This window comes from Petrotoga sp. DB-2 (assembly GCF_054051725.1).
This window is the reverse complement of the sequence record NZ_JBSVZD010000004.1, coordinates 1-57671: the sequence shown is the minus strand read 5'-3', so window position 1 is coordinate 57671 and position 57671 is coordinate 1. Positions and strand designations below refer to the sequence as shown.

Below are 57671 nucleotides of genomic sequence, written 5' to 3'. Positions count from 1 at the left end.
ACAAAGCTTCTTTGGAATATTCTGATTGTCCAGGATCAAGAACATTATTTCCTACTTTTCCCCCATTTAGATAAAGTTCGTAGAATCCTAGCCCACTAATATATGCTCTAGCACTCTGTACCTCATTTTTAATTTCAAATGTTTTTCTAAAATATGCAGCATGGTAATGTTTAAATTTTTCTGTTGCGCTAAAATCACCCGCAGAATAGAAGTTTTTTAAATCTTTTTTTGTAATCCATTTTGCTTTCCAATCACTTTTACTCAAAGGTCCAGTTTCAAAAAAAGATGTTTTACTCCAAGTGCTTTCCTCTCCTTTTTCATCCCATATTTTAACTTTCCAATAATACCTTTTGAAGCTTTCCAATTCTTTACCGCTATAGTAGCAGTAATTATCTTCACTTTCGATTTTATGAGTATCCCAGATATTTCCTTCATCTTGTTCAATGAGCTGTTGAGATGATGATATTAAAACTCGATAGGCACTTTGTTTTTTTCTTTTTTCACTGGTTTCAACTATCCACGACAGCCTGGGCCTTGTATCTTTTAAAGCTAACGGATTTGTAGAATAATTAACTTTTGTACTTGCAATATAAAAATTCATTTTTTAACCTCCCCGTATAATATGTATTTACTGTCTTTAGAAATTCTAAAACATGCATTGTAACTAACTTTTAATACCTTCAATATTGTACTTTTACCTCCTCACTATATAATTTATTCGATACCACATCTTTATTATCTCGTAAGGAGGTCATTCGCTTGTCATTGTCGAGTAGAGCAGTTGCGTAGTGGCCTTAGGTTCTCCTTGGCTGTATCCACCGTTTCCAGTTTCGTGCCCGTTTAGGTTTACCTTAACCCTATTTCCACTGCCCCCTCACAGAACCGTACGTGCGGATTTCCCGCATACGGCTCTTCAGTAGCGCATCACTGTCTTCAGGATAGAGTGTAAGTTAAGTGATACATCTTTGGTACAGGCAAAGAATTAAAGTGGAGAAACTGCTGAAATTGTTCCCAGTTGTAACTCCTCTTCTGACTGCGTCTGTTTATCTACTTAAAGCCAATCTTACGGTTTGTTTGTGGAACGCCCGTATCTCTGGCATGTTTCCGCTTATCCCATAGTAGCGAAAATGTCCTATTAACTTCAGTTTTAACACTTTCCACCATTCTTTCAACTCTACTTGATTACGGACATCCTTTAACCACTGGTTCATTTCCTTTATTCCTTGTCTAAACTTTGCTTTTGATGTCTTCCGCCCCAACTTAAAATAGCCTCTTCTTGTCTTTATACAGTAATGGGTAAAACCAAGAAAATCAAAGGTCGCTAACTTCTTACCTTTCTTTCGTGCCCAGTAGTATGGATAACGACCAAAGCAAATTATTCGGCTTTTCTCTTTCGATATTCTCAGCCCAACTTTGTTTAGCCGTTCCCTCAACTCTTTTCCAAATGCTCTTGCATCATCAACCCTTTGAAAGCAGGCAACAAAGTCATCAGCATACCGGATAAGCTGAGAAAACCCTTTACTCTGTCTTTTTTACTACCTTCTCAAACCAGAGGTCTAAACTGAAGTGAGGATAAATATTAGCCAGAAGGAGTCTTAACACCCCACCTTACGGTGTGCACTTGTCTATTTGGTAATATTTGCCTTCTTCCATTACCCCTGACTTTAAGAAACGCCCTATCAACCTTAAAATGCTTGAGTCAGCTATCCGCATCCGCAGAAACTTCATCAACCATTTGTGGTTTACGTTATCGAAGAATTTCTCGCTGTCCATATCCACTATATAGTTGACGGGCTTAGTCATTACCGCCTTGTCCAGAATATCCAGAGCTTGATGACAGCTTCTTTTAGGACGAAAGCCATAAGATACATCAAGAAAGTCAACCTCAAAGATTACCTCAAGGATTTTCTTCAACGCCATCTGGACTAACTTATCTTCCACGGTGGGAATGCCCAGCGGTCTTTTTCCTCCCCTGGACTTTGGGATATAAACCCTCCTTACAGGCTGAGGTTTATAACGTTTTGCCCTTAACTTCTCCACTAACTCCTTAAGGTTCTTCTCTAAGGTGACTTCGTACTCCTTAACTGTTACCCCATCTACTCCTGGAGCTTTATCGTTCTTAAGCTCCTCGAAGCACTCTTTGAGAAAGTCCACGGTGAGCAGATGAGCTAATGACGTAAATCTCATCTGTGGATTTTCCCGAGCTAAAGCAGTTAGGGACGAGAGTTTTGTTGACTTCCTTTGTCCGCCTCTGTGTGCGGAGGAAGTGTCCCTTTCGTCCCAAGGCACTGCTGCCAACGCCTTCCCTCCACCCCCATTACGGGGCTTCTTAGGTACTATGCATTGGTCCGACTCCCACAACGTCATCTGGATAACCTTGCCGTCTATAGGCTTGGCAGTCCATACCTTTTCACCAGGAACGTTGCGGGTCTCCCGAGTTTCCAGCTTGTCCCTTTGATACCGTGCCACGGCCTCAGACCCCGTCGGAGTCTTACTGCCTCGCTTATCGCCAGTAAGACTGCTGTCTTCCACCCCATACACAGCGTCGACCTCCGACATAATGAGTATTTCGGGGCTCAATACCTTCACTTGCGTTGTAGCCCGGTACCTTGTTCCCTCTAGCTTCATAGGTTCGTTACCTCCCGCTATGCAGAGTTCACTACTGAGGTGGTTGCTAACCTTTCCTCAGACCAGACTTTCACTGGTTGGACACTCTGAGCTTTGCTCGGCACACATACGGTAACTCTTTTCAACTGTACTTCGATTTCCTCTACTCTGACTATATGAAAGAACATTCTGAATTTAGATATCTCCTCGATTTAATCGATTGGTCCGTTGTCCCAGATTTCAGCAATAAGATGGGCAGAACAGGGTACTCCCGTCAGGCTTTACTTAAGGCTATCTTCGTTCAGAAAGTTAAGGGATTTACAGTAAGGGAGTTGATTCACTTCCTTAAGAGTAACCCTTCCTTAACGTCCCTATCTCTACCGTGTTTTCCTTTGCTTGCCACCATGATAAGAATTATGCGTGGTCCTTTTGGGAAAGGTTTTAAATATTTGGATCTTAGCGGATTTAACTTCTTAGCTGATCTGGCATATGATTCAAGTGATCTTTACTATTAGAAACCTCTTGTTAATTATTGCTTTTACCTATTTTTGAAATGAATATATTACTATTAATCCATCTGTAAAGCTACCATTTGATGCCCTTTTATCTCAGGAACAGTGAACTCAACCCTACCTTTTTTTACTTCAAAAGCTATATTTTGCCCCTGAGGTACACAAGTAATGGTTTTCACCTCACTGTTCATTCTTATAGACAGCTTTACATTATATAGAGGTATAACATCTTCGATTATGTCTATGCCATCGCTGCGTCTTTCAGGTATATAATGTAAAAGATGTAATACTAACCGGTTGTGCTCAACTTGCTCATTTATTGTAACTATCATGGTGCTAGGTCCGCTATGGCGCACAATAGGTTCGGGAAGTATCATGTCTATGGCGTTCAGAAAAAGTTGTTTGCACCAATGTGGAGCATTTTGTGCATATTGTGCGAAGATTGGGTGCATGAAGTATATTGCACGACCGTGTTTCAAAATGCCAGGATATCCTATTCTCCCCGATGATGGAGTATGCCGGTGCGAACAAAAATGTCTCCACGTTCGATTGAAATACGGTATTGCCGTTTCGGCTAATACTTCTGTACCTTCTGTCGCTTCTACTTTCAATCCCCTCATATACATGACATGTTCAGTTTGAGGCAATCCTTTACCAATATCGCCTTGTGGTATTATAAAATCTGGGCTATAAGGTGCTTGTCCTTTTAGTTTGACACCTAAAAGCGGCAGATCAAATGCATCTTTGCTCTCACTGAGACCTGATTCAAATGATGTTATAATAGCTCCGCTTTCCGTTATGTATTTGTCCAATTTAGATGCAAATTCGTTGGATACAGGTATGATATCAGGCAACACCAATACTTTATATTTTGATAATTCCGTCTGCGAATCGATTATATCAAACTGATGTCCCGCTTCCTGGAGCATGCGCGTCACACCCATAATGGATGGCGTAAGAAGAGTATCATTTGCTCCTGAGAACTCTTCCGGAGTAAATACACCTATGTCGGTTATAGCTTTAGCTCCTATACACCAAGCTTCCTTTGCTTCTACTTGAGAATAGACAGAACCTATTAGGTCATAAACCGGTTGCGACAGTCTTCCATTTGGTTCCAGCTGATCACCTATGCTACATTTGGCATTTAAAGCTAGCATATGAAAACATTCAAATTCCAAAGCCGCTTTGTTTTTAAATGAATGAAAGTCCCCCCAAGAAGTGTGAAATTTGCCTGTCATGCCTAGACAATCTAATCCAAGATTTCTAGCATACCGTACTGCGATGGGAAAATGAAGATAACCCCATCCACCACTTGGCAAACTTTCCAGCTCGAAATGGGTGTACGCGTCCTTCACTGGACGATGTGCTGGACCTACATGGCCTTTGTTGTAAAAGATAGTGCATTCTTTGTTGAACTGTCTTACAAAAGCTGTCATATCGCGCTTGAATTCGTTTATTGTTATCTGACCGTATTTCTCTCTGTCTTCTAAACTGGAAGGATCCATGTGAAGCTCTTCCATTCCCTCTCGACAGTATTTGCAGGCACATGGAGTAGGCTGTACTATATCAAAAAACAAACCATCTACCGAAAATGTCTCCAATATTTCCTGTGTCATTGCTTTTAAAAAATCCCTGTAAGGTGAATTAACGCATAATTTTCTGTAAAAGCCGGGTTCAAATAATTTGTTGCCGAAGGGTTTGCCTTCCCCGTCTAGAGCTAGCCATTCGGGATGCTCTTCCGCGGTATACTGATCCCACTGTACTGTTATGTATATAGGTACACGTATATTATGTCGATGACAAGCTTCTATCTGATCTTTGAGAAGGTTTTTATTCTTTAAATACGGATGCATTCTCTCCGGAAACGCTTTGGAATTATAATAAAGCATACCATGATGGCATCTGGCAAAACATGTTATTGAATTTACATGGGCTTTTTCCAGAGTACTTGCGAACTCTTCAGCATCGAATTCCTCTCCTATACCCTCTATATCTGGATTTGTATGAAAATCTAGATGAATCTGTCTAAAACGGAGATCAACTTTACCCATACAATATCTTCTCCTTTATGATTAATATTATACACTGTGTAGAAATTCTAAAGCATGCATTTCAACCATTTTTTAATACTTTCAATATTACACATTTACTTCCAATTATTATACGGTAAACCCTTTCAACTGTATTTCTTTCATCTCTATTTTTCCTAAAAAATTCTTCAATTCTAATTATTTTTCTATTTTTTTAAAAATTATCTCGATTTTCAAAGAGCTTTAAAGAATACCACCGTTATCCCTACGAATACTACAGCTAGAAATTGTATTATCCTTGGTAGCAAGCATCATTTGAAAAATAGCAAGTGTTATAGCACCATAATAAGCCCCCCAAAGGGGGCTCAATGTATTTATCTGTAGCCCTTATTTCCTACCTGTTGGTTCAAGGAAGGGGAGTACGTATTTGAAGTTTGGCATCCAATCACCTGGAAACATATATGGGTTTTCAGCAGTGGGATAATCCGTCCAGTAATATTCATCGAATGCTAGAAAGCCAGGATAACCAAAAGTTGGAATTGTAGGCATTTCTTCTACAAGTATTTTTAGCCCTTCCATACCTAATTCTATGTTTTCCTCACTACCCCAATCAACTTTTTCCATTCCTTCTATAACTTTATCCATCCTAGGATCTGTCCATCTGCTCGGTGCAACGCCCCTACCAGTTACAGCATTCTCCCCTATAGGTTTGTAGTACTGTGAGTGTATGCTTGAAAAACTACGGTACAAATCAGGATGTCCACCCCATGCCTCAATGATAGGCCATTCGCTACTAACCTCAAAGTTGCCTAACGTAGTCAGACTTCCAGTTTGTTCACTAGAAGTAATTGTGACATCTATACCAAAGTTTCTCCACTGTTGCGCCGCAGCAAGTGCATTCTTATATTGTACAGTTTCAACACTTGCATGTGTCAAAACATTAATTTTCCAATGTGTACCATTTGGTAACAACCATTTGCCATTCGTATCTCTTGTAAATCCATTCCTTTCTAACAATTGTTCTGCTACATCAGGTGCATATTTCCACCATCCTGACCCAAATAATTCTCTAATTTTATCAGGATTATCAGGTACATCATATCCTCTGCTTCTAGCATATTCCGCAAGTCGTAAAGGAGCGTTAGGATCATATGGTTTAAATGGTTCTCCATTAACTTCTATGTCTAAGGTGAAGTTTCTCAACCATTCTTCCATAGGTTCATAATAAATCTCTTGGTAATAAGGTATTGGAGGAACGTGAAGTACACCCATAGCTACAGCACCATCATATGCTATCCCTATGTAATCTACTATATCTATTGCAAGAGTTAACGCCCATCTTACATCTTTTATGTTGTATGGATATGTTTCAATATTGAGGATGAGACCTGTAATACAAGGGTCTGTGTTGTTTGCCCATGGGTAGTCTCTTCTATATCCCATTGAATATGGATTCTTTTGAATAAGCGCTTTGAATGCTTCTATTGTTAAATTTGCTGTGTCTAAATTATGGTTAGCTTGTGCAATTACTTGGTTTGTGGCATCTCCATAATAATAGAAAAGTACGTATTTTGGTTTTGGTTCACCAAACAACATCCCAGTTGGCGTCCTATCCCAGTCTTCCCTCTTTTCCCAAAGTGTCCAATAACCAGCGGCATCATAATCTTTTAGAACATATGGACCACTGCTTACAGGAGGGTTGAATTCAAAGGATAAGGGATCTTCTACTTTTTCAAAAATATGTTTTGGGAAAGGTGTCCATCCATCCCACCTGACTACAAAATTTGTGTGGAATCGTGCGTTGGGTTCTTTCAATTCAAATACTACAGTGTAATCATCTGTTTTGTATACTTTATCGACATACATATTAAACTCCTCATGATAAGACATTCCAGGATATTCCATGGTTGTTTCAATACCATATACAATATCATCCGCAGTGATTTCAATACCATCACTCCAATAACATCCTTTCCTCAACTTAACCGTCATCTGTGTGAAGTCTTCGTTGTAGATTGCACCTTCGGCTGCAAGAGAATTAATAACTTCTCCCCTGGCGGGCTCCATCATCCATAATGGTTCCACCATCAATTGGTGGGCTCCTCGATCAGGTGTTCTCCAACTAGTGGTAAATATGTTAAAATTATTTGGAGTGGTAACTCTTCCATTCAAAACATTGGAAATGAGTGTTTCTTCCCTTGGAATCCCACCTACTTGTGAAAATCCTGCAACAACAAGTAACATAGAAACAAAAATCACCAATAAGTTCTTTTTCATTTCTCCACCTCCATCAAGTTTTTGAAATTTCTTCATATTCCCACATACCTACCCCGTATCTACTAGTTTTGCAAACATTTCTCACCTCCCGTAAATTTTAGTGTTTGCTGGCTTTAGAAACTCTAAAGAACACATTCTAACCAACTTTTAATACCTTAAATATTGAACCTTTACCTTTTCACTGGATAATTTGTTCTTGTTTATCCCACATTTTCCTTATCTCGTAAGGAGGTCATACAATTGGCATTATTAGATAACTCTTCTCACCTGTAGTTCTTTTATATGCATTTTTTCCAAAAAATTCTTCACTTCCCACTACCTTCCGATTTTTTAAGAATTATTTTGATTTTCGAAAAGCATTTTGGCTAAAATTATCCAATATTTTAGTTCTTTTTTCTTTAACTTGCTTTACCTTTAGTTAATCATTATTTACCTATTTGTTGAAATAAGTATAACTTCAAAAGAAAGTGGGTAAACCTTACCAGGAATTTCAAATTCCTCAACTTTTAGGGCAATTTTATCTCTTACCTTATTAAATTTAGGGAACATATCTTTTATTTCCCTTCCTACCATCATCTTTATCAGGTCATCTTGGTTTAGTTCTTCTAAATTTCCAAAACCTACCAATTTACCATCTCTAAGGACGGTTACCCTATCAGCTATTTGATATATTTCTTCAAGTTTGTGGGTTATAAAAATAATAGAAATACCCTTTTCTCTAAGATCCCTCATAACCTTAAATAAAGTACTTGTTTCGTGTTCGGTAATTGTAGCGGTAGACACGTCCATAACGATAATTTCGGCTTGTGATGCTATAGCCTTCGCAATTTCCACCAACTGTTTTTCTGATACGTTTAGATTAGAAACCTTTGTTTTCGGGTCAATATCAAAATCAAGCATATTCAGATATTTTTTTGCTTCGATAGCCATAGATTTAAAATCGATATTCAAGAAATTACCTTTCTCTTTTCCTAAAAATATATTTTCAGCAATCGATAAATTTTCAGCTAGCATTAATTCTTGATGTATTATGGCTATTCCTCTTTTTTTAGCTTCTATAGGTGATCGAAAGATTACTTTTTCCCCATTTAAAATTATCTCGCCGCTATCTGGCTGATAAATTCCACCAAGTATTTTGATTAACGTACTTTTGCCGGCTCCGTTTTCCCCAAGCAGGGCATGTATCTCTTTTTCTTTTAAGTTGAAACTGACTTTGTCAAGGGCCACAACCCTTGGAAAGGTTTTAGTAATATCTACCATCTCTAATAACATTAAAAAATCACCCCTGAAATCAATATAATGTTTGAAAAGGGGGTACATTCTCCAGTTCTTATAAAAAATTTGGAATTTTTTGCTAGATCTTTAAACTCTTCATGTGCCTTTTTCTCTATCTCAATATTTGGAAATATATCGATCACTTTTTGATAATTTTTAAGATTATTTACTTCCATCTCATCAGCAATAATCACTTTCTCAACTTCTAATTCGTATAAAACCATTTTGATAGTATCAATAAAATTTGGTATACCTTTATCAAAAACCAAGTCAACAAATGTAGCATCTTTAGGTATTGGATAACCCATGTCAACTATACTTAACATATCTTTATGTCCCATCGATGCAACAAAGTATGATATCTGAGAATTGAATATGCCTTGCTTTTTCAACTTAATTTCTCCTCCTCGTACTTTCTCGAATTATTATCTCGTTTTCAAACTGTTTCACAGGAATGTGATCTATTTTTTTTGAAAGTATTGTAAAGATCATTTCTCCGGCCGTTTTTCCCATTTCATAAATAGGTTGTTTCACAGTAGTTAAGGGTGGAGAGAACATTTTACTAAAAGCGATGTCGTCGTATCCAGTAACGCTTACATCTTTTGGCACTTTCAAGCCCTTTGATTTAAAATGTTCTATAACTCCATAAGCCAACAAATCATTTGCACATACTACAACGTCGGGAAGATTTTTAATCTTTTTAGCCACCGAAAGCCCCGATTCATGGGTGTACTCTCCCTCATATATTTTAAAATCTATCTTGTATTCATTTGCAAAATCTTGGAAAGCTCTTAATCTTTCAGCTGCGCTGAATATTTCTTTTTGGCCGCTTATAAATATGAATTTTCTGTGATTTGAATTGTATAGGTATTCCAGTAATTTATACATTGCGTTGTAGTTGTTTGAACAAACGTAAGAAAATTTGTTGCTTTTAATGATTCTGTCTATGAAAACGGTTTTTACATTTTTATTGATGAGACTTTCAACATGGTCACCTATACCTGAGTACAAAATCCCATCGACTTTCTTTTCGATTAATGTTTTAAATAATTTTTTTTCTTCAATAATGTTGTTATCCGAATTGCATATCATCAAAGAAAAGCCCTTTGATCTTAGGAAATCTTCTGCCCCTCTTACTACAGTTGCAAAAAAAGGGTTGGCAATATTTGGAATGATTATGCCTATCGTCTTGGTGTATCCAACTCTCAAACTCCTGGCAAGAGAATCGGGATAATAATTCAACTTTTCAATTGCTTTTAAAACTTTTTCTTTCGTTTCTTTTTTCACCGGTAAGGAACTGTTTACCACTCTTGAAACAGTTGATATGGAAACTCCGGCTTCTTTTGCTATATCTTTTATGGTTACTTGTCTATTCATAAAAACCACCTTGTTACAATTATTATGCAAACGTTTTCGAAACTGCTTGTTTTAAGTATATCTCTAAATAATTTAAATTGCAAACTTGATTATGGAGGATTAGAAGAAATTAGACGGAATTATAGTCGATTAACTCAGTTTTTCTTTTGTTTTCTTAATTTCAATTATTTTTCTTCTAATCTTTTTTTGCTTTTGCTGGAACTGTATAAGAATAAGACTACCAAAGTAATTACATAAGGTAACATGGAAGTGATTTGTGGTGGAATATTGAAGTTTTGAAGGGTGAAAGTCACACTTTCAAAAAATCCGAACAGTAAAGACAGTAAAAGTATTCCTAAAGGACGACCTTTTACCAAGATTATTATAGCCAAAGAGATCCATCCTCTACCGTTTGACATATTTTCACTGAAAAGGGTAACATAGCCTAAGGATAAGTATGTTCCAGCCATGGAAGAAAGTATACCTGAAAGTAGTATAGAGGTAAACTTCATTTTATTAGGGTTAATGCCTAAAGATCTTGTTGTTTCTGGATCTTCCCCTGTTGCTCTAAGTCTGAGACCGAATTTCGTGTGAAATATTATAACTTCTAACAACAAGGCTAAAAGTATTGCTACGTAAACAATAAAAGGATGATTGTTCAATATTTGTGAAAGAATAGGAATTTGATTTAAAATAGGTATATCCCAGGTTGGAAGAGATTCTATCCTTGGAGAAATGAAGGCACCTTTTACATCGAAAATGTTCCTTAAAAGATACGTAGTTCCACCCAAAGCGAGCATATTTATACCGATACCAGTTAAGAATTCGTCTGTTTTAAGGGACAATGCAAATGCCGAAAAAATTAGGGCAACAACAGCTCCGGAAATCACTGCAAACAGCATACCCATTGCCCAACTTTGAAAAAGATAGCTTCCCAAAACTCCGAAGAAAGCCCCAATGAGCATCATACCTTCCATAGCGATGTTGAATACGTTAGCATAATAGGTAAAAGTTCCTCCCAGCGCTGCAAGAAGTATAGGAGTTGCACTGCTAAAGCTGTCTCTAATTAGTAAAGAAATTATATCAGTCAGAGGATTTCACCACTCTTTTTGCTTTCAGAGAAGCCTTGATTTTGTCGCTGTAGTAAGATATCGTACTCCTTGTAGCAACAACCAATAAAACGATTATAGCCTGAAGAACCATTGTGAATTCCGAAGGTATTGATACCTCAAATTCCATACCTATGCCACCTGCTTTAAGAAACCCGAAGAATATGGCAAAAACTGACGTTTCAACGACTCCATTACCTCCCACTATGGCAAGCATTACTCCATCCCAACCATAGTTTGCTCCTATACCTTTAATAAACCTATGTTGAGTTCCACCTAGTATCAACAAAGCACCTGCTAAGCCGGAAAGGAACCCTGTGTAAAACATAACCCAGATTAAATTTTCTTCATTTTTACAGCCGCCTATCTTTGAAAAATCATAATTATGTCCCATCATACGCCATTCGTAACCTTTTTTTAGATAAGTCACAACAAAAAATGAAACAAAGACCATAAAAATCGCTATGAAAAAACTGATATTTATTCCGTTTATAGTGGGAAGAAAAAATTCTCTTTTTATCATATGAGTAGCGGGAACATACGATTTTTCATCCAAAAATGGGTAGGTCGCCAAGTACAAAGTCAAGTAATCTGCTATGAAATTCAACATCAAAGTGGTTATGAATTCATCCATTTTGTAATACTTTTTTAGTACACCAGCCAAGCCACCATATAAACCACCAACGATACCTGAAATTATCAAAATAACAAATATCCCCAATACTCCTGGTATGGGTAGATAGTATCCTAAAAGCGCAGCGGTCAAAGCTCCAACAATTAATTGTCCAGGTTCTCCAAGGTTCACCACATTTGAACTGAATGCTATTGCTGCAGCCATACCCGTTAATATCAATGGGGTAGCGTTGTTTAAAGTTGAAGAAAGAGAAAACCAGGAAGCTAATCCGTAATTAAATAATGCTCGATAAGCATCGATAGGGGAATTTCCCTGGAATTTTATCAAAACCGCAGCTGCAAGAAAAGACAAGGCTATACCAATGATTCCTGTTAATATTTTGTTTAAACTCTTCATAGTTTAGCCCCCAACATGTATTCACCCACTTCTTCTTTTGAGTGAATTTTGGGGTCTAATTCAGCCACTATTTCTCCTTTTCGTACAACGTACAACCTATCGCACATAGATAAAAGTTCATCCAGATCTGCAGAGATCATCAGAATTCCTTTCCCTTTTTCTCTCATTTCAAGGATAACGTTATGAACATATTCGATTGAACCAACATCTAATCCTCTGGTTGGTTGGTCCAAAAGCAAAAACGGCGCATCGAGGCTGAATTCACGCGCAACTATTAATTTCTGCTGATTACCTCCCGAAAGATTTTTAGGAACATCGTTTATACTTCTTGAAAGGATGTTGTATTGATTGATCAAATCTTTCGCAAATTTTTTAGCCTTTTTCCAATCCATGATATATTTAAATTTTGATAATTTTTCGCCTAAGTGGTGAGTCATGGAAAGATTTTCTGTTAAAATGGCATTCAAAGCTAATCCGTATCTTTTTCTGTCAGCAGGGATATAACTTATTAGTCTTCTTCTTTTTCTGATGGGGAGATCTGTGATATTTTGATCTTCTATAAATATCTTTCCGCGGTGTGGATAAATTTCACCAATTATTGTTTGTACGATCTCGTATTGACCATTGCCTTCAACGCCTGCTAAACCCACTATTTCACCTGATCTAATAACAATATTGATGTTTGACAACAGATTTATCTTTGTTTTATTAGAAGCAACGGTCAAATTTTCACATTTAAAAACCTCTTTACCTGGTTCTTTTGGGACCTTCTTCACAGTGAGCATAACCTCTTTGCCCACCATCATTTTGGCCAATTCGCCTTTTGAAAGGTTATCGTTCTTTAAAGTTGAGATTATTTTTCCTCTTCTCATAACTGTTATGATATCTGAGATTTCCAATACTTCTTCCAATTTATGACTGATAAAAACAATAGTTTTACCCGTATCTCTAATATTTCTGATCTCTTTGAATAGTTGTTGAGTTTCTTGAGGTGTTAATACCGCTGTTGGTTCATCAAAAATCAACGTGTCAACTTTTCTATACAATAATTTTAAAATTTCCACTTTTTGTTGGGCTGCGACAGAGAGGTTAGAAGTAGTTGCTTGTAGATCGACAGACAGATTAAATTTTTTGGTAATCTCTTCTAACTCATTTAATATTTTTTCTTTATCTAAGAAGCCGAAGTTTTTTGTCTTTTCCAAACCCAAAGCAACGTTCTCGTATACCTTAAAAGAAGGAACGAGCATAAATTCTTGGTGAACCATCCCTATCCCAAGCTTAATAGCTACGTTTGGGTTAGTTATTTTTTGTTCTTGATTATTGATAAAGATCTGACCACTGGATGGAGGCACCATACCGTATAAGATCTTCATTAAAGTACTTTTTCCGGCTCCGTTTTCGCCTATAATAGAGTGAATTTCCCCTTTTTCTAAGGAGAAATTCACTCCTTCTAAGGCTAAAATATCAGGTGGGTATATTTTATATATATTTCTTATTTGTATATATGACATTTAAACCACCTATGGATGATTATTCCCTGTATTCTTTGACCACAATCTTTCCATCCACCACATCTTGCTGGATCTGTAATATTTTTTCTACAGTTTCTTGAGGAAGAATCTGATATGTGTATTCATCGATAGCCAATCCTACTGCTCCGGCTTTTAACCCGAGTTTGTACAACGTGCCGGGTTCATATCTTCCATCTACTATGTCTCTAAAAACTAGTTCAATAGATTTTCCAACTTCTTTAAGATCGCTGGTGATCACGTGACCTGGGGCAAGACCGTTTTGATTTGAATCTACGCCAATAGCATATTTTCCTTCTTCTTGGGCGGCTTGTAAAACTCCAGTGCCTGTTAAACTTGCGATTTGAAATATTACATCCACACCCTGAGAATAAAGTTGTAAAGCAGCTTGTTTTCCTTTTGCAGGGTCATCCCAACTTCCCACGTATATCGTTCTTACTTCAATTTCCGGATCTATGTAATGTGCCCCTTGTTCATAACCATATACAAAGGATCTGATGACTATATCGTCATCTCCGCCTACTGCCCCTATTAGTTTTTGGGGATTTATTCCTTCCAATTCCGTCATTGTTGTAACGATACCTGCTACAACCCCAGCCATGAAAGCCCCTTCCTCTTCAATGTAATCAATGTTTGATATTATACCCTGTTCATCTTCGACTACGGTGTCAATATTTACGAATACCTTATTGGGAAATTGTGCGGCTATGGTTTTTAATTCTTCTTCAAAACCGTAAGAGATTACGAATACAACATCTGCCCAATTTGCAGCTGTAAGTAAACTTGGATAATAGAGCGAGGGATCAAAATTGCATTCAATTACCCTTGTTTGAACCCCGTAATCATTCTCCAGTTGTTTTATGCCAGCATAACCAGAGTCATAAAAGGATTGATCCCCAAGGGAACCGTTTATTACGTATGCTACCTTTTGTGGTGCTGCAAAAACTGTGAAAGAAAAGAGAATAATAATGAACACAAAAAACGAGAATCTTTTCATATTTTACACCTCCCCATACGATTTATTATACTATTTTTATGAACTTTGCAATCTACGTTAGCGCCCTTCGCCCCGCTTCCCACCCATAATCTTTAAGGGGCTTCGCCCCTTAAGAACCCCAAGTTCAAGATCAAAATCATTTAAAAACATTGTTTGCTCACTGCGGCAAACAGGGCTCCGCCGTGTACCCCTTTTAAAGTCAAAATCTTATTTTTGAAAATCTTTTTATTGCTAAAGTTTTACGATCTATTAATTCCATTTTGGGTACTTAATTTAAATGTCCATTCTGCCAATGTGGATATTTTTATTTTTGAAAAATCTGGTAAATAGGTTTCCAACGTGTCTTTCAAGGGGTGTGACCAATAAGAAGGAAAATCGTTTGCACCATATATGATACCCAATATCGTACCTGCCTCACCAGCATTACAATCAACGTCATAACCGAAAGAAGATACGATCTTCATCGTTTTATCAAAATCCTCTTCTCCAAACCATAAAGAGGTTAAAACAGAGGCGGTATTGGGATACAGATGAACCCAATTATACCTTTGGAAATTGTCCTCTATTTTTCTAAGGGTGCTGATCCAATCATTATTGGCTTTACAATATTTTACTACATTATCTACGACTTTTTTAAATTCGGTATTTTTTGGAATATAATCCAATGACTTTTCTATTATTTTTCTTGGATCTTTTTCAGAAAAAGCCAAAGATGTCATAACAGCACTATGTATGCCGCCGTATATACCGTTACCACTATGGGATACTTGTGAATCTATAAACGCTAACTTTGCGGCATTATATGGATCGCCAGGTCGCAATAAACCATGAACCATGCATCTCATCTGTGCTCCTATCCATTCTTGAAATGGGTTATTAAAAAATCCTGACTCTGGTGGGAATATTCCTCTTTTAATATTTTCAAGAGCTATCAACTCAGCACTCCATCCAAATGGTATGTACGATATCCAATTTTTTGCTAAATCCTTTGAAGAGATCTTTTCCTTCTTCTCTTCGTAAGTTTTGAGAAAAATCAATTCATAGGTCACATCGTCGTTGATCGTTGAAACCTCACCTATGTAAGTACCCAATTGGTTAGAATATGTTTCTTCCAACGCATCGTGGGTATATCCTTCAAGTTTGGTCCCCATAGATCCACCTGCAAGTTGGCCTAACCAACCGCCATGAATCTTGTCTTTTAATTTATCAATATTATTAAATTTTTGCTTAGGAAAAGAGTTAGAGATATCTTCCCATTCCAAAGGTCTATCAAACTTTTCGTATTCGTTATTGTCAAGTGAATCGGCTTCGGAAAGAGAAAAGAAAATTTCTGAGGTTATAGCCTTTAATTTAGAATACTCTTTATTTTCTAATGCTTCGAAGCCTTTATCCAGCAGTAACTCCGCTTGGTTTACGGTTTTACCCATATTTTCTAAAGATTGGACTGCACCAACCATGAGAGATTCCGGGGCGTTAGAACCTGGAACTTTACTATCCCAAAGGGTTACTAATATCTCTTTTGGGAAAACATTCATTTTTTCTACGTCTTCCCATTTTTCAATGTGATCTTTTTTTGGTTTTGCGTTTCTTCTTCTATTAAATTCATTTTCCCATGCCTTCATAATTTTCCCCCTTTCTTGGAACAGGAGGTGCTCTAATGATATAATCATTTTATCACATTAGTCGCTCGGGAGGATGAGTAAAAAAATTATGGATGAATTTGTAATTTTAGGGCATAGGGGTTACAGGGCTAAATTTGTTGAAAATACGATCGAAGCTTTTAAAAAAGCCAGAGAATATGGTGCCGATGGTATTGAGTATGATTCGAGATTAACTAAAGATGGAACGTTGGTTGTTCTTCATGACGATAGTATTGACAACAAAAAGTTGAAGGAATTAACTTACGAGGAATTAAAACAAATACATTTTAAAAATGGAGAGACCGTTCCAACAGTCGAAGAAGTTATCTTTACTTTAGATGAACAAGCTATTCTTAATTTAGAAATCAAAGAGGTTGAGGCGGCAGTTCCTTCTTACGAAATAACGAAAAGAATGAATGCAGTTGATCGAACCCTATTTTCTTCTTTCAAGATTGACGCTTTAAGAAAGGTCAGAAGTCTGGATAAAAGTGCAAAAGTTGGATTACTGGTTGAATATGATACTTTAAAATACGTAGAGGAATTGAATAAGGAGATTGATCTTTATTCTTTGAATCTTTGGATAAAGGCTTTAAAAGATAATATAGAACTTTCTAAAGAGCTCTTGCATAAATGGAAAGAAAAGGGTTTGAAGATATTTTTATGGACGGTCAACGATCCTAAAGATTTACACACATTCAAAGGTTTGTATGACGGTATAATTACCGATGAGGTTGAAAAAATAGTAGAGGTAAGGAGACAATTTGCAGAAGAGAAACTTTAGAGATTGATGTGTCGAGGTATGGGGATGTTGTATGGTTCTTCTGTTGGTTTTTCATTGTAAAAAGGACGTGTACACCATGGACATCCCGAGGTTTTTTTAGCTTCTTCGATATCTACCTTCACTTCAGGCAATTTTTGGAGGTTACCCTTCGAATCAAAGAGAAAATCGGCTTTTTCTACATCATGTTGTAGGATGATTTCTCTAGCGATCTGGATTTTTCTGTACCTGGATAAAGACGGTGATAAAAGGTTTTCAAGTTTTGTCCCCTTTATGGGGGTAAAAGAAAATAGACTTACCAATATCTTAAACTTTTTCATTTTTAATAAAAAGTCTACAATGTTTTCGTCAGTTTCTCCCAATCCCACAATTATGTGTGTAGTAATTCGATTGGGGAAATCGGTTGAAACATTTTTGAGCATATTTTCGTAGAATTCGTATTTACCGCCCCTAATTTTTGAAAAAAGGTCCTTGTTTGCTACATCTATGGCTATTCCAACCCTATCAACGTTGTACTTTTTAAACAAGGTTCTAACTTCTTCAATATTTCTTGGCCTTATAGAAACAGATATTGGTATTTCTTTTTCTTTCAAAAAAGATAATAATTCGTTTAATTCAATCCAGTAATCTAAAGAAGAAACAACTTGGATGCATATACGTTTAAATTTGGTAGGGTTGAAGATACTTTTAAAGGTATCTAAAGACATTTCAGGCCATTTGATTCTTGATAGTAGATCCGCGTTACTTTGAGCATTCCTGGCTTGTGCACAATAAGCACAGTTGAAAAGGCACTTTTCACCGATCATGAGATAAGCTGTATAATTTGGAAAGTCAATTTTTCCTTTTTTTAAGCCGAGTTCTACAGCTGTTGCATACGATAAACGCAAGTTAAGCATTCCTCCATTCACCTATTATTTCGATATATTTGTTATTCTGGGTGCGTTTTCGATGTATACGAAGTCATATCCCTTATATTCAAAAACATGAATAGTTGCTTCCTTTGTTGTTGACGAAATGGATTGTTTAATTTCATAACTATTTAAAAACTCTTGAGGCGTTAACGCAAAGATTTCTTCCACTTCGTTCATTAATTCAAAGGCTTCTGTGATTTCCTTTTCCTTCAAATTTCTGTATTCAAGGATCTGATAGGTGTAGTGATATGAAAGCACAGAAAAGACCAACGTTGGAATCATAATGACAAAAGTCAACACAACTTTCAAATTAAAAAGATCCCAGTATAACAATTAAGATTATCAAAAGTATCCCTATTATTGAAAAACCACTTATTATTAGTATATCCAAGGAACTTATTTTTTTATCCGTAGGCATGCTTTTATCTTTTTTCATTTGGTTGTATAAATCGCCGATAATTTTTGTTTCATTTTCATTTTCATCTTTTTCTTGAGACTTTCTTAAAATTTGAAGTCTATTTTGGTCTACTGAAACCTTTAACTCTCTATGAACTACCGCTTTACCCAAAGCCCCATTCCCTAGATCTACTTTTAAAAATATATAGTCGCTTGAAGGAATCAATTCTTTAGATATGATTTTCCCCTCGATTACTTTTCTCGTATTTTTCTCGTCTTCATCCTTATTTTCCATGGGTAAAACTATTATAGGTTCACCTATATCCAATTTAGAAACGGAATAACCTTCTATGGGGTCTATTATTGGATAGATTTCAGTTGCGTCTTTAACGTCTTCTCTGCTTAAATATTCTTTTAAACCTTCTTCTCCTTTCTCTTTTACGGCGGTTATCCAGGTTAGATCTTTATAATCAAATTTCTGAGCTACCAATCTGATTTTTGTATCTCCAGCCCATTCACTTAAAATATCGCTCAAAATTGATTTCAAAACATAAACGTCTTCATCTTCTATGGCCATGAAGATTTTTGTCCCCGTGACCTCAGATTTCATTTTTTTTAGCGTACTGTAAAAGTAGGCTTTGAACTGTGATATAAGGTTATTATTTTTTTCTTTAGACAGTTGATAATACAGCATATCGATGTCTGATTTGAAATCAAGGTAGTCTTTTGTAATATCCGGAAGGTTTACTTCTTTAAGCTGAGCCCTAGCTAACAACAGCACATTAAAATAAGGGGTTTGAGCTTTTTTACCAAACATATATCCCACATATGTTTCACCGGTTAAATTTGAAGTTGCTAAAAATTTTAATGCATAAAAGTCCATTTTTTATCCCCTTTTATTTAACATGCGTTTTTCTTAAAAATTCTTTTGCTTACTTGATTATTCCTTCCCCACTGTTTATTTCTTGCACATCATAATCATTTAAATCTACCTCGTTGTCTATGACACAATTTTTCCCTATTGTCATCTTGTTTTTTAGCTTCGAGTTGAAGCCTATTACAGTTATATCTGAATTATAGATCTTTTTATCGATTTTAGATTCCGCGAATTTACCTTTTCCTATCTCAACCGACTCACCGATAATAGTATTTTCAGCAACAATCGCTTTTTCTATATACGCATTTTTGCCGATAAATACATTATTCATTATAATGGAATCTTTTACATAAGTTCCCTCTGAAACGGTTACACCTTGAAAAATCACTGAATTTTCAACCGTTCCGTATATTTCTGAACCTTCGCTAACAAAGCTTTTTAACACGCTGGAACCTTTTGCGATGAAAGCAGGGGGTAACTCTTCAGATTGAGTGTATATCTTCCAATTTTCATCGTGAAGGTCTAACGGAGGCAGGGGAGAAATTATCTCAAGATTACAGTCAAGATAAGATTCTATCGTTCCAACGTCTCTCCAATAACCTTCAAAATTGAAAGCATACAGTTGAGAATTTTCGTTCAGTGCTTTGGGAATTATATTTTTTCCAAAATCATGTTCAGAAGTATTATCTTGGGCATCTCTAATGAGGGCGTCTTTTAGAAAGTTCCATTTAAATACATATATTCCCAAAGATGCCAAGGTCCCTCTTGGTTCTTTGGGCTTTTCTTGGAATTCGATTATCCTATTGAAAGGGTCAGTAACCATTATACCAAATCTATGTGCCTCACTTACTGGTACTTCCATACACGCTATCGTACCATCGGCATCTTTTTCTATGTGATAGTCTATTATATCGTTATAATCCATTTTATATACATGATCCCCTGACAATAATAACACAAAATCAGGTTTATACCTTTCTATAAATTCGATGTTTTGATAAACCGCATCGGCTGTTCCTTGGTACCACGAAGTTCCTGACCTACTTAAATAAGGAGGCAAAATATGTAAACCTCCGCCTTTTATATCCAAGTCCCACGGTTTACCTATACCTAAATGTTCTACCAACCTATGTGGCATGTATTGAGTTACAACACCTACTGTATTTATATTTGAATTAACGCAATTACTTAAAGTGAAATCGATCATGCGATATTTCCCACCGAAGGGTACGGCGGGCTTTGCTAAATTGTTTGTAATTACCCCAAGTCTTGTTCCTTGACCTCCAGCTAAAATAATAGCTAAAACACGCATTTCAATGCCTCCTTCTATAGAACGGCCCCTTTTTCTATAACATTGATCTCGTTTCCTATGCCTTCCAACTTTTTCCCAGATCTTATCCTTACGTTTTTATCAATTATGGTCTTTCTAATTACGCTTCCTTCCTCTAAATAACTTCCTTGTAATACTATACAATCTTCTATTACAGAGCCTGCTCCAATGTACACATCCCTAGAAAGCACGGAATTTCTAACAACTCCATTTATTATACAACCATCGGATACAAATGAATTGGAAACCTCAGCGTTAACGTTTATCTTCGGTGGAGCCGAATCTTTTAGCTTTGTGTATATTTTTCTTTCCGGTGAATAAAATAATTCATTTCTGACCTCTTCTTTTAATATATCCATATTAGTATTATAATAATCTTCTACAGATTTTTTAATATTTTTCCAATAACCATCAAACTCGTAAGAAAAAACTCTCATCTTGGATAAATTGGGTATGATTATATCCTTTAAAAGATCGAATTTTCCGTTTGGTACGTTGGCATATAGGATTTCCATCAAAAATGCTTTGTTTATAAAATAAACGCCCAAAAAAATCTTATTAGAGCGATATTCGGAGTCTTTTTCATAGATTTGTGTGATTCTGTTATTTTCATCTGTAATGACTTGTCCGTATTGACTAAAATTTATTCTATCTTCTACAGTTTTTGTTAGCAAAGTAACATCTGCACCATTTTTTACATGGTATTTGAAAAGGGGTCTAAAATCCATATTGTATATATGATCTCCAGAACCGATTAAAACAAAATCTTCGTATGATCTTCTCAAAAAAGTTAAATTCTGGAATATTGCATCCGCTGTTCCTTCATAGTACATTTTACGGCTTTGAGGGCTTATAAATGGTTGAAGTATGAATAATCCCCCTCTTTTTCTATCTAAGTTCCATTCTTTACCGCTTCCCAAATGGTCCATTAAAGATCTGGGATTGTATTGAGTAAACACGCCTACGTTTGTGATACCAGAATTTACCATATTGCTTAACGTAAAATCTATCGCTCTGTACTTACCAAAAACAGGAACGGCTGCGCTAGTCCTTTTTAACGTTAGTTTATCTAAATTGTCTTTAGTTGACCCTGAAAGTATAAGACCTGCAACCCTCATAAATCTCACCTCTTCAAAAATTACAATTCGTTTTCAAAACCACATAGATATTCAAAAATCTCATTTTCTTCAAAGAAAATTCCCCACTCTTGTTCCGCACTTTGAACCGAATCTGAAGCATGTACAATATTTTTTCTGACACTTATCCCAAATTCTCCACGAATACTTCCTGCTTGAGCTTTTAGAGGATCTGTTTCACCGTTTATGCTTCTAACAGCTTCAATAACTCTTGGACCTTCTAAAATCATAACGACCACAGGTCCTGATAATATGAATTCTATCAAAGGTTGATAAAAATCCTTACCTTGGTGTACTTTGTAGAGCTCTTCAGCTTGTTCTTTTTTCATCTTTATCATTTTCATAGCAACTACTTTTAGACCTTTTTGCTCATATCTTTTGATTATTTCACCAATTAGTCCTCTTTTAACCGCGTTGGGTTTTATCATCACAAATGCTTTTTCCGCCAAATTAAAATCTCCCTTCATTCTTCCTTTAAAGATTCTACGATATTTAAGCTCGCTGCTCGTCTTGATGCGATATAACTAAAAAAAATAGATACAAAGCTGTTTATTAAAAAGGCTATCAAAAAAGAGCTGGCTGTTATCTTAATGGGTAAATATTCCACATAAAATAGTCCCTCGGGTAATGGTATCTTTAAAATAATTAGAAACCAGCATGTTAAAATGCCCGCGATAACTCCAAGTACAAATCCTACTAGAGATATTAAAAAAGTTTCTAAGATAAAAACAGTAGATACTTGTCTTCTTTGAAAACCAAGAGCCCTTAAAATAGCTATCTCTTTCTTTCTAGTAAAGACAGAGAAAGAAACAGAGTTTGATATACTGAATCCAGAAATCAGCAGAATGAAAAAAGTTATCGTAAAAGCTATCAAGCTATCAAACTGGACAGCCTTAGCCAAAGTTTCGTTGGACTCTTCCCAAGTGAGGGCAGAGTAACCAGAAAGATATTTTTCTTTAAATTGTTGAGCCTTATTTGGATTTTTTAAAAAAATACCAGTATACTCTTTTGAATTCGAATTTTGAGACAATATGAAGGTTGAATCGTACGAATATACCCCAGAATCGAATATTCCTGTAACAATACTTTCTTGGAAAATCGGCAATAGGCCTTTTGTTCTCACAGTTATTATGGTATCACCAATTTCAACATTAAGATTATTCGCTAATTTATTTCCTAATATAAGGCCTTCGGTACTGCTTTCCTCATTTACAAATCCTTCATAAATTGATAGATCATCCAATTCCATAAGTTGAGAGAAGGCAATTTTAGATTGGTTTATAACCGCAACAGGGATGATGTTAAAATTTACAATTTTGTCTATTTCTGATGAGTTTTGAGCATAATTTCCTCTAACAACGAGATGAGGATAAAAATTAGTTATTGAATCTATTAATAAGCTATCGAAACCATTTATTATTGAGGTAACTACTATGATACCCCATACTCCTATTATCATAGCGATGAGAGAGAATTTAAAGTTTTTTTTCGACCTTGTGAAAAAAGAAATAGTCAGAAGGAAAACCGGACTATTTCTTTTACCACCTTTCATTAAGAACCACCACTGCGTCGTAATCTGTTGGATCAATCAAATTTTCTGAAATAAAATCTATTAACTGAAAATATTTGTACTTATCTTCTATTTCTATGAAATTTGTTCCGAATGTTTCTTTCAAATCTGCCTTTATCTTTTCCTTAGTTTCTTCTTCAACGTTCCTAAAAAAAACATATGAATACTGGTCACTTAAATCATCAAAGGTTTCATCCAGAACCTTAATCTGATATCCCGGTTTTTTCCATACGTCAAAAACATAGGTATAAAAATTATACAACTTGCTGGAAAAATTTTTGGTGATGAGTATTTTTGATTTATCGTTGCTTTGATCAGAATATGTTTCAAAGGTTTTCAACTTGTATTGAATTTGGGATATTTTACTTTCATCAACAACTACATAACTATCTTTGATTAGATAGGGAAATGAGATAAATTCCATCTGGGCATTTTTCACTTGGTTATACAGGAAAAGAAGATCTTTAATTTCAAAAGAATTAATGGTGTCAGATAAACCTATATTTACTGCTTCAAGGAGTTTATTTATGCCAGCCGATTTGACTTCGTTCAATAAAGCCAATACAGCATTTTTTTGACGTTCTATTCTTCCTAAATCACCGGATGTATCTCGGTACCTCACATAATACAACAATTCTTCACCATTTAACTTATTATACCCTTTTTTAAAATCTATATGTAAATTTTGGTGATAATCTGAATAACTCATATCAGATTCTATGTATATATCTATTGGAGCAAATAAGTCACCAATACTTTTAAATATAGAATAATCAAAAATTATGTAATCTGAAATCTGAACACCGCTTAATTTTTCAACCTCTTCTTTGAGCCTGTCTATACCGTAAATTTGATAAACAGAGTTAATTCTTCTTTCAGTTTGGTCGATGCTAATCAAAAGATCTCTTGGTATGGGTAGAAAAATGATCTTCCCTTTATCGATTCCCCCTAAGATTATCACATCTGTTCTGGTTGAACTTTCAATATTTTCATCTCTTCCTAGAACCAAAAAATAGTAAGGAAATTCTATGGGGGATCGATCTAATTGAATATTCTTACCTAAAGGTATTATAAAACTGAGTATCAAAAAAATCAGAAAGATAAAAGATAAAATTCTTAAAATATGTATTTTCAAATAATAATCACTCCACGATCTCTTTGATCCTTTCAAAAGCATCTACATTGGCGTATTTTCGTTCGATTGTTTGATTTGCTATATTGATTTGAAGAGGTTCATTTAAAAGGAGTGGAACTGTTAATTTATCGTAATTGGTAATAGAATACTTTGAAAAGCCATTAATGAGGGCATAAACCCCTTCTTCGTCCAAATTTGTGGACCTATCGTAATTTTTTACTATATCCACGTACCCCCCCAAACCGAAAACTTGCCAAAATCTCATCTCACTATTCTTCAAAGCGTCAAAAACTCCATCGATACCTTTTAAGTTGCTGCCACCTAATTTGCTTATAAACTCGTTGGCAACTTCATCATTTAGGTAGAAATAGTAATTAAAATTCGAGTTAAGATCAAACAACTCCAAAAAATCATTTGTAACTTTATCTAAATTTTCAGAAGATAAAGTAATATAAGACTCCGGAAAGGTAGTTCCATCCTCTACTTTAACTATCATTATCTTCCTGTTGTCGTTCAGAACCCTTATAAAATATAACTCATTGTCATAAGATACCGTATAGGTTATCTTGTTGGATGTGGCTACAGGATTGTTGACGAACTGGTTGTATCTATAAAACATGAATCCTAAAAAAGCCACGATTATAGCGATAATTATTATCAAAATAAGCCATATTCTTCTGCCTCTTTTTCTTTTTCCTCCAACATACACATTTGCCACAAAACGCACCTCCAACCTGCGAATTCCTTAAATAATTTAGAAATTGAAAAACATCAATGAGAGATGCTCTAAATGAGCATCCCCCCACATTTTATTTGTTGGCTAAAAAATCACTTAAAACTTCTTCCAAATCGGGTTTACCGATTTCTTGTAACTCGTAAGTTACCCTAACTGTAGGTTTTTTTATGTCCATAATCCTTGTTAGATCAATTGGTGTACCTATAACCACAACTTCGGCATCGGATTTATTTATGCTTTCTTCTAGTTCTTTTATCTGTTTTTTTCCATAACCCATCGCAGGAAGTATCTTATCAAGATGGGTGTATTTCTTGTAAGTATTTACTATTGAACCAACTGCATAAGGCCTTGGATCAATTATTTCAGAGGCTCCAAATTTTTTAGCAGCTATGGAACCAGCACCATAGGTCATTTCTCCGTGAGTTAAAGTTGGCCCATCTTCAATAACAAGGCATCTCTTCCCTCTTATAATAGAAGGATTTTTAACGAATAAAGGAGATGCGGCATCAATAACTGTAGCGTTTGGATTCCACTTTTCTATATTTGCTCTTACTTTTTCAATGCCTTCCAATGTTGCTGTTTCTTCTTTATTGATAACTAGAACATCTGCCATAATAAGATTCGTCATTCCAGGGAAATAGGATACTTCATGACCGGCTCTGTGTGGATCGACTACAACGATAGACAAATCAGGTTTATAGAATGAAAAATCGTTGTTTCCCCCATCCCATAATATAACATCGGGATTTTCTTCTTCCGCCTGTCTCAATATCTCTTCATAATCAACACCTGCATAGATAACAGAGTTCCTATCTATATGAGGTTCATACTCCTCTCTTTCTTCAATTGTACATTCGTGTTTATCTAGATCTTTGTAAGTGGCAAACCTTTGTACCTTTTGCTTTACCAGGTTTCCATATGGCATTGGGTGTCTGATTGAAACTACTTTCAAACCTTTATTTTTTAGAATATCCAAAACTCTCCTCGTTGTTTGACTTTTCCCTGAACCGGTTCTAACGGCACAAATCGAGATAATAGGTTTTTTGGATTTCAACATAGAATTATTCGGGCCCAGAAGTTTAAAATCTGCTCCACTCGCGAGTACTAAAGAAGCCTTTTCCATTACGTATGAAAAAGGCAAATCGCTGTAGGATAAAACCACTTCGTCGATGTTGTTTTCTTTGATAAGATTGACTAGATTTGCTTCTGATTCTATGGGTATCCCATTGGGATACAACTCTCCAGCGAGTTCTTTGGGGTAAAGCCTTCCTTCGATATCAGGAATTTGTGTGGCTGTGAAACAAACAACTTCGTAGTCAGGATTATCGCGATAATAAACGTTGAAATTATGAAAATCTCTACCTGCTGCTCCCATTATCAAAACTTTTTTCCTCAAGGGCATCTCCTCCTTATAAGTGGCATACTAGCGCACCTAGGGCCTCCCCTTCCTCTAGATAATTCACTGGACGGTATGGTTAAAACTTCTATCCCCGATTTTTCTAATTCTCTGTTGGTGATGTAATTTCGGTCGTAGGTAATAACCTTTCCGGGTTCTATTGCCAAACTGTTGGAGCCATCATTCCATTGCTCCCTGTGTGATGCAATTATATCAGCATTTCCACATTTAATAATTTCAACATGATCTAAATTAAGATGTTTTTTTAATATGTTTTCTAAACTTTCTTCTTCCTCGTAAAAATCGAATCCCTCTTTAGACTTTGTAATAATAAAAGTATCTATATCTTCTCTTAAATTTGCATGCACTAGAAATTTATCGTAGTCAACCATTGTGAATATGGTATCTAAATGCATATAAGCCCTATTATCAGGTATTATAAATGCAATTATCTTCTCAAAGGTATCTTTATTTTCTTTGAGAAACTTCTTAGCGAGGATTTCGACAGCTTCTGGTGAAGTTCTTTGAGAAATGCCGACTGCTAAAACTTTTTCGCTTAACACTAAGATATCTCCGCCCTCTATTGGATAAGGGTAATCTTTCTCGTAATACAATGGGGTGCCCTCAAATTTTTTGTTGTATTTTATGACATATTCCATAAGCATGACTTCTCTTCTTCTTGCTGAGGTTTTCATTCTGTTCACACAGGCACCTTTTCCCAAAATCGCCACAGGATCCCTTTGAAAATATAGGTTTGGCATGGGAGGAAGGAAAAAAGGTAATTCTATATCCGCTCTTCTAACCCTCAAGGAGAAGATGTTCCTGTTTATTTCTAGTTCATCAGAACGTATACCTGATATTATAGTATTTACCATTTCTTTGGTATCTAGGGAAAACAAATAATCTTTTAAAAGAGCATAAATGAAGCTATTGTATATTTCTGAGAATTGTAAAAACTCTTCAACAAATTTTTCTTTTAAATCCAAATCATTAAGCGTTTCTGTCAACAATTCAGTAAGATATAAAACTTCTACACCGTTGTCTCTCAAAACATTTGCAAAGTAATCATGTTCTTCTTGAGCTTTATACAAAAAAGGAATGTCGTCAAATAACAGATCAGAAAGATAATGAGGAGATAAATTTTCTAACTCTTTTCCCGGTCTGTGTAGAAGGATTTTTTCTAATTTTCCGATTTCTGAATACACCGATAAATTCATAACTTTTAAGCACCAACCTTTTGCTTTCTAATATTATACAACAAAATATCTTTTAAAAAATCTCATAGCTTTGTAAAAGTGTCGGGGCGTTCAAAGTGTCAAGCACTTTTTCTAAAAGTATGCCTTCCCTCTGTGGGTATTTATAACCATAACTAGCTTTTAAACACGTAGACACGAATTGAGTAGCCCTGTCTATTGCCATCGGTACACTGTCTCCGTTTAAAAGACTACCAACGATAACACTTGCAAACGAGTCCCCTGTACCAGGATATAAAGCTCTTATGTAATTATTGGTGATTTTCCAAAACCTATTATTTGTCCTTTCATAAGCTAATACCCCTATTTTCGATTTAGATTCATCAGGAACACTTGTTATAATAACGACTTCTGGGCCCATGTCTGACAAACGTTTTAACCAGCTTTTCAACATTTCTTCACTAATATTTTGATCGTACTTCTCATCCAAAAGAAAACAGGCTTCTGTAAAATTTGGGGTTATCACATGAGATTTGGAAATTAATTTTTTCATCTCTTTGACCATGCCTTCTGTAATGGTAGCATAAAGTTTCCCATCATCCCCCATTACTGGATCAACGACTACAAGTGTTTCATTTTTCTGTGAAAAATATTGTATAAATTCCATTACAATATCAATTTGTTTTTCTGAACCTAAAAAACCACTATAAATTGCATCAAAACTTAGGTCTAATTTTTTCCAATGTGCCATGATGTCTTTCATATTGTCTGTTAGATCGATAAAAGTATAATCCTTAAATCCTCCGGTATGCGTTGATAGTATTGCGGTGGGAATTGGACAGACTTGAATCTTCATAGAAGACAATATAGGAATTACAACGGTTAAAGAAGCTTTTCCAAACCCAGAAAGGTCATGAATTGCCGCAACTCTTTTGATGGGTTTCTCTTTCAAATACATCATTCCTTTCCCCTAAGATAAGATGATAAACTCCTTAGCTATTTCTGCACCAAGCTTGGCGTTGTTGTAGACTAATTCGATATTTGCTTTTAAACTTTCCCCTTTTGTTAATTCGTTTATTTTTGAAAGTAGAAAGGGGGTTAATTCTTTACCCTTTATTTTTTGTTTTTTAGCCTCTTCTATTGCGTTGTCTATTGTTTTATTTATTTCTTTAAAATCCATTGAGTAATCTTTTGGAATAGGATTTGCAATAAAGATACCTCCTTGTAAACCCAAGTCCCACTTTGCCTTCATTATATGTGCAATTTCTTTTGGGGTTTCTACTCTATAAGGTACATTTATCCCACTTTCCCTCGAAAAAAAGCATGGAAGTTCGTCCGTTTGATAGCCGATCACTGGAACACCGAAAGTTTCGAGATATTCTTTGGTTAATTGAAGATCTAATATAGCTTTAGGTCCAGCAGATATCACCGCAACGTTTGTTTTTGCAAGCTCTTGGAGATCTGCAGAAATATCGAACGTTTCTTGAGCGTTTCTATGTACACCGCCTATTCCTCCTGTTACAAAAACCTTTATTCCAGCTAGTTCAGCTATTATCATGGTTGCTGCAACCGTTGTAGCGGCGTTAAAACCTTTTGCAAGGATAATAGGGAGATCCATTCTACTTGCTTTCAATATGTTTTTAGAAATAGCCATAAACTCTATCTCTTCTTCTGATAATCCTACTTTCATTGTACCATCTATTATTGCGATAGTTGCTGGAACTGCTCCCCTTTCTCTTATTATTTCTTCTACATTTTTTGCCACTTCAACATTTTGTGGGTAAGGCATTCCATGTGAAATGATAGTTGATTCCAAGGCAACTATAGCTTTGTTTTCTTTCATAGCTTGGTAGATTTCTTCTTTTATTTCTAAATATGGGGTTGTATTCATATTAGTTTTCCTCCAAAAGTTGTTGTTATTTTATTGTTTTAGGAACTTAATTTAGCGCCCCTTCGCCCCGCTCCCCGCCCATTAGGATAAAAGGTCGTTACCCTTTGCCCCGCTCCCCGCCCATTAGGATAAAAGGTCGTTGCCCTTTGCCCCGCTCCCCGCCCATTAGGATAAAAGGTCGTTACCCTTCGCCCCGCAGCCTGCCCTTCTAAGGAAGGGACCTGTGGTCCCTAGCTTCGCTCCTCACCTCAAAAATTTTGCAAGATAACTCATCTGCTACTGTTTTTGGACTTTTTAGGGTAATTCGAGCGGCTTTTATTCCGTATTCAATGCTTTTTTCTATATCAGCATCGTTGTAAATACCGTAGATAAATCCTGAGGTGAAAGCATCTCCGGCACCATTAGCATCGATTATTTCGGAATCTTTAACTTTCTCTACAGAAAAGAACTCTGTTTTTTTAAGTTGATTGTTGAAAAAGAGAACCCCCTCTTCTCCGTTTGTTATGATTAAATTAAAAATATTGGGGAATTCTTCAGAAAAAATCTTCTGGATACTTTTATAATCTGAAAAATTCAAGTTTTCTTGCTCAATTAAGGATTTCAGTTCTGAAAAGTTGAGAGTTAGATAATCTATTTTTCCAATTATATTTTTTAATTTTTTTACCTTTTGATTTGATACTGCGTTAAAAACTGTGTAAACATCGGTATTTTCAAGTATTTTAAGTGTATATTCTATTACCTGGGGTTCTAAATTTGCTTCAAGAAAGACTATTTTTGAATGGAGTAATGTATCTTTATGTTTTTCTATATAATTTACATTTATCTCTTTAATAATTTCCATGTCTGAAATGGAAACCAACATATCTTTTTTTTGGTCTAAAATTGCAAGGTAAACTCCAGTACGGTAATTATCAGAAATCTTGATAAAATTAGTATTTATCTTTAGGGTATTTAGTTCAGCTAAAATTATTTCACCAAATACATCGTTCCCAACTACGCCAAACAAATTAACAGGCACTTCTAATTTGCATAAATTGTGTGCAACGTTCCTAGATACACCACCAGAGGAATAAAAAATACGTCCAGGGTTTGAAGTCTTTAGAGATAATTTTTGGTAAGAGGATCCTTTAAAATCTATATTTATTCCTCCAATTATTGATACAGACATGCCACTTCTCCTCAAATGTTTTTAGGATTGAACACTTTTCCAAGCTCTTCACAGCTTTTTCGCAAATTTTCCTCTTCTTGAATATCAAGCGGTGTGAATTCGTCTGCTGCTTGTATTAACCATTCTAAAAGGTTAATGTGGCTAGAACATAAGATAGAGGTTATTGGCTTAGTAAGAGAAAATCTTATCGTTGTCTTAACTTCTTCATAACTTTCAGAAGGGATATAAAGAAGGTCCGATATACCTTTTTCTGAATTTACCTTCGTTATCTTTTTTATAAGACTTTGTTTGCTTATTATGCCAGTACCTTTTTCCTTGGCTTTGGAAATTACTTTTCTTCCATAACCAGTGTACCAGTTCATCCAGTCTAAGGGGAAGGTAATCGAATCAAAATCGTAACTTTCTAAAAGTTTTAAGGCTATTCTTTCTTTGTTTGTTGAAAAACCTATGTACTTTACTAAGCCCAAATTTTTAGCGGCAAAGAACCCCTCCAGAGCGCCTTCAGGTCCTAGAATTCTATGAATACCTTCTTGAGTATTTACAATAATTTGAATCAAATCTAAATATTGAAGATTGAATTTAGCTAAGAGTTCTTTTATGTCCTGTTGTATCTCATCACTGCTTTTGGAGTAAGATCTGCCTGCAATAAAAAGTTTATCCCTATACAGATTTATTGGAAAAATGGCCGTCACGTCTTTAGGTTCGAATGTAGGAGAAATTTCAAAAAAGTTTACACCACCTAGAATAAACTTTTCTAAAAACCTTTTAATTTCGTAAGTATCCTCACTTACCAAAAGCTTTTCCAAATCCAAACCTATTATAGAGAGTTCTTCTTGGGTTTTACCCAACATTCTTCTCTCCATTTCTTGTTCCTCCTTTCAATAGTACCCCCTGGAAGGTGATCAATACTTAAAAGAAGATATGAGAAATTGCACATTCAATTATACCATAAAAAATTAATACCATAGAAAATTAGCGTTTAGGGGTAATTAAAGGTAATTAAGTACGATTATAGCCGATTAGAAGGTTGTTTTTCGATTTTGAAATTATACCTCTTACTGGTATAATGTATAGGAATAAAATTTTTCGGCTTATCCAGTATGAGGTTTTTTTCACAAACTATATAAAGTGGAGGGATTGTTGTGAAGAAATTTGTTTCGACTTTTGTTGTTCTTCTAGTAATTTGGCTGTTTTTGACTTCTTTTAACCTTTCTGAATTGATCGTAGGGTTGTTAGTTTCAATTGTTTTAGCAGGAGTCATTTCAGGTCTTGTGGATTATGAATTAGATCTTTCTGTTGTTTACAAACTACCTTTATTTGTGGTTGTATACGTACCTGTTTTTGTGTACAAAATGTTTTTATCAAATATCGATGTTGCAAGGAGGGTTTTGACACCAAAAATACCTTTAAACCCAGGTTTTGTGAAAATCCCTGTTGATTTGAAGGGAAATGTTGGCAAGTTAACTTTAGCTAATTCCATTACTTTAACCCCTGGAACACTAGCAATAGATGCCGATGAAGAAAACCTATACATTCATTGGATAGATATAAAGGGTAAAAACGAAGAAGATTACAAAAAGTACGTGACGGGGACTTTCGAAAAAATTTTGGGGAGGATATACAAATGATCGAAATTATCGTGTTTAGTTTGATTGGAATAGGTGTATTTTTTTCTGTCTTGAGAATGATAATTGGTCCTGAAGTAACCGATAGAATCGTTTCTTTGGATACAATGAACGTTATGATCACAGGAATTATTGTTTTGCTATCACATATTTTTAAAAATGAAATTTATTTGGATATTGCAATAGTTTATGGAGTGCTATCCTTTTTGGAAACGGTTGTTCTTTCAAGATATTTGGAGGCGAAAAAATGAAGGTGATCGGAGATGTTTTAATAATTATTGGAGGAATTTTCTATCTGTTGGGAGGTTTGGGAATATTCAGAATGCCGGATGTTTTCAATAGAATACAGGCAGGTACAAAAGCCACTACTTTAGGTGCGTTTTCTTTAATTTTAGGAGTTGGATTTTTAAACCCTTCGTGGTTTTTGAAGTCACTAATCTTAGTTGTTTTTATGACCATCACTAATCCCGTTGGGAGTTCCGTTTTAGCTCGCGCCTCCTACTTACATGGTGCAAAAATAGCAAAATTACAAAAAGATGACTTAAAAGGTTTGTATGAAAAAGAGGAGATGAGTCAAGATGATTGAAACAATTGGTGTAATCATTGGTTTTATAATGATCCTCTTCGCTTTGATGGCTATTGAATCGAAAAAGTTGTTAAATTCCATTGTTTTTTTATCTATAACGTCTTTGCTCTCAGTTGTGGAATTCATAATCATGAAAGCTCCAGATGTTGCTATAACTCAAGCTGTTATAGGTTCTGGTTTGATGACCTCGCTCTTCGTATTTACATTGATGACTATGAAAAAGAGTGGTGAAAAATAATGAAGAAGTTTATCTCAGCTTTGTTAACGTTTGCTTTAGCCTTTTTTATCTTTTCATTACTGTACGATTCAGAAAGTTTCTTTCCAAAGTACGGTGAGAGAGATTTAAATAATACCGTTTCACAAAAATATATAGAAAAGAACGTAGATGAAACCAGACCTTCACCGGAAACAGGATCGGCTAATATTGTTACTTCTGTAGTTGTTAATTATAGAGGATTTGACACCTTAGGAGAATTAACCGTCCTTTTCATTTCGGCAATGGGGGTAGCCTTGCTTTTAAATGTAGGAAAAGAAAGGCTTATCTTTCGAGTAAAACCAAATTTCATTCTCAAAGCTGGTGTTCGAATTATAACAGGCATTATATTGATCGTTGGAATATATATATTCATTCATGGCCATTTAACTCCGGGTGGAGGATTCCCGGGTGGTGCTATGATAGCCTCATCAGTTTTATTGATGTACATAAGCGATGATAAATTTAAAGAGAAGATGAAAGCCTTCAATGTACTTGAAGGTACCTCGGGAGTTTTGGTTATAGTCTTAGGGTTAATAGGGCTTTTTGCTTTTAATTCATTTTTATACAACTTTTTGCCTTCGGGCGAGATTGCTCAACTTTTCAGCGCAGGATTAACACCTATACTATACGTTTTGATAGGCTTAAAAGTTGGTTCTGAATTGTCAAATATCATTGGAAACTTTTTAACACAGGGGGGAGAAGAATGATTCAATATTTATTTTTAGCGCTTCTTTTTGTTGGAATCTACGGCTTACTCTCATCGAAGAATTTGATTAAGATGCTTATTTCACTGAACCTTTTAGAATTAGGTTTGAATTTATTCATTATATCTATTGGATACGTTAAAGGTGGTAACGCACCAATTATAACGCTTGAATCTATTTCAAATTATGTTGATCCACTCCCTCAAGCGTTGGTGTTAACTGCGATTGTTATCGGTTTTGGAACTACCGCTTTAGGCTTGGCTTTTATTAGAAAAGTATACTTTGAAAAAGGGTCTATCGAAATAGACGAAATTAGAGGTGGTTCAGATGATTAATCCTGTGCTTTTAATTGTTATCCCTTTACTTCTAGCGTTCGTTGGGGTAATGTTTAAAAACTTTTCGAAATCTCTTTTGTTTTTTGGTTTGGTTTTAAATACCATCTTTGCTTTTTTTGTACAAAAAGGAAGTTACGAACTTGGAGGTTGGCAACCACCATTTGGTATCAACTTGTTGGTAGATAATTATTCTTTATTCGGGATAGTATTAATTAATGTTTTGTTTTTTGTTTCTTCTCTGATTGGAATAAGGAAAATTGGTAAATATTCATTGCCGTTGTTAATAGCTTTAGCCGGACTTAATGGAATGGTTTTAACTAACGATTTATTCAACTTCTACGTTTTCTTTGAAATAGCTACCATTTCAGCTTATATAATATCAACTTTACATGGAAAGTACCATCAAACGTTTAATTATTTGGTTTTAGGTTCTGTGGGATCTAGTTTGTATTTACTTGGAATAATTATTGTATATGCCGTTGTTGGAAGTCTTAACATGTCTGATTTGTCCGTTCACTTTTCAGGACTTTCACAAAATATTCAACTGATAGTTTCCATTTTAATTTTTTCAGGTTTAGCGGTTGAGGCAAAACTTATACCTTTTAATAGTTGGGTTAGAGGTATTTATTCTAATGTAAACACCTTGACTGCCCCATTATTTTCTGCTGTCTATGCATCAACGATTTTTTTGGTATTTGGAAGGTTTTTTTCCAATTTAATTACCGTTAGCGGGCCTTTGTTTAATATATTTATCGCAATTACTTTCATTACCTTTATCTTTGCCGAAGCTTCTGCCACAGCTACAAAGAATATGAGAGAAATACTTACTTTCTCAAGTATTGGACAGGCAGGATTAATTACTGGACTATTTTTAATAGGTGGGGGGTACGCAGCTGTTTTACAACTAATAAATAATGCCTTTGCTAAGTTAGTGATGTTTTCTACAACCGCGAACGTTTATGAGAATAATTCAAGTGATTCTATCGATAAAGCTGCTGGAATATTTAGAAAGTATCCTCTAGTAGGTTTTGGATTTACAGTTTCTGCTTTGTCTTTGATTGGTCTTCCTTTGTTCTACGGTTTTTATGCAAAATTCAACATTATAAACACTGCTTTTAATACCAACTGGATTATTCCATTAGTAATATTGTTGGGAAGTTTGTTGGAAGGTGTTTATTATATAAGGATGCTAGTCAAACTATGGGTACCAGGTGAAGAACACGAGGAAGCAACTGAAAAATTAACAACCAAATTTTCGATGAACAGGCTATTTGTCATAAGTGTCGTAGCGGTAGTTGTTGGGTTCTTATTCATTATGGGAGGAATCTACCCAGAATTATTTGGAGATTTTGTGCAGAACGTATCAACACCTTTGAAGGAATCCTTATCTTATTTGTCAGTGGGAGTGATGTAGATGGCGTTAAACTCTCTGTTAATTACAGGTTTGTTGTTATCGGTTTTGACTTTTTTCTTGACAAAGATAAACAAAAAGTTGGGTAGTTACTTTACCATTTTTTCAACGTTGTTTGTGTTGGTATTTTTGTTTGGATATATGAACGATGTTGGAACAGTATTTAACCTTTGGTCTTTTGGAGGATTTTCATTGCAATTGGTGAGTTCTAATTATGGTTGGTTCTTTTCCATAATAATGGTTTTAACTTATTTTCTTGTGTCTTTTTTTAATCCCTATTGGGTAGAAAAAATGGTTAATCCGGCTTCATACAATATGCTCTACGTGTTTTCTGTAGTTTCTACGTTGGGGGTGTTCTTTGCCAAGGATTTCCTTACGTTATTTATATTTTGGGAGATGGTAGTTTGGTCTTCTTTGTTTATAATCCCCCTTGGTAAATCAAGGAAGGCCTCTGTAGTTTATTATGCAATCAGCACGATTGGTTCTTTCTCAATGTTTTTTGCAATAATGTATTTATATTCACTGTTTCAAACCTTTGATATAAAAAGTATTTCACAGAATTTAATTAGCAGTCCCAATACGGCTGTAATGGCTTATTTTGTAATTATTATCGCGGGACTTGCAAAACTAGGAATTTTCCCATTTCACACGTGGCTCCCCATTGCCCATGGGAACGCTCCTCACACTTTTTCTCCAGTTCTTTCGGGAGGATTAGTTAAAATGGGGGCATTTATAGCGTTGTTGGTTAGTGCAATTATACCCACTTCGCAGATTTTTTCTAACCACATTCATATAATCGGTGTCCCTTATGAAAATTATATAATTATGGTTTTGGGAGCAATAAGCATTATAGTTGGAACCCTTATGGCAATAAAACAAGAAGACGCTAAAAGATTGATAGCTTATTCTACCGTCGCGAATGGAGGATACATATTGATAGGTATCTCGCTTTTAGATCAAGTAGGATTCGCGGGTGGAATGATGCACATCTTCAATCATGCAATGGCATCAGCCGCTATGTTTTTAACTATCGGAGCGGTAGCCTATAGAACGGGTACCACAAATATGAGCGAACTGGGTGGGATGATTAAAAAGATGCCTGTAACCTTTGCCGCTTACTTGATTGCCATAATTTCCATTGCCGGGATACCACCCACCAGTGGATTTGCGTCAAAATGGCTGATCTTTCAAGGTTTAGCGAGCAAAGGACTTATGTTTATAGCTTTTGCCACCTTTTTTGGAAGTATAGGGTCTTTCATGTACGTTTTTAGACCTCTTGCTACAGTATTTTTAGGTCAATTATCACCTAAACACAACGATGTGAAAGAAGTTCCCTTTATGATGCAAATCCCTATGCTTGTGATGTCCTTACTGACAATATATTTTGGTGTGTTTCCTTCTCAAATGTTAGGATTTATTTCGAAAATTCAGGCTTCTTTGAATATTGTTCCAATCAGTGTAGAAGGCTCAAAAATATATTCCTTTAGTGGCATGTGGGATTCTTTAGTGATTACAGCCGTCTTCGTAATAGGTTTCATTATAGCGGCTTTAATTTTTTACACACATAAAAATGCTCGGCCCGTTGATCAAATGAACACTTACACTGCTGGCGAATTTATATACGATCCTGAATCTTATCATTATGCCAAAAACTACTACGCTCCTTTTGAAAGATTGTATAAAAATCATCCATCAGTGGAAAAATTTTATGATGCCATAGCTTTAAGAGTAAACGAGTTTGGCCGTCTTGTCAGAAGTTGGTTCTTTTCTTCAAACGCTTCTGTAGGTGTGTTTTGGATCTCTGTGATAATAACAATAGCCTTTTTCTGGGGTGATAAAATATGAGTTATTTGATAGCCTTGATGATAGTTTTCATCGGATTTTTATGGCAAGTATCTCTTGATGGTATTCAAAGAAAAGTTACGGCTAAAGTTCATAGAAGAGTAGGACCACCATGGTATCAAACTTTTATGGATATTTTCAAAGCTCTATCAAAATCATCTATAACACATGGTTTTATTTATGATTTTGGTGTGATGATGGCTTTGGGAGGAACTATTGCCACTTTTATGTTTTTACCTTTTGGCGATATCGTGGCTTTTAATGGCCTTGATAATTTCTTTGTAGTTGTCTATTTATTAGCAATAGGTTCTCTTGGGATGGCCATGAGTGCTTCCGGTTCTGGAAACGCCTGGGCAGGAATAGGTATTATGAGGGCGTTGACCCAGATGGTTGCTTATGAAGTCCCATTTATGATAGTTGTATTCGGCATGATACACGTTTATGGTACTTCTTCACTCAGTGAATTGGCACAGGTACAACAAATGAATGGGATTTTCGGATGGCATATTTTTACTATGCCCTTAGGAGCTATAGTAGCTTTTATATCCTTACTTGGTATGCTTAACAAGGTCCCATTTGATACGCCCATAGCACCAGCAGAAATAGCTTCTGGACCTATGGTTGAGTATGGAGGAAAACATTTCGGTATGTTGATGCTACAACACGAGTTTGCAACGTTAGTTGAAGTCGGTTTGTTTGTGAACCTATTTTTAGGAGGAGGAAATTTAATTGAATACTTAATAAAATACTTTTTTGTTTATACCTTAGTTACATTGATATATGCTGTTTCGGCTCGTTTTAGAATAGAGAATGTTGTAACATTCTTCTACGGAGTTCCAATAGTGCTATCACTAGTTCAAGCTGCGATAGTAATTTTTACAGGACTGGGGGTGAACGTATGACAAATGAAGAGAAAATAGAACAGATGAACATCTTTGAAGAAGATTTAAACGATACTATAACTTTTTGGGAAAAGATAAAGAACATCTTCAGAGGTAAATCTTTATGGATGCTTCATTATTGCACAGGTTGTGGTGCGGTAGAACTTCCGCCAACTATGACAGCTAGATTCGATATGGAAAGATTGGGTATGGGTCCTATGGCAACGCCTCGTCAAGCGGATGTTCTACTTATAACAGGTTATCTGAGCGTTAAAACTTTAAGAAGAGTTATATACACTTATGAACAAATGATGACTCCAAAATATCTTGTGGGTTTTGGGTCTTGTACTTTAAACGGAGGAATATACTATGATTCCTATGCAGTGATCAACAGGTTAGATTATTATCTTCCAGTTGATCTTTACCTTGCCGGATGTATGCCAAGGCCTGAGGCTATAATGAATACTTTTAAAACTCTTGAGAACATGATAACAAAAGGTGAAGCCAATGGATGGAAAAAATATGTTGAAAATTACGATTGGTATCGAAATAACCAAATCCGTTCTTTAGGGGAGGTGTATGTAAAGGATGAATTTCACGAATGATACCAAAGAATTGATAAGTATTCTTGAAAAAAGTTTAGATATAAAAGATTTCTCAACACCAAAGAAAAATGAAATAAGCATAGTTGTTGATCAAAATAATGTACCAACAATATTGACCTATTTAAAGGACAAAGGTTGGAAACAGTTGAGCATGATAACCTGTGTCGATTGGATTGAAGAAAACAAATTTGAGTTAGTTTATGTCCTCTTCAATTGGACAAATGGGATTACTTTTTTAGTAAAAACAAAGATAGAAAGAGAAAACCCCGAATATATAAGCATCATAGATATTTTCCCTGGTGCCAGATACTACGAAAGGGATATCCATGAGTTCTTTGGTGTGAAGTTTGAAGGTAATTCAGATTCTGAAAAACCGTTGTTCTTAGAATTATGGGACGATAAACCACCTATGAGAAAAGATTTTGATCCGTTAGAGTATTCTAAGCGTAAATTTCCTGATAGAAAGTATGATGTGGAACTTTCCAAAAACGTTGTGAAAGAAGTCATAAAAGAAGGTGGAATAAATGAAAGAACTTAAATTATACTTGGGACCAAATCATCCGGGAATGCACGGGAATTTCAGCGTACATATGTATGTTGATGGAGATACTATCGTCAGGGCAAGGCCTATGCCTGGTATGTTGCATAGAGGATTTGAAAAACTTATGGAAAGAAGACTTTGGATGAATAACCTTGCGCTCATACCAAGGATTTGTGTACCAGAACCTGACATTAATGAGATGGTTTACGCCATGGCGATAGAGGAATTAACAGGAATTGAAGTCCCTGAAAAAGCTCATTGGATAAGGATGATAATCTTAGAGCTAGCAAGAATCGCAAATCATCTAATGTCCCTTGGAGGAATAGGAGGACCTGTGGGACTCTACACTGGACCCAATTGGGGACTCGCAGATAGAGATCTTATATTGGATATCTTTGAAGAGATAACGGGGGCAAGAGTTTACCATATGTATATCGTACCAGGTGGCGTAAGAAAGGATTTGAGTGTGGAAACTATCGAAAAGATAAAGAGTTTTCTCGATTATTTAGAAAATCGACTTCCAGAATATGAAGATTTGATTCTCAAGAATTCCCTCTTTCAGAGAAGAACCAAAGATAAATTGTTGTTACCTGCAGAGGTTGTTTGGGAGTTGGGAGTTACTGGAATAGGTATGAGATCGGCTGTGGGAGAAGCATACGATATTAGAAAAGTAGACCCGTATGCAAGGTATGACCAAGTAGAATTTTATGTCCCAACCGCAAACTATTCAGATGGATATACAAGGGTTTATTTCAAATACCTCGAAATCTATCAGAGCATAAAAATAATAAGGCAGGTAATTGAAAAAATGCCCAAAAAAGGTAAAGTATGGAACAAAATATCTAGTGGAAATGCCTTAAGATGGCGTGTTCCAAAAGGTCAAGTTTACACTCATATCGAATGCACGAGAGGAGAATATGGTTATTATATGGTTTCAGAAGGAGAAGATAAACCTTATAGAGTTGCTGTTAGGGGGGCATCCTATCCACAAGGTTTATTGGGGGTAGAAAAATATTTGCCCGGTACGAGGATAGAGGATGCAGCGCTTTGGATGGAAACAATGGGGGTATGTCCTCCAGAAATAGACAGATAAAAAATAAAAGAAGAGGTGAATATGATGAATACACCTGAAAAAAGCTTTTTTGCTCCATCAAGGGCCTGGAAATACCTTACGAAAAAGCCTGTTAGTGTTCCTATGGAAGATATCTTAATAACACCTCGAGAGGCTTCGGATAGATATAGAGGTTTTCATATAAACGATTGGGAAAAATGTATCGGTTGCGGTACTTGTTCAAAAATATGTCCAACAGATGCTATAACTATGATAGAGTTCGAAGAACTCCCAGATGTAGAAGGTTCTAAACCACAAAGGCCTGCTATAGATTATGGAAGATGCAGCTTTTGTGGTTTATGTGTAGATATATGCACCACTGGTTCGTTACAGATGACCAAAGAATATGTGCATATATCTAAAGATCCAAATACCTTCTTTTTTATCCCCACAGAGGAAGGAATCCATGGAATTAAAAAACCACTAGGTTATGTTAGAGATGAAGATTCAGACTTACTTGACTTAGAAAGAGAAGAGATGGAAATTGATCCACCAGAAATTAGAAAAGCCTCTTTCATCGAGATGGTTAAAGGATTTTCAAAAGAACAGGCTGTAAAAGAGGCTTCAAGATGTGTGGAATGTAATATTTGTGAAAAGACATGTCCAGCACATATGAACATAGCAGATTACATAAAGGATATATATACAGATGATCTTCAAACGGGTTTGAAAGATCTTTATAAAACAAATCCTTTGCCCGCGGTATGCGGTAGAATTTGTACTCATCGATGTGAAACAGCTTGTACCATAGGTCACAGAGGAGAACCTATAGCCATAAGATGGTTGAAAAGATATATAGTGGATAACGTTCCACAGGATAAATATCCAGAGATTTTAGATCAGGAAATTATAAAAAAGGCTAACGCTAAGGTTGCCATCGTTGGAGCTGGACCTGCCGGACTTTCTGCAGCTTATTTCTTGTCTTTAATGGGATATGAAATAACTGTTTATGAGGAAAAGAACAGGCCAGGCGGTGTTCTTAATTATGGAGGTCCTGCTTATAGACTTCCAGACACGGCTTTTGAGCAAGATGTAAATTACATAAAATCACTGGGAGTAAAGATAATAACGAATACAAAAGTTGGAAAGGATATCACTTTAGAAGAATTAAAAGCAAAAAACGATGTAATATTTGTTTCAACTGGATTCAACAAAGGTAGAAAGCTTCCCATCGAAGGATCTGATCATGAAAAAGTCTTTGATTCTTTGACAATTTTAGAAGAAATGAAAAATTATGTCAGAGGAGAAGGGCCAAAACCATATATACCGAAATCCCTTGTAGTAATAGGGGGAGGAAATGTTGCCATGGATGTTGCAAGGTCCATGCTCAGACTCCAAAACATGGAATATAATAAATCTGAAGTACATGTCCTCAGTTTAGAGAGAAACTTTGATGAGATGCCTGCTGATGAAGACGAGATTGTTGAGGGCGGAGAAGAAGGGGTAATTTTCCATCCAGGATGGGGTCCCGTGAAGGTAATAGTTGAAAATGGAGAAGTGAAAGGTGTGTTATTTAGGAAATGTGTGGAAGTATTCGACGAAAACGGAAGATTCAATCCAAAATACGATGAAAGTAACACTATTACGATAAATGCGGATATGGTGGTAATGACTGTTGGACAGGCTCCGGATTACAGCTATCTGCCGGAAGAGATCCAAAATAACATGAAGATAGAAAGAGGAAGGATAAAAACAAACGAGTACGGTCAAGTGGAAGGTGTACCATGGTTGTTTGCAGGTGGCGATATAGTGCATGGGCCAGATGTAATTCATGGAGTTGCAGACGGGCACAAAGCCGCTCAAGGAATAGACCAATATATAATGGACAAACAATTTTCAAAATAAAAAAGGGGGAGTTTAGCAACTCCCCTCTTTTTAAGATAATAATTGAATTAAAAATAATACTATAAGAGAAATAATTCCAGAAATCATAGGTGTTCCTACCCAACCAAATATTACTTTCATTATCGTGCCTGTATCAAAAGTTCTAGTACCTGTTGCTATTCCAACACCCACAATAGCACCTATTGTAGCCTGTGCAGCACTGACGGGGACACCAATTAAAGAGTAGATCCACAAGGTAACCCCTGTCCCCAAAATCGATACAGATGATGAAAAATGGTCCAATTCAACAATTCCTTTCCCTACGGTATACAAAACCTTTTTGTTGGTAGTTAAAATTCCAACTGCTATTGATAAACCACCTATAATAAGTAAAAAGCTAGGAGTAAGTAAAACGTCTGCAAATACTCCAGTAACGTTTGCAACGTTGTTTGCACCTAATGAGTATGCACTATAACAAATAGCGAGCCATGTTAGTACTTTTAAGAATTTATCTTGGGCTGTAATCCCCAAAAATTTTCTAAACATTAAGGCCAAAAGTCTATATAATATAAAAGCAAAGATTAAGGCACCAATAGGTGTAAGTATCCATGAAATGAAAATTCTTGTTAAAATGGCTGAATTGAATGTTCCTTTTAGAATACTTAAACCGATCAGAGCTCCCACAACAGCCTGGGTAGCAGATGCGGGAAGCCCGAAGAAACTCATAAATATCATCGCTAAAAAAGCACAAAATAAGGCTAATGACAGTAGTTCAATATTTAAATTGGTCAAAGCCCCCAAGGTGTTTAATCCATTTATACCTCCAACAACCGAACCGACAAAAACAAAAAATGCAGATACAATAATAGCTTTTTTGTATGAAACCAGTCCAGAAGTTACAGCTGGTCCAAATATATTGGAAGAATTGTTGGAGCCTAAGGACCATCCTAACAAAATAGCTGGAATTAAATAAAATAAAAGCATATTAAAAATATTCCCCCATTTTATTGAAAATATTTAAAAAATTAAAGCCCATTTTTACCTTATTGGCAATCATAGGCTTTTCTCAGAAGAGATTTTTCTATTTTAGCACCAATTTTAATAGATGTCAATGATTAGAAAAATCAAAATAAGAGGAAGTAAATTTAGAAATTGTTAATTTATTTTTTACTAGAGAAAGATTATCCTATGGTATAATAACTTCGTATTCGTTATTCATCTGTTGAACCATTACAGGGAGGAAAAACTTTGGGCATTCGTAAAAGAACAGTTCTATTCTTTATTATCTCGATTTTGGCGGTATTAACGTTTTCGTCTTATTCTATTGTGGAACATCAAATTCAAAGTAACGAAACATTGTATAGTATTTCAATTGAATACAATGTATCCATTTCAACTATTTTGGATTGGAATTCTAATTTATCTCCCAACAATTTAAAAATTGGACAAGTAATATTAATCCCTCAACCGGAAGGGTATATCTATGAAGTCAAAGAGGGAGATAACCTAACTTATATTGCTAAATTATTTTTCACTAGTGTTTCTGATATAGTTAAAGCAAACAACCTCAATACGACAACTATTTTTGTAAATCAAAAACTTTTTATCCCTAAAAGTGTTGTAGGAAAAGGTTTCAATAACGAAAGAAATATAATATGGCCGGTTTATGGCACTATTTCTTCTCTTTATGGATATAGGGTTCACCCTATAACTAAAGAGTATTCTTTTCATAAAGGAATCGATCTTGCAGCGCCTATTGGTACGCCCGTTTTTTGCGTTGAAGCGGGAAAAGTGAAGTTCGTTGGCGAAAATGGAGGATATGGTTTGATGGTTGAAATAGAATCTTCCAATGATTCTTATGTTTACGGTCATCTCTCTCAAATAAATGTGTATGAAGGCCAATATGTCGAAAAAGGCGAAATGATAGCAAGAGTGGGAAATTCAGGTTTAAGTACAGGTCCTCACCTTCACTTCGAAGTTAAAAAGGCTGATACAAATTACGACCCGTTAGTATTCTTGCCTTCCAGTAATAGAATTTATGTGTTGGATAACACAGAAAACGAATATGGCTTAGGTGGAAATTGATTCTAATTCATCAAATTTGACACAGTGCGTTCCATGTCTTATATGTATCTTCTAATATGTACCTCTCTTTCGCTAATGCATAGCTTATTTTATTTTTAATCGCTAATTTGTACCCTTCATTCAAAGATATGATCGATACCTTTCTCAGTTCTTCAACCCCTTCAAAATCCCTGTCATCTCCGGCTGAATCGGAAATAACAAGCGTTTTTCCTATATCACCCATTTTTTCATAACCGCTGGTATGATAATATATCGCTTGGTATATATCATCGTCAATATGGAATTTCCTTGCCAAAAATTCCGCACTTACCTTTCCGTGCAAGAGAATGGGGCGATTTTTATCGAATTTATCGAGGTGAATTTTATAAAACGCTGCCAATTTGATTAATCGGTTTGGTTCAACATCTCGAAATAAATCGTGTCCTAACGCTGCAATTTCAACTTTTCCTTCTGGAAGTCTGTGGATTTGGGCTAATTTTTTTGAGAAATTAACAACATTGTAGATATGTTCTAATCTTTTTTTAGACTTAATAGTTATTTTTAAATACTTTTTTAATTCTTCTATAGTGCTGGTTAATTCCAAATTATATCCTCCTAACTATGTCGTAATAATCTCTTTAGAAACTCTAAAACTTGCTTTAGCGCCCCTTCTCCTAAAAAATTGAGTAGTCTTCCTTTTCAATCTCTAAACCATAATTAAGTTCGATGTCATCCTCTATTTGTTCGATAAGATTTAGTAAGTAATCTCTACTTTGACTTAACGACGATACGAATATTCCCAAGTAATTTTTCGAGTCGTTATAATTTCCTTCTAGAGCAGATACATTGTACTTTTTTCTTAGTGAGTTTATCAGTGTTTTCACTACCGATCTTTTGTCTTTCAAAGAGCTGATTCCGAATAACCTAATTTTCAATTCTAATTTGATGCAGAACATTTTAACTCCCTCACCATTTTTTGAATTCAATTTTATCTTCTATGTACTCTTCAAAACGGGCTAATACGAATAACAGATCAGATAATCGATTTACATATTTTTTTAATGGTTCCGATAACGGTTCTTTTTTATCTAAAGCGATAATTCGTCTTTCTGCTCTTCGTGCTATTGTTCTACAAATGTCTAATTTTGCAGATTGTATGGTCTTTCCCGGCATTACGAAGCCTTTTAGATTCAACCTGTTTTCAAATTCATAAACATAATTCGTAATTTTAAGTGCATCTTCTTCTTGAATAGGATATTTATATTTTTGGCTTTTGGAAGCTAGCTCTCCTGCTACTTTGAATAAATTATTCTGTACTTCGTTTATTATTTTTTTTACTTCATGAGATTTTAGATAATAATTTGCTTCTGAAAGAAATGAGTTTAATTCATCTACGGTACCGTAAGCTTCCACTCTTATGTCGTCTTTTGATACTCTTTCTCCACTCCAAAGAGAAGTTTCACCCTTATCACCTGTTTTTGTTGTAATAGACACAATGCATCTCTCCTTTTTATTATTTAATATTGTCGTTAAAAATTTTATTTAGCGCCCCTTCACCCCGCTCCCCACCCATAATCTTTAAGGGGCTTCGCCCCTTAAGAAACCCAAGTTCGTATAACATCGTTTGCGTAGCAAACGAGATTTTGGAAAACATTTCTAAAGCAACACATCATTTGTTTCACAAATGAGAATATGGAAATTGTTTCTAAGGCATTATAAAGAATCATTTTGCACAAAGCTGCAAAAAAACATCGTTTACACAATGCGGCAAACTTAAAAAAGCTTTTTGCACAAATCAGCAAAAGCTATTTAAAAATGGGGCATAGCCCCATTTTATTTTTGTAATTCTTCTTCTCTTTTTCTTTCTTCTATTATTTTGTTTTGTATATCAGGGCTTACTTCAGCATAATGGGAAAATTTCATGGTAAAATAACCCTTTCCTGAGGAAATAGAGCTGAGACGAGGTGAAAAATCCAACATTTCGGCCAGTGGGATTTCAGCTACTATTTTATCGTATCCTTTCCCCGCTGATTCCATTCCTAAAGGTCTTCCTCTTTTTGCTGTAATTTCACCGATAACGTCTCCTGTGTTTTCAGTGGGTAAGAATATTTCAACATGCATAATTGGTTCTAAAATAACTGGGTTGTCATTTTCCATGGCTATTTTAAATGCGTGTCTTGCAGCTATTTGAAATGAAATATCTGAAGAGTCAACTTCATGATAAGAACCATCAAAGAGTGTAACCCTAATATCAACAACCGGGAAACCAGCTAAAACACCTTTTTTGATAGCTTCTCTGATACCTTTGTCTACTGATGGTATGAAATTTTTTGGGATGACGCCTCCAACGATTTTATCAACAAATTCATAGCCTTTCCCTCTTTCTAGTGGTTCAATTTCTATTTTAACGTGACCGTATTGGCCATGACCTCCGGTTTGTTTTTTGTGTTTGTACTCGGCCTGTGTTTTGCTTCTTATAGTTTCCTTGTAAGCAATTTTTGGTTTTCCTACCTCAAAATCAATACCGAAATTCTTTTTCAATTTCTCTATCATTATTTCTAGATGAACTGTTCCCATACCACTTATGACCGTTTCGCCGGTTTCAGAATCGAATTCCCATTTAAATGTTGGATCTGACTCTGCTATTTTTGCTAACGATTCAGTAATTTTGTCTATTTCATTTTTAGAATTAGGAGCTATGGACTTAGATATCATCGGTTCTGGAAATTCAGGTAATTTCAGCCTATTTGACGTTTCTTCACTGGATACGGTTTGATTTATCTTACTTGATTTTAGCTTAGGTATAACTAAGATATCTCCAACGCCAGCCATTTCCACTTCTTCGTTCTTATCAAATCTAGGTATATTGATATGGGAAATCTTTTCTCTTGTGGATTCTTCAACAATATAGATACTAGAACCGGCTTTTAAAGAACCGCTAATGACTCTTAGATAAGTGAGTTTTCCAACGAATGGGTCTACTTCATTTTTAACGATAATACCTAAAAATTGACCATCTTCTTGGGAAGAAATCTCAATACCTTCTTCAGTGTAAAATTTTCTTTCAAGTGGTGTCATTCCAAAACTGATTAAAGCCTTTATCAATTGATCAAAACCGATATTTTTTAAAGCGGATCCAATTAATACAGGAATTATTTTATCTTCATCATACGCTTTATGAAGTGAGGAAATCAGTTCCTCTTGACTTAATCCTTCTTCACCTGATTCAAAATACTTTTCCATTAGTTCTTCGTTTGTTTCAACAATATCTTCTATTATTTCAGAATGAAATCTTTCCAAATAATCTTTGGCGTTATCTGGAATTTCGCTTTGTTTGGAAGATTTGCCTGTTCCTTCTTCATATGTAAATACGTCATTTGATAAAAGATTTATAATACCTTTAAAATCTGGGCCTTCGCCTATGGGAACTTGGAAAGGAACTATTCTTATTTCGTCTTCAAAACTTTCTTTAAGTTCTTGAATTAAGTTCCCGAAGTTCACTCCTTCTTTATCCATTTGGTTTACATAAAATACGATCGGTTTATTTAATTCTCTTGCCATATTCCAAATTCTTTCAGTTGTTACTTCTACACCAGCAGAAGCGTTTATTACAATAACTACGTTGTCCACTGCGTTTAAAGCTATTTGTATATCTCCTATAAAGTCTAAAGATCCTGGGGTATCAAAAAAGTAGAGCCTTGAATCATCTAAATCGAACGAGAAAATGTGGTTGGAAAAGGTTGCTCCTTTTTCTTTTTCAACTGGATCCTTGTCTAAATGTCTTTGACCTATTCTATCGGTTAATCCAAGATTTACAAGGACATCATCCATAAGGGTAGTTTTACCGCATCCATGATGTCCAAAGAATCCTACGATCCTCTTTTTTTCAGCGTTGTATTCACTCAATGTTACCCCTCCATTCTCAATCCATTTCTTAACTACAGGATTTTTTCATAAACACTTAAAAGTACCGGAATATAATTACGTGTTTTTTCGTTTTTAAAATTTTGTATTTCACCTTCGTAATAAACTATTGAAGAACTACCACCATCTAGCATCATTGCAACTTCAAACTCGCCCAATTCAAATAGCAAGTTTTTTGTTTCATCGTATGTAAGACCTGTTTCAGGATTATCAAGTCCTTCAATGACCATTAAATTGATATTTCGATCTTTATCTATCGCAACTACGGTTCTTGGGGCTTTACTATAAATTATTCCATTGGAGTAACTTTTCTTTTCAGCATCTAGTTGTTCTTGGGTATATTTGGAATGTATTAATATAGGTCCTCCCTCTAAAAGTAAAGTAGGATCGTTTGGCAAATTTTCGCTTTTATTAAGCGTGAAATCAATTTTTGTTCCCAACGATATATTTCCCAGGTATTTTTCGTATTTTTTATCTATAAGTACTAATTTTTCTCCTTCAGAAGGAGTTGTTTTGTTTTTTGATATAATCCGATTATTTTCATCGATTAAGAAAAAAACATAATTTCCTTCTGTTTCCGCTATGTTTCCCTTATAATGATGAGTATATAATTTAACGTCACCTTTCCACGTAGAATTAATGGATTTTACCCAAAAAAGTAGGTTATCAATATGTAACTGGTATTCTAATTTAATATAGTCAATGTCTAGAAAATTTGTTCCTATAATTAGTGCAGGTCGTGAATAGGAACTCAAATGTAATAGTGTGCCATCGGATATTATATTCCCAACTGGTTCTAAGGTTTGAGGATCAAAAAAAGAAGCGTTAACAGAAAAGATCGGATTTTTATCTTTTAAAAATGAATACACATCGGAACGTGTTCCTAAATTATTCAAATCAACTTTTATTTGATATATTTTTGGATCAACGATCAATTGGTAAATTTTTAAACGTTGTCCGTTTAATTCTTCGATTTTTTCAATGTATTGAAGCCCTTCATTTTTAGATGTGGTTTTATCCGTATCTGCACTTGTTGAAATAGTTTTTTTATCGATAATAATAGATAAATTTTTTCCATTTAAATTAACTTCATAGTTGAAATCACTCTTGAACTTTAAATAAGCAGTATTGTTTGAGTATGAATAATCGAAGTTATCTGGAATACTTTCCATCGGGGCAACAGGTTTTATGCTTAATAAGTAATCTCCATCTTTTGTTATTTTAGTTAAAGTTATCGAATCTTTTGAAAGATATGAATTGAATCCAATTTCGATTTCACTCGTACTTACATTAGAGTTAGTTATTTTTGGAATTTCTGAATAGAAGAATATACTGTCAATATCTTTAAAACGGTTCAACTGTAAGAATGTAGATAAGACATCTTCCCTTATATACACGTTTTCATCAACAATCAGTACGGAATTATTATATTTGTTTATAAAATTTATTTTGGAGTAGTAATCATTCAAACTAATTTCTAAGACATTTTTATTGTATATTATATACATTATTCTGGAAGTGCGATTCATTACCATACTATCATATTTGGAAAGATGTTCAACATTAATATAAAAATAATCTTGATTTTTGATAGCTTCCATACTGAGAGGAGGGTTGTTTTGAGATATAAAAATAGCTTCTTCAGAAAATAAATTTATTGCTAGAATTATTAGCAAGAATAGAAAGATAAGCTTTTTCATCAATAAATGATCCTCCGTTGTTTAACTTTATTTAGCGTCCCTTTGCACCACTTTCCATCCATCTTAACTTTTTTCATCGGAAAACAAAACATCAAGAATTACATTTTTATTTATACCTTTAGGATTTTCTTTACTAATGTTGTAAGCCTCATTCAAAAGCTTTAGAGAGGCATCAACGTCGCTCTTTTCGCTGACAAACAACTTGGCTATTGTCTCTCCTTCTTCAACTTTATCTCCAAGCTTTTTGTTAATTGTTAAACCAACACTTTTGTCGATGATATCTTCTTTTTTTTGTCTGCCAGCTCCTAATACCATTGAGGCTAAACCTATTTTTTCGGTATCAATAAAGGTTATATACCCTTGTTCCTTTGCTTTGAATTCTAAAGTTTTTGGTGCTATATTAAGATACTTACTAGGATCATCAACTACTTCTTCTTTTCCACCCTGAGCTTTTATCCATTCTTTCATTTTTTCTTTTACTATACCATGTTCTATGTTTTCTATTAGTTTTTTCCTTGCTTCTTCATAGGTTATTATACCAGATAAAGAAGCCATATGAGAAGAGATTTCTAAACACAACTCAGAAAAATCTTTTGGACCTCTTCCTTTCACTGTATCTATTGCTTCCATTACTTCCAATGCGTTTCCAATGTTTTCTCCCAAAGGTTGATCCATATTGGTAATTAAAGCAATAGTATTTTTATCGTATCTTTTTGCAATCTTTAGCATGATTCTACCCAACTCTTTGGCATCTTCTAAGTTTTTCATGAATGCTCCCGAACCCACTTTGATATCCAAGAGTATTCCATCACTAGTTATGGCAAGTTTTTTACTCATTATACTGGAAGCTATTAAGGATAGTTCCTCAACGGTTGCGGTAGAGTCCCTTAACGAATACAACTTTTTATCTGCTGGGGCTATATTTCCAGTCTGTCCGGCCACAACAATCCCTACATTGTTCGCTATTTCAAAGAATTCTTTAGTGGTTAGAGAGGTTTTAAAACCGGGAATAGATTCAAGCTTGTCGATGGTCCCTCCAGTGTGCCCTAAGGATCTGCCTGATAATTTGGCTATTTTAACCCCTAATGAGGCAACCATAGGTGCTATTGCTATTGTAGTTTTGTCTCCAACGCCTCCAGTAGAGTGTTTGTCAATTTTTTTACCTGTGATTCTTGATAAGTCTATAATATCTCCACTTTTAAGCATTACATCCGTTAGATTATAACTTTCTTCCTCTGTTAAATGATTGAAGAAGATAGCCATTAACCAGGAAGAAACTTGATAGTCTGGAATACGGTTTTCTAAATAGCCATTGATCATAAAGGCTATTTCTTCTTTTGTGTTTTCTTTAGCATCCCTTTTGTTTTTTATAATATCGTATGCTCTCAACTTTAAGCCTCCGTTTCGATACTTGTTTTTAAAGGTAGTATAACTTGAAACAATGTACCGTTGTTTTCTTCGCTATCTAAATATATTCTGGCATTATGGTTGTCCAAAATTGTTTTGACTATGTACAAACCAATCCCTAAACCCGGGACTTGCCTGCTCCTAGATTTATCTACTCTGTAAAATAGATTGAAGATCCTTTTTAATTCTTTTGAAGGTATACCTATTCCTGTATCCTCAATTTCCAAAATTATGTTATCATCATTTTTGTACAATCTTAACCATACTTTTTTTTCGCCCTTTTCCTTCAAAGCTGTAAATTTAAAAGAATTATCTAAAATATTATACACTACCTGCAGGAGTCTATCTTCATTACCGAAAACGTATAGATCATCTTCTATTTCTTCTTCAAACTCAATGGACATCTTATCAGCAACAATTTTAAAGAAATCAAAAGCTCTCTTTACCGTATTAGAGAAATTGAAAAACACAAATCTTTTTTCTTCGCCTATATTTTTTTCCAATCTCTCTATATCTAAAAGGTCGTTAAACATTCTCGTTAATCTCGAAATTTCTTCTTCTATTTTTTTTAGGGGTTGATAAATTTCTTCATTTAAATTAGGTTCGTGCAATATTGTTTCTAAATACCCGCTTATAACGGATAAGGGTGTCCGCATTTCATGGGACATGATGGTTAAGAATTCTCTTCTTAGATCTTCTAAATTTTTTTCTTTCGTGATATCTAACAAAATAATAACTCTATAATTTTCAACATTTATTGATTTAACTTGACATCTGAAGTATTTTTTTTCTGGATAATAGAATGAAGTCTCCTCTTCCATGTCTTTATTAGTTTTAAAACTTTTTAAAGTCAATTCAATGAGATTATGATTATCAATTACCTCTGTTAATGACCTACCCACAAAATTTTCTGTTGTAAAAATATTTTTAGCAAAAGAATTGGCAAAATCCACCCTGATAATTTCATTTTGATTAAAAGAAACCAATATTATTCCTTCAGAAAGGGTGTCTAGAATCGAAAATATGTTCCTTCTTTTGTATTTTTCGGATTTGTATTTTTCTTCTAAATTTTTAATATATGAATTTAGTTGATGCAGAAGAAAATCATCAACAGGATTTTTTATGTTTATATTTATACTTTTTGCAATCTCATTTTTAAACCGTTGATGAGCATTTTCTTCTCTTCTCTTTCTCAAATAAGCATATATAAATAAAATATTTGTGATGACAAGTAATAAAATAACAATAATATATATATTGACCAATATTTTTCACCTGGTTTATTAATATTAATAAAATGCAACTGGAAAAAAGGCAGAGGTAATACCCTCTGCCATTGAATATTTAGTAGTTTCTTTCCTTTCCAGGATCTCTGAATTTGTATCCTTTTCCTCTTACTGTAATTATGTATTTTGGATTGGAAGGATCTTCTTCAATTTTTGTTCTCAACCTTCTGATATGAACGTCTACTGTTCTTGTATCTCCGTAGTAGTCATATCCCCACAATTTATCCAACAATACATCTCGACTAAAGACCTTTCCTTCGTTTTTAGCAAGAAAAACTAGCAAGTCGAACTCCAATGGGGTAAGGCTAACTGGTTTGCCATTTACCCAAACTTCTAATCTTTCAGTGTCAATAATCAAATCCTTGGCTGTGATTTTTTTGGGTCCTTCTTCTTTCATTTGCGCTGATGCAGCTTGTCTTCTAAATATGCTTTTAATTCTTGCAATTAGTTCTCTTACATTAAAAGGTTTTGTGACATAATCATCACTACCAAGTTCTAACCCTGCAACTTTATCCGCAGCATCATCTTTTGCACTCAATATGAGCACAGGGGTGTTGCGGTAATCTTCGCTGGATTTCAATATTCTAATTAAATCGAATCCATCCATTGAACCTGGTAACATAATATCGACAATGAAAAAGTCGGTATCTTTTTCCTCCAATTTCTTTAAAGCCTCATCAGCAGACACAGCCGTTATTACTTCGTAACCTTCTTTAGTCAAGTTCAAAGATAACATTTCAGAGATCGCCGGATCGTCTTCTACTATCATAATACTTTTTTTTGCCACTTTTCTTTCCCCCCTTTGGGATATTTTTTGTGTTAATGTATTCAACAATTACTCATCTTTAGGTGTAACGCTCAGAAATTTGTCCCGACAAATTAATGCTCTCCATTTTGTGATTTAAGTTTTTTCTTAGAATCTTTTTGGAAACAATATTTCGAGTTAATTCAAAAGTTGCAATTTTGTCGATTTCATCAAATGCTTCTCCCTGAAAATGCACTTTGTTGTAGGTTACGTCAGTTATTTTTAACTTTATAAATACCTTAAAAGAATAAGGGGTCGAGGACAGATGATCTATACAACTATGTGAAACTACAGAAACCTGATCTTTTTCCAAAAGATCTTTTATAGTATTATAACTACATTTATGTATTTCTTCTAAAAGAGAGGAGGTGCTTAAAGCATGTAAACTTATAACTTCTTTATCTTCTGACCATAAATAACTTTCATCTTTTACCTTAAAGGAATAATTAAATTCCTTTCCTTTCAATGAGATTATTTTCTCTAGAAAGGTATTCATAATTTACCACCTTTTCTTCTTCCCGAGTTGAGGTCACACCAAAACTTTCTACATATTCTTTCAGATCATCCATATCTTTTTGTAATAATTCTTTTAATTCTTTTCCTGTGATAGTTTCTTTTTTTAAAAGATATTGGGCAATGAGTTGGAGTTTCTCTTTGTTTTCTAACAGTATAGATTTAGCCTTTTCATAGCTTTTATTTATTATTTGCTTTACTTCAGAATCCAGTTCTTTTGCAGTTTCATCAGAGTAGTTTTTTTCTCTAAAGAGTTCACGTGCTAAAAAAGTTTCCTCACTTTCGCTAGCCCAAGCTACAGGACCAATTTTTTCGCTCATGCCAAAACTTTCTACCATCCTTCTGGCCATTTCTGTAGCTCGCTTTAGATCATTTTCAGCTCCACTGGTTATTTCATCAAATATTATTTCTTCTGCAGCTCTACCAGCTAACATTACTGCAATATCATCGAGTATTTCAGATTTATTCATCAGATACCTATCTTCAGATGGTAACTGTAAAGTATACCCTAAGGCCGCGTAACCTCGAGGAATAATGGTTACCTTGTGTACAGGATCAGCATTTGGTAAGAATGTTCCTAAAATAGCATGACCTAGTTCATGATAGGCAACGACTTCTTTTTCTTGATCAGAAAGCACCCGCGTTTTCCTCTCTGGACCAACTATAACCCTTTCGATGGCTTCTTCGCAATCCTTCATTGTAATGAACTTTTCCCCATTTCTGGCTGCCAAAAGGGCCGCTTCATTGACTAAATTTTCTAAATCTGCTCCAACAAATCCTGGAGTAGCTCGGGCTAACACTTCTAAATCAACATCTGGTGCTATTTTTTTGCCTCTAAAGTGAATCTTTAATATGTCCTTTCTTCCTTCGGCATCAGGTCTATCAATTACCACTTTTTTATCAAATCTTCCTGGTCTTAACAAAGCTTTGTCTAGAACATCAGGTCTATTTGTGGCTGCCATAACTATTATTCCAATACTTGGATCGAATCCATCCATTTCCACTAAGATGGAGTTAAGGGTTTGCTCCCTTTCATCATGACCTCCTCCCAGACCTGCTCCCCTTTGTCTACCTACCGCGTCTATTTCATCAATAAAAATAATAGCAGGTGCGTTAGCCTTAGCTTGGTTGAAAAGATCTCGAACTCTTGCTGCTCCTACTCCAACAAAAAGTTCAACAAAATCAGAACCACTAATATAAAAAAACGGGACATCCGCCTCTCCAGCCACCGCTCTGGCGAGTAAAGTTTTACCTGTACCTGGTTCCCCTACTAAAAGTACACCTTTTGGCATTCTAGCTCCGAGCCTATTAAAAGCCTTTGGATCTTTCAAAAATTTTACAACATCTGTTAATTCTTCTTTCGCTTCCTTAACCCCTGCAACGTCCTTAAAAGTGGTGCGGGTTTTTTTGGGATCATATTTTTTGGCAGGGCTTTTTATAAAATTCATACCTTGATTTGCACCGCCCGCACTTGATCGAAACAAAAGGGTGAAAAGAAAAATAAGTAAAAAGACAGGCAAAAGAAACGTTAAGATAGAAATCCACCAACTATTTTCCAAGCTTCTGACATATTTAATCTCTATCCCTTGGTTTGCAAGTCCATAAACATACTGTTGGTCCGATAAAAGATTAGGAGCATATGTCTCGTAATAAAGCCCTCTTTGATCTTTTGCTCTAGCATAACCAGAGTCTTCTATTTCTAAAGAAACAATCTTTTTATCTTCCAACATTTGAACTAACTCACTATATTCTATTTTTGAAACATCTTGAGTACCGATAAGGCTGTTGACTCCAACGTATATAAAAATACCTATTGTTATATATATTAATAATAGCCAAAAAACTCTAGGTTGGTTTCTTTTGTTTTGCAAGACATAGACCTCCTCTTTTCTCACTTCTATAAGTATCTCAAATTTTAACAAGTAGAGTATCGCTTTTTTTCGTTATACTTAGTCCGTTTATATTTCTTACTCCGCCATTGCGCATTTTTATAATTTTCTCTGTTTCCTCCATATTTGGCGGATATTTACCAAACTTCAAAAAGGCAATTCTTAATGTTTCGGCATCAAAAAAATCATTTTCTAATTTTAATTGTAACAACTCTTTTCCTATCTCACTTCTTTCTTCAAACTTTCTTTTAACTTCTTCTCTGTAACTCCAGATGATTTTTGCAAGTCTAAAAAAACTTTCTTTGTACCTTGGATTGATCTTCTTAAAAAAAGGGGTAATTTCATATCTTATCTTATTTCTAGCATAATCCAAAGAATAATTGTACTTATCTTCCACATACTCTATATTATTAATTGTAACATAATTTTTGATTTCTTCCAAGTCGACACATAACATTGGTTTTGTTATTTCTTCTTCTATAGGGATTAAACCGCCTAATCCATATATTCCGGTTCCTCTCAAAATTCTGTAAATCATTGTTTCAAATAAATCATCCATATGATGGGCGGTTGCTATTTTATTATAACTTAATTTTCTTAATGTTTCATAAAAAAACTCATACCTTAAGTTTCTTCCCCCTACTTCAACGCCCACCTTGTTTTCTTTTGAGTATGTAAAAACATCCACTTTTTTCGAAAAAAAGGGTATCTTTAGTTTCTCACAAGCTTGTCTCACAAAGGATTCGTCACTATCGGCTTCTTCTCTCATACAATGGTTTAAATGGGCTACAGATATTTCAAATCCCATTGCTTTCGATAATTTTGACATCACATGAAGCAAAGACATTGAATCTTTGCCGCCGGAAATTCCTAATAGAATTTTATCATATTTGTTAAAAATTTTATAGTCTTTTATAAATTTAAATATTTTTTTCTCAAAATCTTGGAGTATCACTTCCTCTTCTCCTTCCAACTCTCAAATCTGATAACGTCTATAAAAACAAAACAGCGTCTTAAGACGCTTAAAATACTAAAAAATATTGTGGAGCCGGTGAAGGGATTTGAACCCCCAACCTACTCATTACGAATGAGCCGCTCTACCGTTGAGCTACACCGGCAATTGACTTCGTTATTGACGATACATACAAAAAAACCCAACTTTTGAGGTCAAAAATGGAGGGCCTGATTATCAAAAAAATATAATATCCGGCTTAATGCGGAATTTCGCACTATTAAAGTGCCAAGCACCATTACGTGCACGAGATTCTTTAGGCCCTCCAATTCCTTATTTTACTATATAATTTCAAAAATGTCAACTACCTACCGGCTCCTTGTCAAATATGGTTGATAGAATAGACTGAAGAGATGATGAAAAAGGTATTACAGAGATTTTTTGTTGAGTAATTTCAGCTCAGAAAGGATAACTGTTTACAATATGTTGTTCCTTCTGTGATGAAATTTGGTAGTTTTATGAATCTTTCTG

General features: G+C 35.1%; 56 protein-coding genes and 1 tRNA gene (1 of these 57 running past the window's edge). 15 read left to right on the top strand and 42 right to left on the bottom strand.

Going from position 1 to position 57671, the window contains the following annotated elements:
- The 14 genes from ACW9JY_RS02775 to ACW9JY_RS02710 all read right to left on the bottom strand — a co-directional run.
- Positions 1-601, bottom strand: partial view of a family 78 glycoside hydrolase catalytic domain gene (locus tag ACW9JY_RS02775; RefSeq protein ID WP_457283300.1) — the beginning only. 2090 nt of this gene lie to the left of the window's left edge; the window shows 601 of its 2691 coding nt (coding positions 1-601); its start codon is at positions 599-601; its stop codon lies beyond the left edge, outside the window.
- 442 nt (positions 602-1043) lie between these two features.
- The gene (locus tag ACW9JY_RS02770; RefSeq protein WP_457283354.1) at positions 1044-1502 is read right to left on the bottom strand and encodes a reverse transcriptase domain-containing protein; all 459 of its coding nucleotides are present in this window, start codon (positions 1500-1502) and stop codon (positions 1044-1046) included.
- Between the two features lie 106 nt (positions 1503-1608).
- Positions 1609-2628 (bottom strand): reverse transcriptase domain-containing protein, encoded by a 1020-nt coding sequence (locus ACW9JY_RS02765; protein ID WP_457283299.1) that lies wholly within the window; start codon positions 2626-2628, stop codon positions 1609-1611.
- A 17-nt stretch (positions 2629-2645) separates the two neighbouring features.
- A complete protein-coding gene (locus ACW9JY_RS02760; RefSeq protein ID WP_457283298.1) occupies positions 2646-2795 on the bottom strand; it encodes a hypothetical protein in 150 nt (49 codons plus the stop codon).
- A gap of 380 nt (positions 2796-3175) precedes the next feature.
- Positions 3176-5170 carry a beta-galactosidase trimerization domain-containing protein gene (locus ACW9JY_RS02755; protein ID WP_457283297.1) on the bottom strand — a complete coding sequence of 665 codons (1995 nt, stop codon included), beginning with the start codon at positions 5168-5170 and terminating at the stop codon, positions 3176-3178.
- A 366-nt stretch (positions 5171-5536) separates the two neighbouring features.
- Positions 5537-7426 (bottom strand): ABC transporter substrate-binding protein, encoded by a 1890-nt coding sequence (locus tag ACW9JY_RS02750; RefSeq protein WP_457283296.1) that lies wholly within the window; start codon positions 7424-7426, stop codon positions 5537-5539.
- A gap of 429 nt (positions 7427-7855) precedes the next feature.
- Positions 7856-8698, bottom strand: a complete 843-nt coding sequence (locus tag ACW9JY_RS02745) for an ATP-binding cassette domain-containing protein (RefSeq protein WP_457283295.1) — start codon at positions 8696-8698, stop codon at positions 7856-7858.
- Positions 8698-9093 (bottom strand): D-ribose pyranase, encoded by a 396-nt coding sequence (gene rbsD / locus ACW9JY_RS02740; protein ID WP_457283294.1) that lies wholly within the window; start codon positions 9091-9093, stop codon positions 8698-8700. Before rbsD ends, ACW9JY_RS02745 begins: the two co-directional genes overlap by 1 nt.
- Position 9094: 1 nt before the next feature.
- Positions 9095-10078 (bottom strand): LacI family DNA-binding transcriptional regulator, encoded by a 984-nt coding sequence (locus ACW9JY_RS02735; protein WP_457283293.1) that lies wholly within the window; start codon positions 10076-10078, stop codon positions 9095-9097.
- 164 nt (positions 10079-10242) lie between these two features.
- Entirely contained in the window at positions 10243-11124 is an 882-nt protein-coding gene (locus ACW9JY_RS02730; protein ID WP_457283353.1) for an ABC transporter permease, read from the bottom strand.
- A 16-nt stretch (positions 11125-11140) separates the two neighbouring features.
- Positions 11141-12196 carry an ABC transporter permease gene (locus ACW9JY_RS02725; RefSeq protein ID WP_457283292.1) on the bottom strand — a complete coding sequence of 352 codons (1056 nt, stop codon included), beginning with the start codon at positions 12194-12196 and terminating at the stop codon, positions 11141-11143.
- Complete coding sequence (locus tag ACW9JY_RS02720) at positions 12193-13707, bottom strand: ABC transporter ATP-binding protein (protein ID WP_457283291.1); 1515 nt, start codon at positions 13705-13707, stop codon at positions 12193-12195. Before ACW9JY_RS02720 ends, ACW9JY_RS02725 begins: the two co-directional genes overlap by 4 nt.
- A gap of 19 nt (positions 13708-13726) precedes the next feature.
- The gene (locus ACW9JY_RS02715) at positions 13727-14722 is read right to left on the bottom strand and encodes a BMP family ABC transporter substrate-binding protein (protein WP_457283290.1); all 996 of its coding nucleotides are present in this window, start codon (positions 14720-14722) and stop codon (positions 13727-13729) included.
- Positions 14723-14961: 239 nt separating this feature from the next.
- Positions 14962-16344 carry an ADP-ribosylglycohydrolase family protein gene (locus tag ACW9JY_RS02710; protein ID WP_457283289.1) on the bottom strand — a complete coding sequence of 461 codons (1383 nt, stop codon included), beginning with the start codon at positions 16342-16344 and terminating at the stop codon, positions 14962-14964.
- 73 nt (positions 16345-16417) lie between these two features.
- Between ACW9JY_RS02710 and ACW9JY_RS02705 the strand changes: the two genes are divergently transcribed.
- Complete coding sequence (locus ACW9JY_RS02705) at positions 16418-17143, top strand: glycerophosphodiester phosphodiesterase family protein (protein WP_457283288.1); 726 nt, start codon at positions 16418-16420, stop codon at positions 17141-17143.
- On the opposite strand, the gene ACW9JY_RS02700 is transcribed toward ACW9JY_RS02705, so the two are convergent.
- From ACW9JY_RS02700 to ACW9JY_RS02630, 15 genes are all read right to left on the bottom strand, one after another.
- Positions 17140-18036, bottom strand: a complete 897-nt coding sequence (locus tag ACW9JY_RS02700) for a radical SAM protein (RefSeq protein ID WP_457283287.1) — start codon at positions 18034-18036, stop codon at positions 17140-17142. The two genes, ACW9JY_RS02705 and ACW9JY_RS02700, sit on opposite strands and share 4 nt — an antisense overlap.
- A gap of 15 nt (positions 18037-18051) precedes the next feature.
- Positions 18052-18360, bottom strand: coding sequence for a hypothetical protein (locus ACW9JY_RS02695; RefSeq protein ID WP_457283286.1), 309 nt, complete (start codon positions 18358-18360; stop codon positions 18052-18054).
- A 1-nt stretch (position 18361) separates the two neighbouring features.
- A complete protein-coding gene (locus tag ACW9JY_RS02690; protein ID WP_457283285.1) occupies positions 18362-19330 on the bottom strand; it encodes a DUF4899 domain-containing protein in 969 nt (322 codons plus the stop codon).
- Positions 19331-19379: 49 nt separating this feature from the next.
- On the bottom strand, positions 19380-20636 hold the full coding sequence (locus tag ACW9JY_RS02685; protein ID WP_457283284.1) for a glucose-1-phosphate adenylyltransferase: 1257 nt from the start codon (positions 20634-20636) through the stop codon (positions 19380-19382).
- A gap of 14 nt (positions 20637-20650) precedes the next feature.
- The gene (gene glgD / locus ACW9JY_RS02680; RefSeq protein ID WP_457283283.1) at positions 20651-21772 is read right to left on the bottom strand and encodes a glucose-1-phosphate adenylyltransferase subunit GlgD; all 1122 of its coding nucleotides are present in this window, start codon (positions 21770-21772) and stop codon (positions 20651-20653) included.
- A gap of 20 nt (positions 21773-21792) precedes the next feature.
- Entirely contained in the window at positions 21793-22257 is a 465-nt protein-coding gene (gene ndk, locus ACW9JY_RS02675) for a nucleoside-diphosphate kinase (RefSeq protein ID WP_457283282.1), read from the bottom strand.
- The gene (locus ACW9JY_RS02670) at positions 22254-23342 is read right to left on the bottom strand and encodes an ABC transporter permease (protein ID WP_457283281.1); all 1089 of its coding nucleotides are present in this window, start codon (positions 23340-23342) and stop codon (positions 22254-22256) included. Before ACW9JY_RS02670 ends, ndk begins: the two co-directional genes overlap by 4 nt.
- On the bottom strand, positions 23329-24495 hold the full coding sequence (locus ACW9JY_RS02665; protein WP_457283280.1) for an LCP family protein: 1167 nt from the start codon (positions 24493-24495) through the stop codon (positions 23329-23331). Before ACW9JY_RS02665 ends, ACW9JY_RS02670 begins: the two co-directional genes overlap by 14 nt.
- 7 nt (positions 24496-24502) lie before the next feature.
- On the bottom strand, positions 24503-25213 hold the full coding sequence (locus ACW9JY_RS02660) for a hypothetical protein (protein WP_457283279.1): 711 nt from the start codon (positions 25211-25213) through the stop codon (positions 24503-24505).
- A gap of 91 nt (positions 25214-25304) precedes the next feature.
- A complete protein-coding gene (locus ACW9JY_RS02655; RefSeq protein ID WP_457283278.1) occupies positions 25305-26633 on the bottom strand; it encodes a cyclic 2,3-diphosphoglycerate synthase in 1329 nt (442 codons plus the stop codon).
- Positions 26624-27844 carry an arginine deiminase gene (locus ACW9JY_RS02650; protein WP_457283277.1) on the bottom strand — a complete coding sequence of 407 codons (1221 nt, stop codon included), beginning with the start codon at positions 27842-27844 and terminating at the stop codon, positions 26624-26626. The genes ACW9JY_RS02655 and ACW9JY_RS02650 overlap by 10 nt, the downstream gene beginning before the upstream one ends.
- Positions 27845-27896: 52 nt before the next feature.
- Complete coding sequence (locus ACW9JY_RS02645; RefSeq protein WP_457283352.1) at positions 27897-28778, bottom strand: pyridoxamine kinase; 882 nt, start codon at positions 28776-28778, stop codon at positions 27897-27899.
- Between the two features lie 12 nt (positions 28779-28790).
- Complete coding sequence (locus ACW9JY_RS02640) at positions 28791-29711, bottom strand: pseudouridine-5'-phosphate glycosidase (RefSeq protein WP_103077348.1); 921 nt, start codon at positions 29709-29711, stop codon at positions 28791-28793.
- Positions 29712-29919: 208 nt separating this feature from the next.
- The gene (locus ACW9JY_RS02635; RefSeq protein ID WP_457283276.1) at positions 29920-30879 is read right to left on the bottom strand and encodes a carbohydrate kinase family protein; all 960 of its coding nucleotides are present in this window, start codon (positions 30877-30879) and stop codon (positions 29920-29922) included.
- An 11-nt stretch (positions 30880-30890) separates the two neighbouring features.
- Complete coding sequence (locus ACW9JY_RS02630) at positions 30891-31742, bottom strand: aldo-keto reductase family protein (RefSeq protein WP_103079416.1); 852 nt, start codon at positions 31740-31742, stop codon at positions 30891-30893.
- A gap of 279 nt (positions 31743-32021) precedes the next feature.
- Between ACW9JY_RS02630 and ACW9JY_RS02625 the strand changes: the two genes are divergently transcribed.
- The 13 genes from ACW9JY_RS02625 to ACW9JY_RS02565 are packed head-to-tail and all read left to right on the top strand — an operon-like array spanning position 32022 to position 42621.
- Positions 32022-32507, top strand: coding sequence for a Na+/H+ antiporter subunit E (locus ACW9JY_RS02625; protein ID WP_103079415.1), 486 nt, complete (start codon positions 32022-32024; stop codon positions 32505-32507).
- Positions 32504-32755 carry a monovalent cation/H+ antiporter complex subunit F gene (locus ACW9JY_RS02620; protein ID WP_103079414.1) on the top strand — a complete coding sequence of 84 codons (252 nt, stop codon included), beginning with the start codon at positions 32504-32506 and terminating at the stop codon, positions 32753-32755. The genes ACW9JY_RS02625 and ACW9JY_RS02620 overlap by 4 nt, the downstream gene beginning before the upstream one ends.
- The gene (mnhG, locus tag ACW9JY_RS02615) at positions 32752-33090 is read left to right on the top strand and encodes a monovalent cation/H(+) antiporter subunit G (protein ID WP_103079413.1); all 339 of its coding nucleotides are present in this window, start codon (positions 32752-32754) and stop codon (positions 33088-33090) included. Before ACW9JY_RS02620 ends, mnhG begins: the two co-directional genes overlap by 4 nt.
- Positions 33083-33328 carry a Na(+)/H(+) antiporter subunit B gene (locus ACW9JY_RS02610; protein ID WP_103077342.1) on the top strand — a complete coding sequence of 82 codons (246 nt, stop codon included), beginning with the start codon at positions 33083-33085 and terminating at the stop codon, positions 33326-33328. The genes mnhG and ACW9JY_RS02610 overlap by 8 nt, the downstream gene beginning before the upstream one ends.
- On the top strand, positions 33328-34053 hold the full coding sequence (locus ACW9JY_RS02605; protein WP_457283275.1) for a Na(+)/H(+) antiporter subunit B: 726 nt from the start codon (positions 33328-33330) through the stop codon (positions 34051-34053). Before ACW9JY_RS02610 ends, ACW9JY_RS02605 begins: the two co-directional genes overlap by 1 nt.
- Positions 34050-34385 (top strand): sodium:proton antiporter, encoded by a 336-nt coding sequence (locus tag ACW9JY_RS02600; RefSeq protein ID WP_457283274.1) that lies wholly within the window; start codon positions 34050-34052, stop codon positions 34383-34385. The genes ACW9JY_RS02605 and ACW9JY_RS02600 overlap by 4 nt, the downstream gene beginning before the upstream one ends.
- Positions 34378-35799, top strand: coding sequence for a complex I subunit 5 family protein (locus tag ACW9JY_RS02595; protein WP_457283273.1), 1422 nt, complete (start codon positions 34378-34380; stop codon positions 35797-35799). Before ACW9JY_RS02600 ends, ACW9JY_RS02595 begins: the two co-directional genes overlap by 8 nt.
- The gene (locus ACW9JY_RS02590) at positions 35800-37641 is read left to right on the top strand and encodes a proton-conducting transporter transmembrane domain-containing protein (protein WP_457283272.1); all 1842 of its coding nucleotides are present in this window, start codon (positions 35800-35802) and stop codon (positions 37639-37641) included.
- The gene (locus ACW9JY_RS02585) at positions 37638-38540 is read left to right on the top strand and encodes a respiratory chain complex I subunit 1 family protein (protein ID WP_457283271.1); all 903 of its coding nucleotides are present in this window, start codon (positions 37638-37640) and stop codon (positions 38538-38540) included. The genes ACW9JY_RS02590 and ACW9JY_RS02585 overlap by 4 nt, the downstream gene beginning before the upstream one ends.
- Positions 38541-38563: 23 nt before the next feature.
- A complete protein-coding gene (locus tag ACW9JY_RS02580; RefSeq protein ID WP_103064976.1) occupies positions 38564-39124 on the top strand; it encodes an NADH-quinone oxidoreductase subunit NuoB in 561 nt (186 codons plus the stop codon).
- The gene (locus tag ACW9JY_RS02575; protein WP_457283270.1) at positions 39108-39662 is read left to right on the top strand and encodes an NADH-quinone oxidoreductase subunit C; all 555 of its coding nucleotides are present in this window, start codon (positions 39108-39110) and stop codon (positions 39660-39662) included. Before ACW9JY_RS02580 ends, ACW9JY_RS02575 begins: the two co-directional genes overlap by 17 nt.
- Entirely contained in the window at positions 39649-40758 is a 1110-nt protein-coding gene (locus ACW9JY_RS02570; protein ID WP_457283269.1) for an NADH-quinone oxidoreductase subunit D, read from the top strand. The genes ACW9JY_RS02575 and ACW9JY_RS02570 overlap by 14 nt, the downstream gene beginning before the upstream one ends.
- 24 nt (positions 40759-40782) lie before the next feature.
- Positions 40783-42621, top strand: coding sequence for an FAD-dependent oxidoreductase (locus ACW9JY_RS02565; protein WP_457283351.1), 1839 nt, complete (start codon positions 40783-40785; stop codon positions 42619-42621).
- Between the two features lie 30 nt (positions 42622-42651).
- Here the strand turns inward: ACW9JY_RS02565 and ACW9JY_RS02560 are convergent, their stop codons facing one another.
- Entirely contained in the window at positions 42652-43584 is a 933-nt protein-coding gene (locus ACW9JY_RS02560; RefSeq protein ID WP_457283268.1) for an anion permease, read from the bottom strand.
- Positions 43585-43854: 270 nt separating this feature from the next.
- On the opposite strand from ACW9JY_RS02560, the gene ACW9JY_RS02555 reads away from it, so the two are divergent.
- Complete coding sequence (locus ACW9JY_RS02555; protein ID WP_457283350.1) at positions 43855-44685, top strand: peptidoglycan DD-metalloendopeptidase family protein; 831 nt, start codon at positions 43855-43857, stop codon at positions 44683-44685.
- A 10-nt stretch (positions 44686-44695) separates the two neighbouring features.
- Here ACW9JY_RS02555 and yqeK read toward each other — a convergent pair whose 3' ends face one another.
- The 12 genes from yqeK to ACW9JY_RS02495 form a co-directional block, all read right to left on the bottom strand.
- Positions 44696-45268, bottom strand: a complete 573-nt coding sequence (gene yqeK / locus ACW9JY_RS02550) for a bis(5'-nucleosyl)-tetraphosphatase (symmetrical) YqeK (protein WP_103077332.1) — start codon at positions 45266-45268, stop codon at positions 44696-44698.
- A gap of 70 nt (positions 45269-45338) precedes the next feature.
- Positions 45339-45620 carry a DUF503 domain-containing protein gene (locus ACW9JY_RS02545; RefSeq protein ID WP_103077444.1) on the bottom strand — a complete coding sequence of 94 codons (282 nt, stop codon included), beginning with the start codon at positions 45618-45620 and terminating at the stop codon, positions 45339-45341.
- Between the two features lie 10 nt (positions 45621-45630).
- The gene (locus ACW9JY_RS02540) at positions 45631-46158 is read right to left on the bottom strand and encodes a cob(I)yrinic acid a,c-diamide adenosyltransferase (RefSeq protein ID WP_169925185.1); all 528 of its coding nucleotides are present in this window, start codon (positions 46156-46158) and stop codon (positions 45631-45633) included.
- A gap of 339 nt (positions 46159-46497) precedes the next feature.
- On the bottom strand, positions 46498-48570 hold the full coding sequence (fusA, locus tag ACW9JY_RS02535; RefSeq protein ID WP_457283267.1) for an elongation factor G: 2073 nt from the start codon (positions 48568-48570) through the stop codon (positions 46498-46500).
- Between the two features lie 32 nt (positions 48571-48602).
- A complete protein-coding gene (locus tag ACW9JY_RS02530) occupies positions 48603-50288 on the bottom strand; it encodes a phosphodiester glycosidase family protein (RefSeq protein ID WP_457283266.1) in 1686 nt (561 codons plus the stop codon).
- A gap of 63 nt (positions 50289-50351) precedes the next feature.
- The gene (locus ACW9JY_RS02525) at positions 50352-51677 is read right to left on the bottom strand and encodes a thymidine phosphorylase (protein WP_103077110.1); all 1326 of its coding nucleotides are present in this window, start codon (positions 51675-51677) and stop codon (positions 50352-50354) included.
- A gap of 2 nt (positions 51678-51679) precedes the next feature.
- Positions 51680-52960, bottom strand: coding sequence for an ATP-binding protein (locus tag ACW9JY_RS02520; RefSeq protein ID WP_457283265.1), 1281 nt, complete (start codon positions 52958-52960; stop codon positions 51680-51682).
- Between the two features lie 79 nt (positions 52961-53039).
- Positions 53040-53768: a response regulator transcription factor gene (locus ACW9JY_RS02515; RefSeq protein WP_103066531.1), complete on the bottom strand. Its 729-nt coding sequence runs from the start codon at positions 53766-53768 to the stop codon at positions 53040-53042.
- A 58-nt stretch (positions 53769-53826) separates the two neighbouring features.
- Entirely contained in the window at positions 53827-54282 is a 456-nt protein-coding gene (locus ACW9JY_RS02510; protein ID WP_103077108.1) for a thioesterase family protein, read from the bottom strand.
- Positions 54233-56170: an ATP-dependent zinc metalloprotease FtsH gene (ftsH, locus tag ACW9JY_RS02505; RefSeq protein WP_103077107.1), complete on the bottom strand. Its 1938-nt coding sequence runs from the start codon at positions 56168-56170 to the stop codon at positions 54233-54235. Before ftsH ends, ACW9JY_RS02510 begins: the two co-directional genes overlap by 50 nt.
- 37 nt (positions 56171-56207) lie before the next feature.
- Positions 56208-57161, bottom strand: a complete 954-nt coding sequence (tilS, locus tag ACW9JY_RS02500) for a tRNA lysidine(34) synthetase TilS (RefSeq protein WP_457283264.1) — start codon at positions 57159-57161, stop codon at positions 56208-56210.
- A 70-nt stretch (positions 57162-57231) separates the two neighbouring features.
- Positions 57232-57306 (bottom strand) — tRNA-Thr (locus tag ACW9JY_RS02495).
- Between the last annotated feature and the right edge of the window lie 365 nt (positions 57307-57671).

Coding starts and splice junctions, on each gene's coding strand:
- ACW9JY_RS02765 (WP_457283299.1), bottom strand. CDS start 2,628: ATGAAGCTAGAGGGAACAAGGTACCGGGCTACAACGCAAGTGAAGGTA.
- ACW9JY_RS02760 (WP_457283298.1), bottom strand. CDS start 2,795: ATGTTCTTTCATATAGTCAGAGTAGAGGAAATCGAAGTACAGTTGAAA.
- ACW9JY_RS02755 (WP_457283297.1), bottom strand. CDS start 5,170: ATGGGTAAAGTTGATCTCCGTTTTAGACAGATTCATCTAGATTTTCAT.
- ACW9JY_RS02750 (WP_457283296.1), bottom strand. CDS start 7,426: ATGAAAAAGAACTTATTGGTGATTTTTGTTTCTATGTTACTTGTTGTT.
- ACW9JY_RS02745 (WP_457283295.1), bottom strand. CDS start 8,698: ATGTTATTAGAGATGGTAGATATTACTAAAACCTTTCCAAGGGTTGTG.
- ACW9JY_RS02735 (WP_457283293.1), bottom strand. CDS start 10,078: ATGAATAGACAAGTAACCATAAAAGATATAGCAAAAGAAGCCGGAGTT.
- ACW9JY_RS02725 (WP_457283292.1), bottom strand. CDS start 12,196: ATGAAGAGTTTAAACAAAATATTAACAGGAATCATTGGTATAGCCTTG.
- ACW9JY_RS02720 (WP_457283291.1), bottom strand. CDS start 13,707: ATGTCATATATACAAATAAGAAATATATATAAAATATACCCACCTGAT.
- ACW9JY_RS02715 (WP_457283290.1), bottom strand. CDS start 14,722: ATGAAAAGATTCTCGTTTTTTGTGTTCATTATTATTCTCTTTTCTTTC.
- ACW9JY_RS02710 (WP_457283289.1), bottom strand. CDS start 16,344: ATGAAGGCATGGGAAAATGAATTTAATAGAAGAAGAAACGCAAAACCA.
- ACW9JY_RS02705 (WP_457283288.1), top strand. CDS start 16,418: ATGAGTAAAAAAATTATGGATGAATTTGTAATTTTAGGGCATAGGGGT.
- ACW9JY_RS02700 (WP_457283287.1), bottom strand. CDS start 18,036: ATGCTTAACTTGCGTTTATCGTATGCAACAGCTGTAGAACTCGGCTTA.
- ACW9JY_RS02690 (WP_457283285.1), bottom strand. CDS start 19,330: ATGGACTTTTATGCATTAAAATTTTTAGCAACTTCAAATTTAACCGGT.
- ACW9JY_RS02685 (WP_457283284.1), bottom strand. CDS start 20,636: ATGCGTGTTTTAGCTATTATTTTAGCTGGAGGTCAAGGAACAAGACTT.
- glgD (WP_457283283.1), bottom strand. CDS start 21,772: ATGAGGGTTGCAGGTCTTATACTTTCAGGGTCAACTAAAGACAATTTA.
- ndk (WP_457283282.1), bottom strand. CDS start 22,257: ATGAAGGGAGATTTTAATTTGGCGGAAAAAGCATTTGTGATGATAAAA.
- ACW9JY_RS02670 (WP_457283281.1), bottom strand. CDS start 23,342: ATGAAAGGTGGTAAAAGAAATAGTCCGGTTTTCCTTCTGACTATTTCT.
- ACW9JY_RS02655 (WP_457283278.1), bottom strand. CDS start 26,633: ATGCCCTTGAGGAAAAAAGTTTTGATAATGGGAGCAGCAGGTAGAGAT.
- ACW9JY_RS02650 (WP_457283277.1), bottom strand. CDS start 27,844: ATGAATTTATCGGTGTATTCAGAAATCGGAAAATTAGAAAAAATCCTT.
- ACW9JY_RS02645 (WP_457283352.1), bottom strand. CDS start 28,778: ATGTATTTGAAAGAGAAACCCATCAAAAGAGTTGCGGCAATTCATGAC.
- ACW9JY_RS02640 (WP_103077348.1), bottom strand. CDS start 29,711: ATGAATACAACCCCATATTTAGAAATAAAAGAAGAAATCTACCAAGCT.
- ACW9JY_RS02635 (WP_457283276.1), bottom strand. CDS start 30,879: ATGTCTGTATCAATAATTGGAGGAATAAATATAGATTTTAAAGGATCC.
- ACW9JY_RS02630 (WP_103079416.1), bottom strand. CDS start 31,742: ATGGAGAGAAGAATGTTGGGTAAAACCCAAGAAGAACTCTCTATAATA.
- ACW9JY_RS02620 (WP_103079414.1), top strand. CDS start 32,504: ATGATCGAAATTATCGTGTTTAGTTTGATTGGAATAGGTGTATTTTTT.
- mnhG (WP_103079413.1), top strand. CDS start 32,752: ATGAAGGTGATCGGAGATGTTTTAATAATTATTGGAGGAATTTTCTAT.
- ACW9JY_RS02610 (WP_103077342.1), top strand. CDS start 33,083: ATGATTGAAACAATTGGTGTAATCATTGGTTTTATAATGATCCTCTTC.
- ACW9JY_RS02605 (WP_457283275.1), top strand. CDS start 33,328: ATGAAGAAGTTTATCTCAGCTTTGTTAACGTTTGCTTTAGCCTTTTTT.
- ACW9JY_RS02600 (WP_457283274.1), top strand. CDS start 34,050: ATGATTCAATATTTATTTTTAGCGCTTCTTTTTGTTGGAATCTACGGC.
- ACW9JY_RS02595 (WP_457283273.1), top strand. CDS start 34,378: ATGATTAATCCTGTGCTTTTAATTGTTATCCCTTTACTTCTAGCGTTC.
- ACW9JY_RS02590 (WP_457283272.1), top strand. CDS start 35,800: ATGGCGTTAAACTCTCTGTTAATTACAGGTTTGTTGTTATCGGTTTTG.
- ACW9JY_RS02585 (WP_457283271.1), top strand. CDS start 37,638: ATGAGTTATTTGATAGCCTTGATGATAGTTTTCATCGGATTTTTATGG.
- ACW9JY_RS02580 (WP_103064976.1), top strand. CDS start 38,564: ATGAACATCTTTGAAGAAGATTTAAACGATACTATAACTTTTTGGGAA.
- ACW9JY_RS02575 (WP_457283270.1), top strand. CDS start 39,108: ATGAATTTCACGAATGATACCAAAGAATTGATAAGTATTCTTGAAAAA.
- ACW9JY_RS02570 (WP_457283269.1), top strand. CDS start 39,649: ATGAAAGAACTTAAATTATACTTGGGACCAAATCATCCGGGAATGCAC.
- ACW9JY_RS02565 (WP_457283351.1), top strand. CDS start 40,783: ATGAATACACCTGAAAAAAGCTTTTTTGCTCCATCAAGGGCCTGGAAA.
- ACW9JY_RS02560 (WP_457283268.1), bottom strand. CDS start 43,584: ATGCTTTTATTTTATTTAATTCCAGCTATTTTGTTAGGATGGTCCTTA.
- ACW9JY_RS02545 (WP_103077444.1), bottom strand. CDS start 45,620: ATGTTCTGCATCAAATTAGAATTGAAAATTAGGTTATTCGGAATCAGC.
- ACW9JY_RS02530 (WP_457283266.1), bottom strand. CDS start 50,288: ATGAAAAAGCTTATCTTTCTATTCTTGCTAATAATTCTAGCAATAAAT.
- ACW9JY_RS02510 (WP_103077108.1), bottom strand. CDS start 54,282: ATGAATACCTTTCTAGAGAAAATAATCTCATTGAAAGGAAAGGAATTT.